The 57,671-nt window shown below is 41.3% G+C and carries 52 protein-coding genes (2 of these 52 running past the window's edge); 38 read left to right on the top strand and 14 right to left on the bottom strand.

Going from position 1 to position 57,671, the window contains the following annotated elements; all coding sequences use genetic code 11:
- A protein-coding gene (locus tag DC498_RS11785) for a PVC-type heme-binding CxxCH protein (protein WP_116874359.1) crosses the window boundary here: on the bottom strand, positions 1 to 2,561 show its 5' portion. The gene continues 511 nt to the left of window position 1, outside the view; the window shows 2,561 of its 3,072 coding nt (coding positions 1-2,561); the start codon lies at positions 2,559 to 2,561; its stop codon lies beyond the left edge, outside the window.
- A gap of 895 nt (positions 2,562 to 3,456) precedes the next feature.
- On the opposite strand from DC498_RS11785, the gene DC498_RS11790 reads away from it, so the two are divergent.
- The 8 genes from DC498_RS11790 to DC498_RS11825 all read left to right on the top strand — a co-directional run bounded on the left by DC498_RS11790 (position 3,457) and on the right by DC498_RS11825 (position 13,597).
- Positions 3,457 to 4,704 (top strand): efflux RND transporter periplasmic adaptor subunit, encoded by a 1,248-nt coding sequence (locus DC498_RS11790; protein ID WP_116874360.1) that lies wholly within the window; start codon positions 3,457 to 3,459, stop codon positions 4,702 to 4,704.
- 38 nt (positions 4,705 to 4,742) lie between these two features.
- Positions 4,743 to 6,170 carry a TolC family protein gene (locus DC498_RS11795; protein WP_240627986.1) on the top strand — a complete coding sequence of 476 codons (1,428 nt, stop codon included), beginning with the start codon at positions 4,743 to 4,745 and terminating at the stop codon, positions 6,168 to 6,170.
- 129 nt (positions 6,171 to 6,299) lie between these two features.
- A complete protein-coding gene (locus DC498_RS11800) occupies positions 6,300 to 6,965 on the top strand; it encodes an ABC transporter ATP-binding protein (protein ID WP_116874361.1) in 666 nt (221 codons plus the stop codon).
- Positions 6,966 to 7,078: 113 nt separating this feature from the next.
- Positions 7,079 to 8,308 carry an ABC transporter permease gene (locus DC498_RS11805; RefSeq protein WP_116874362.1) on the top strand — a complete coding sequence of 410 codons (1,230 nt, stop codon included), beginning with the start codon at positions 7,079 to 7,081 and terminating at the stop codon, positions 8,306 to 8,308.
- 31 nt (positions 8,309 to 8,339) lie between these two features.
- Positions 8,340 to 9,512 carry an ABC transporter permease gene (locus DC498_RS11810; RefSeq protein WP_116874363.1) on the top strand — a complete coding sequence of 391 codons (1,173 nt, stop codon included), beginning with the start codon at positions 8,340 to 8,342 and terminating at the stop codon, positions 9,510 to 9,512.
- Between the two features lie 292 nt (positions 9,513 to 9,804).
- Positions 9,805 to 10,809, top strand: coding sequence for a PDDEXK nuclease domain-containing protein (locus DC498_RS11815; RefSeq protein WP_116874433.1), 1,005 nt, complete (start codon positions 9,805 to 9,807; stop codon positions 10,807 to 10,809).
- Between the two features lie 135 nt (positions 10,810 to 10,944).
- Positions 10,945 to 12,318 (top strand): sigma-54-dependent transcriptional regulator, encoded by a 1,374-nt coding sequence (locus DC498_RS11820; RefSeq protein ID WP_116874364.1) that lies wholly within the window; start codon positions 10,945 to 10,947, stop codon positions 12,316 to 12,318.
- Positions 12,302 to 13,597: a sensor histidine kinase gene (locus DC498_RS11825; protein ID WP_116874365.1), complete on the top strand. Its 1,296-nt coding sequence runs from the start codon at positions 12,302 to 12,304 to the stop codon at positions 13,595 to 13,597. The genes DC498_RS11820 and DC498_RS11825 overlap by 17 nt, the downstream gene beginning before the upstream one ends.
- Positions 13,598 to 13,636: 39 nt before the next feature.
- On the opposite strand, the gene DC498_RS11830 is transcribed toward DC498_RS11825, so the two are convergent.
- Positions 13,637 to 14,605, bottom strand: coding sequence for an IPT/TIG domain-containing protein (locus DC498_RS11830; protein WP_116874366.1), 969 nt, complete (start codon positions 14,603 to 14,605; stop codon positions 13,637 to 13,639).
- A gap of 249 nt (positions 14,606 to 14,854) precedes the next feature.
- Between DC498_RS11830 and DC498_RS11835 the strand changes: the two genes are divergently transcribed.
- The 3 genes from DC498_RS11835 (at position 14,855) to DC498_RS11845 (ending at position 17,788) form a co-directional block, all read left to right on the top strand.
- Positions 14,855 to 16,504, top strand: a complete 1,650-nt coding sequence (locus DC498_RS11835) for an ABC-F family ATP-binding cassette domain-containing protein (protein WP_116874367.1) — start codon at positions 14,855 to 14,857, stop codon at positions 16,502 to 16,504.
- A gap of 279 nt (positions 16,505 to 16,783) precedes the next feature.
- Positions 16,784 to 17,557, top strand: a complete 774-nt coding sequence (locus tag DC498_RS11840) for a glycoside hydrolase family 25 protein (RefSeq protein WP_116874368.1) — start codon at positions 16,784 to 16,786, stop codon at positions 17,555 to 17,557.
- A gap of 6 nt (positions 17,558 to 17,563) precedes the next feature.
- Positions 17,564 to 17,788 carry a hypothetical protein gene (locus DC498_RS11845; protein ID WP_116874369.1) on the top strand — a complete coding sequence of 75 codons (225 nt, stop codon included), beginning with the start codon at positions 17,564 to 17,566 and terminating at the stop codon, positions 17,786 to 17,788.
- 106 nt (positions 17,789 to 17,894) lie between these two features.
- Here DC498_RS11845 and DC498_RS11850 read toward each other — a convergent pair whose 3' ends face one another.
- Positions 17,895 to 18,323 (bottom strand): YybH family protein, encoded by a 429-nt coding sequence (locus DC498_RS11850; protein WP_116874370.1) that lies wholly within the window; start codon positions 18,321 to 18,323, stop codon positions 17,895 to 17,897.
- Positions 18,324 to 18,412: 89 nt separating this feature from the next.
- Here DC498_RS11850 and DC498_RS11855 point away from each other — a divergent pair, with 89 nt between their 5' ends.
- The gene (locus tag DC498_RS11855) at positions 18,413 to 19,156 is read left to right on the top strand and encodes an MBL fold metallo-hydrolase (RefSeq protein ID WP_116874371.1); all 744 of its coding nucleotides are present in this window, start codon (positions 18,413 to 18,415) and stop codon (positions 19,154 to 19,156) included.
- 14 nt (positions 19,157 to 19,170) lie between these two features.
- Here DC498_RS11855 and DC498_RS11860 read toward each other — a convergent pair whose 3' ends face one another.
- Positions 19,171 to 20,679 carry a malate:quinone oxidoreductase gene (locus DC498_RS11860; protein ID WP_116874372.1) on the bottom strand — a complete coding sequence of 503 codons (1,509 nt, stop codon included), beginning with the start codon at positions 20,677 to 20,679 and terminating at the stop codon, positions 19,171 to 19,173.
- Between the two features lie 356 nt (positions 20,680 to 21,035).
- Here DC498_RS11860 and DC498_RS11865 point away from each other — a divergent pair, with 356 nt between their 5' ends.
- Positions 21,036 to 21,299, top strand: coding sequence for a hypothetical protein (locus DC498_RS11865; protein WP_116874373.1), 264 nt, complete (start codon positions 21,036 to 21,038; stop codon positions 21,297 to 21,299).
- Between the two features lie 393 nt (positions 21,300 to 21,692).
- Positions 21,693 to 22,067 carry a GreA/GreB family elongation factor gene (locus DC498_RS11870; RefSeq protein WP_116874374.1) on the top strand — a complete coding sequence of 125 codons (375 nt, stop codon included), beginning with the start codon at positions 21,693 to 21,695 and terminating at the stop codon, positions 22,065 to 22,067.
- Positions 22,068 to 22,126: 59 nt separating this feature from the next.
- Here the strand turns inward: DC498_RS11870 and DC498_RS11875 are convergent, their stop codons facing one another.
- A complete protein-coding gene (locus DC498_RS11875) occupies positions 22,127 to 23,119 on the bottom strand; it encodes a LytTR family DNA-binding domain-containing protein (protein WP_116874375.1) in 993 nt (330 codons plus the stop codon).
- A gap of 230 nt (positions 23,120 to 23,349) precedes the next feature.
- On the opposite strand from DC498_RS11875, the gene DC498_RS11880 reads away from it, so the two are divergent.
- The 3 genes from DC498_RS11880 to DC498_RS11890 all read left to right on the top strand — a co-directional run bounded on the left by DC498_RS11880 (position 23,350) and on the right by DC498_RS11890 (position 27,639).
- Positions 23,350 to 25,716: a TonB-dependent receptor gene (locus DC498_RS11880; protein ID WP_116874376.1), complete on the top strand. Its 2,367-nt coding sequence runs from the start codon at positions 23,350 to 23,352 to the stop codon at positions 25,714 to 25,716.
- 91 nt (positions 25,717 to 25,807) lie between these two features.
- Positions 25,808 to 26,497: a carotenoid biosynthesis protein gene (locus tag DC498_RS11885; RefSeq protein WP_116874377.1), complete on the top strand. Its 690-nt coding sequence runs from the start codon at positions 25,808 to 25,810 to the stop codon at positions 26,495 to 26,497.
- A complete protein-coding gene (locus DC498_RS11890; protein WP_116874378.1) occupies positions 26,494 to 27,639 on the top strand; it encodes a lycopene cyclase family protein in 1,146 nt (381 codons plus the stop codon). The genes DC498_RS11885 and DC498_RS11890 overlap by 4 nt, the downstream gene beginning before the upstream one ends.
- On the opposite strand, the gene DC498_RS26170 is transcribed toward DC498_RS11890, so the two are convergent.
- The 6 genes from DC498_RS26170 to DC498_RS11915 form a co-directional block, all read right to left on the bottom strand.
- Positions 27,636 to 27,794, bottom strand: a complete 159-nt coding sequence (locus DC498_RS26170; protein ID WP_165813823.1) for a hypothetical protein — start codon at positions 27,792 to 27,794, stop codon at positions 27,636 to 27,638. The genes DC498_RS11890 and DC498_RS26170 overlap by 4 nt on opposite strands.
- A 36-nt stretch (positions 27,795 to 27,830) precedes the next feature.
- The gene (locus DC498_RS11895) at positions 27,831 to 29,378 is read right to left on the bottom strand and encodes an MDR family MFS transporter (RefSeq protein ID WP_116874379.1); all 1,548 of its coding nucleotides are present in this window, start codon (positions 29,376 to 29,378) and stop codon (positions 27,831 to 27,833) included.
- Between the two features lie 173 nt (positions 29,379 to 29,551).
- On the bottom strand, positions 29,552 to 30,598 hold the full coding sequence (locus tag DC498_RS11900) for an HlyD family secretion protein (RefSeq protein WP_116874380.1): 1,047 nt from the start codon (positions 30,596 to 30,598) through the stop codon (positions 29,552 to 29,554).
- A 36-nt stretch (positions 30,599 to 30,634) separates the two neighbouring features.
- Complete coding sequence (locus DC498_RS11905; RefSeq protein WP_116874381.1) at positions 30,635 to 31,960, bottom strand: TolC family protein; 1,326 nt, start codon at positions 31,958 to 31,960, stop codon at positions 30,635 to 30,637.
- Between the two features lie 18 nt (positions 31,961 to 31,978).
- Positions 31,979 to 32,608, bottom strand: a complete 630-nt coding sequence (locus DC498_RS11910) for a TetR/AcrR family transcriptional regulator (RefSeq protein ID WP_116874382.1) — start codon at positions 32,606 to 32,608, stop codon at positions 31,979 to 31,981.
- Between the two features lie 170 nt (positions 32,609 to 32,778).
- Positions 32,779 to 33,126 (bottom strand): arsenate reductase, encoded by a 348-nt coding sequence (locus DC498_RS11915; RefSeq protein ID WP_116874383.1) that lies wholly within the window; start codon positions 33,124 to 33,126, stop codon positions 32,779 to 32,781.
- A 144-nt stretch (positions 33,127 to 33,270) separates the two neighbouring features.
- On the opposite strand from DC498_RS11915, the gene pxpB reads away from it, so the two are divergent.
- From pxpB to DC498_RS11935, 4 genes are read left to right on the top strand one after another with little or no spacing between them, the layout of a single operon-like run.
- A complete protein-coding gene (pxpB, locus tag DC498_RS11920) occupies positions 33,271 to 33,984 on the top strand; it encodes a 5-oxoprolinase subunit PxpB (protein WP_116874384.1) in 714 nt (237 codons plus the stop codon).
- Positions 33,965 to 34,951 (top strand): biotin-dependent carboxyltransferase family protein, encoded by a 987-nt coding sequence (locus tag DC498_RS11925; RefSeq protein ID WP_116874385.1) that lies wholly within the window; start codon positions 33,965 to 33,967, stop codon positions 34,949 to 34,951. The genes pxpB and DC498_RS11925 overlap by 20 nt, the downstream gene beginning before the upstream one ends.
- 8 nt (positions 34,952 to 34,959) lie before the next feature.
- Positions 34,960 to 35,754, top strand: coding sequence for a 5-oxoprolinase subunit PxpA (locus tag DC498_RS11930; RefSeq protein WP_240627987.1), 795 nt, complete (start codon positions 34,960 to 34,962; stop codon positions 35,752 to 35,754).
- Positions 35,741 to 36,961, top strand: coding sequence for an NRAMP family divalent metal transporter (locus tag DC498_RS11935; protein ID WP_240627990.1), 1,221 nt, complete (start codon positions 35,741 to 35,743; stop codon positions 36,959 to 36,961). Before DC498_RS11930 ends, DC498_RS11935 begins: the two co-directional genes overlap by 14 nt.
- An 82-nt stretch (positions 36,962 to 37,043) precedes the next feature.
- On the opposite strand, the gene DC498_RS11940 is transcribed toward DC498_RS11935, so the two are convergent.
- Together DC498_RS11940 and DC498_RS11945 are read right to left on the bottom strand one after the other, a co-directional pair.
- Positions 37,044 to 37,910, bottom strand: a complete 867-nt coding sequence (locus tag DC498_RS11940; protein ID WP_116874387.1) for a LamG-like jellyroll fold domain-containing protein — start codon at positions 37,908 to 37,910, stop codon at positions 37,044 to 37,046.
- Between the two features lie 66 nt (positions 37,911 to 37,976).
- Positions 37,977 to 39,125 (bottom strand): methionine aminotransferase, encoded by a 1,149-nt coding sequence (locus DC498_RS11945; RefSeq protein WP_116874388.1) that lies wholly within the window; start codon positions 39,123 to 39,125, stop codon positions 37,977 to 37,979.
- Positions 39,126 to 39,294: 169 nt separating this feature from the next.
- On the opposite strand from DC498_RS11945, the gene DC498_RS11950 reads away from it, so the two are divergent.
- From DC498_RS11950 to rsgA, 15 genes are all read left to right on the top strand, one after another.
- Positions 39,295 to 39,705, top strand: a complete 411-nt coding sequence (locus tag DC498_RS11950; protein ID WP_116874389.1) for an OsmC family protein — start codon at positions 39,295 to 39,297, stop codon at positions 39,703 to 39,705.
- Positions 39,706 to 39,949: 244 nt separating this feature from the next.
- Entirely contained in the window at positions 39,950 to 40,891 is a 942-nt protein-coding gene (locus DC498_RS11955) for a helix-turn-helix domain-containing protein (RefSeq protein WP_116874390.1), read from the top strand.
- A 54-nt stretch (positions 40,892 to 40,945) separates the two neighbouring features.
- A complete protein-coding gene (gene hemA / locus DC498_RS11960; RefSeq protein ID WP_116874391.1) occupies positions 40,946 to 42,235 on the top strand; it encodes a glutamyl-tRNA reductase in 1,290 nt (429 codons plus the stop codon).
- Positions 42,236 to 42,317: 82 nt separating this feature from the next.
- Positions 42,318 to 43,289, top strand: coding sequence for a hydroxymethylbilane synthase (hemC, locus tag DC498_RS11965; RefSeq protein WP_116874392.1), 972 nt, complete (start codon positions 42,318 to 42,320; stop codon positions 43,287 to 43,289).
- Positions 43,276 to 44,013: a uroporphyrinogen-III synthase gene (locus DC498_RS11970; protein ID WP_116874393.1), complete on the top strand. Its 738-nt coding sequence runs from the start codon at positions 43,276 to 43,278 to the stop codon at positions 44,011 to 44,013. Before hemC ends, DC498_RS11970 begins: the two co-directional genes overlap by 14 nt.
- The gene (hemE, locus tag DC498_RS11975; protein ID WP_240627992.1) at positions 44,006 to 45,061 is read left to right on the top strand and encodes a uroporphyrinogen decarboxylase; all 1,056 of its coding nucleotides are present in this window, start codon (positions 44,006 to 44,008) and stop codon (positions 45,059 to 45,061) included. Before DC498_RS11970 ends, hemE begins: the two co-directional genes overlap by 8 nt.
- Before the next feature lie 45 nt (positions 45,062 to 45,106).
- Positions 45,107 to 46,024: an oxygen-dependent coproporphyrinogen oxidase gene (gene hemF, locus DC498_RS11980; protein WP_116874394.1), complete on the top strand. Its 918-nt coding sequence runs from the start codon at positions 45,107 to 45,109 to the stop codon at positions 46,022 to 46,024.
- A 281-nt stretch (positions 46,025 to 46,305) separates the two neighbouring features.
- Positions 46,306 to 47,193 carry a helix-turn-helix domain-containing protein gene (locus DC498_RS11985; protein WP_116874395.1) on the top strand — a complete coding sequence of 296 codons (888 nt, stop codon included), beginning with the start codon at positions 46,306 to 46,308 and terminating at the stop codon, positions 47,191 to 47,193.
- An 84-nt stretch (positions 47,194 to 47,277) separates the two neighbouring features.
- On the top strand, positions 47,278 to 48,087 hold the full coding sequence (locus DC498_RS11990) for a class I SAM-dependent methyltransferase (protein WP_116874396.1): 810 nt from the start codon (positions 47,278 to 47,280) through the stop codon (positions 48,085 to 48,087).
- Positions 48,088 to 48,271: 184 nt separating this feature from the next.
- Positions 48,272 to 48,718, top strand: coding sequence for a hypothetical protein (locus DC498_RS11995; RefSeq protein ID WP_116874397.1), 447 nt, complete (start codon positions 48,272 to 48,274; stop codon positions 48,716 to 48,718).
- 236 nt (positions 48,719 to 48,954) lie between these two features.
- Positions 48,955 to 49,935, top strand: a complete 981-nt coding sequence (hemB, locus tag DC498_RS12000; protein WP_116874398.1) for a porphobilinogen synthase — start codon at positions 48,955 to 48,957, stop codon at positions 49,933 to 49,935.
- A gap of 122 nt (positions 49,936 to 50,057) precedes the next feature.
- Positions 50,058 to 50,408 carry a four helix bundle protein gene (locus DC498_RS12005; protein WP_116874399.1) on the top strand — a complete coding sequence of 117 codons (351 nt, stop codon included), beginning with the start codon at positions 50,058 to 50,060 and terminating at the stop codon, positions 50,406 to 50,408.
- A 100-nt stretch (positions 50,409 to 50,508) separates the two neighbouring features.
- Complete coding sequence (gene hemL / locus DC498_RS12010; RefSeq protein ID WP_116874400.1) at positions 50,509 to 51,783, top strand: glutamate-1-semialdehyde 2,1-aminomutase; 1,275 nt, start codon at positions 50,509 to 50,511, stop codon at positions 51,781 to 51,783.
- Positions 51,784 to 51,859: 76 nt separating this feature from the next.
- Complete coding sequence (gene hemH / locus DC498_RS12015; protein WP_116874401.1) at positions 51,860 to 52,927, top strand: ferrochelatase; 1,068 nt, start codon at positions 51,860 to 51,862, stop codon at positions 52,925 to 52,927.
- Positions 52,928 to 52,945: 18 nt separating this feature from the next.
- Complete coding sequence (gene rsgA, locus DC498_RS12020) at positions 52,946 to 53,875, top strand: ribosome small subunit-dependent GTPase A (protein ID WP_116874402.1); 930 nt, start codon at positions 52,946 to 52,948, stop codon at positions 53,873 to 53,875.
- Between the two features lie 172 nt (positions 53,876 to 54,047).
- Here the strand turns inward: rsgA and mqnC are convergent, their stop codons facing one another.
- Positions 54,048 to 55,172 (bottom strand): cyclic dehypoxanthinyl futalosine synthase, encoded by a 1,125-nt coding sequence (gene mqnC / locus DC498_RS12025; RefSeq protein ID WP_116874403.1) that lies wholly within the window; start codon positions 55,170 to 55,172, stop codon positions 54,048 to 54,050.
- A gap of 82 nt (positions 55,173 to 55,254) precedes the next feature.
- Here mqnC and DC498_RS12030 point away from each other — a divergent pair, with 82 nt between their 5' ends.
- Both DC498_RS12030 and DC498_RS12040 read left to right on the top strand, forming a co-directional pair.
- Complete coding sequence (locus DC498_RS12030) at positions 55,255 to 56,451, top strand: aspartyl protease family protein (protein WP_116874404.1); 1,197 nt, start codon at positions 55,255 to 55,257, stop codon at positions 56,449 to 56,451.
- Between the two features lie 740 nt (positions 56,452 to 57,191).
- A protein-coding gene (locus DC498_RS12040) for a M16 family metallopeptidase (protein ID WP_116874406.1) crosses the window boundary here: on the top strand, positions 57,192 to 57,671 show its start. Its footprint extends 762 nt past the window's final position; 480 of the gene's 1,242 nt are visible here — the first part of the coding sequence; its start codon is at positions 57,192 to 57,194; its stop codon lies beyond the right edge, outside the window.

A 57,671-nucleotide genomic window follows, 5' to 3' on the forward strand; every position in this document is an offset into this window, starting at 1 on the left:
TATGATGTTGAAAAAATCTCCCAGGCTGCGGGCTTAATATCATCCGAAAATTTTTGCTCCTTTGCCATTTTCAATAGTATCGTCTGCCCGTTCCAGCGTGAAGCAAGCGAAACCATTGCTTCTTTTCTTAAGTTAGTGTTTTTTGCTGTATCCGTTATTACCCTTTGTAATATTTCTTCGGCATTTTTGTCAGCAGTTTTCCCGATCAGGCTCACTACTTTTTTTGATTGTGCATTATCTGCATCAATAATTTTTTTAAGGTAAGTGCTTCCGCCCGATTGAAGTATATACCTCAAGGCGTCTGTTTTGGTTTGCTCCTTTTCATTGTTATCAAAAATTGCCATCAGCTCCGCATGCTTTCCTTTGATATTATATTTTCTTAAAAGGTCAATATAGGTTTGTGTTCCAGCCACATTTTTCAAGCCGCTTTCAAATGCTTTTTTCAATTGAGGGGTTTGTGGTGTTTTAGGATCAAGCTGCAATAATGTTATCGCGTTTATATAATCCTGTTGCGGATGGTTGGCTTCAAGCAACGACAACAAGGCTTTTGTTTTTGCCGGGCCCTTATGAAAATCAAAAGCTCTGAAATATTTTAGCTGCAAGTGCGGGTCAACGTTATGATCTGATATGATACGAACCAGCATTGGCAGCGCGGCATCTGTTCTTGCGCGCCATACAATGTCTTTGCCTTTAGGCGTATTCCAGCTATTGTTCACCAGTTGTAGCCATGCCTGGTAGAAACTATCCCACTGCTGATCAGCGCCGATACCCAACGCTTCAAGGTACCACCTGTCGTTTCCATCGTACTGGTTGGCCAATTGTGCCCATAGAGCCGGCGCTCCGGCAGATTTGTTGTGATGAAGCGCCAGCAAAGCTTCCCTTCTTACCTGTACACGCTGATCATTTATTAATGCTTGCGCCATCTGCAAAGTATCCGCTTTAATTTGTAATCCTGCACGCAAAGCGGTGATGCGGATATTGGCATCATTATCTTTCAATGCCTGCTGCACATAGTTGAGACCTTTGCCGGGTATTTTACTTAATAACCATAATGCCCTTGCGCGAAAACGGCTATTGGATGACTGAAACATTTTTTCCAATGCAGGCGCTGCTTTTTCTCCTTCGCTGTTAAGCTTTTGCCAGGCAAGATATCTTGTGGAAAGATTAGGGCTTTGCAGTGCCTGTATCGCGCCATCAATGGTAGTAAGGTCTAATGCAGGTAAAGTATATTTTGTATTGCCTTTTGGTGTAACACGAAAAATTCTTCCCTTTTTAAAGTCGCCGATATTGTGACCGCCAACGCCCGGGTCGTACCAGTCAGCTATCAGCAGTGAGCCATCAGGTGCTATACATACATCCGAAGGCCGGAACCAATTATCTCCTGTTCCTTCTGCAATATTATTAATGGTTGCTTTATATCCCGCGCCGTCATCTGATATCGCATAAGAGCGAACAACATTCGGGCCCGCATCGCAGTGAATAAGCTGGTTACGGAAACGTTCAGGCAACAGATCGCCCTCATATACGAGTATGCCTGTTGGCGAACCGCCGCCGGTTTGCAGCATATTAGGCACCACACCGGGATCATTCAAATGCCAGTGACGGAAGGGAACAGAGTCTTCAATATTCACCCTTCTTTCTCCCCAGTACGCACCGGTCATTTCATCTTTATATCCAAATTTTCCATACTGCATTACATAGTTTATACGCACTCCTTTATTACCGTCATCATCATTATCAGATTGCCAGAGCGTGCCATAAGAATCTTCTGAAATTTCGTAAGGATTACGGAAGTTGCTGCCCAGCACTTCAATATTTTTTCCATCAATATCACAGCGAAAAACCATGCCTTCCCTCCAGGGATTACCGCTATTGGTGATCTCATTTCCATATATGTCCTTTAAAAGATTTCCATGCTTATCTTTTAAGCTGTCGCCTTCATTACCGAAATTGAAATACAGCTTACCGTCCGGGCCAAAATTAAAAGCATGTATAGCATGATCATGCTCAATACCGCTGATGTGCGAGAATAAAGTATCTTTTTTATCCGCTTTGCCGTCATTGTTTTCATCTGTAAATACAAACACGTCAGGACTACGTGAAACAATTACTTTATTACCCAGCACTGCAATACCCAGCGCCGAGTTAATATCTTCTCCCTGGTAAAAAACGGTTTGCTTATCCGCTTTACCATTGCCGTCTGTATCTTCCATAATTACAATCCTGTCGCCTTCTTTATTGTAAGGGTTATCGGGATGAAGTGAATAACGGTAATTATAACCTTCGCATACCCATACTCTTCCTTTTTCATCAATATCCATATTGGTTGGATTAATGAGCATTGGCTCACCGGCGAATAAGGTTATATCAAGATCATCAGGGCATTTTATACCTGCTAAAGCATTTTCAGGCAGGTGTTTTTCTTCTTCTGTAAGTTGTTTGGTTTCAGCAGGTTTTTTGTCAGGTTGATCGCAACTGTAATAACATAAGCTAAAGGCAGCAAGCATTAAAAATAAGTTGCGTTTGGAAAGTTGGGGGAACGACGTTAAAAAAATTTGCATGGCAAGAAGTGGGTTTGTCAAATATTATTTTGGGAAAGGTTAAATGTAAAAAAAATTATGGGTTTAATTTGGCCTGGCACGGAGATATTTCAGATTAATCGAGCAGGGGCGCCTGCAAAACAAGAGATATATACATAGCATTCTTAAAGCCCTTATGTGCCTGTCCAGGTCGGTACGACCGATAGTATGATAGCACATGTAGTATTCGTTAGAACAAAGCCTCGTAGAGGCGACATTTAAAAATATGTATACCCGGATTGTATGTTTACAATTTGAATTGCCCCGTCCTTAAGGACGGGGCAATTCGAGGCTTTGTGTAGATGTGATCCTGCTTAGGCTACCATACTGTCGGTCGTACCGACCTTAAAGAAGATTACTCATCCGCAACTAATACTTGTTGTGCCGCATAATCAGTGGGGTATATATAATAATTAGCCTGCCATTCCGGGTAAATAATAAAGGACGTCAAATCAATGAAGGTCTCATGACGTTGGATTAACAGCAATTGTAAATCAATGAAAGTTTGGAGATTTCTTCTCCCGCCAAAACTTTGCTTCAACTAAAGTTTCGATGCTGGCGGGATCGCAAGGACGGGCGAGTGGTTGAGTAATTGTATACTTTACTTTATTGCTGATTTTAAAAACAGAACTCTCTCTCTGCGACCCCGCCCTGATGAAAATTTGAATTAAAAATATATCTCGGCGGGAGAAGCAGTCTCTCAACGGCATTGGCAGGCACGAGGTATCTGTGATGAAGTGTTGTGCCCGATCAGTTCACTATCAAACATTTTGTCCGGTACCGGACAGTTTTTTGTCACCGGAATTACATAACACGTTCATTCTTATTCCTTTCTCTTTGGCATTCCTCTTGGAACAAAATTGTTCTAAAATTTTTTATGGATACGCCGATCGAAGAAGAAGTAAGGTTGAATAGGAAAAAGAAAACGGTATTTGTTTTGGTCATAGCGGCAGTTGTCATAGCTATACTGGTATGGCTGCTCCGCGCTTCTCTTTCTTCTTCCGTAAAAAGATCATCCATTATTACGGCCGTAGTGGAAATCGGCGATATTGAAAACACTATTACCGCATCGGGAGAAGTATTGCCTGAATTTGAAGAAACCATATCAAGCTCGATAAACGCATCGGTTCAACAGGTGGAGCTGAATGCCGGCAGCCAGGTAAAGGCAGGGCAATCGGTGCTTACCCTTGATAAATCTGCCGCTCAAACGGAATATGAAAAAATAAAATTCCAGCTTGAATCAAAACGTAACGATATCCGGAAGCTGAAGCTTGAGCTGGATAAGAGCTTTTACGATATTCAATCGAACAACGATGTGAAGCAGCTCCGTATCAACAGCCTCGAAGCGGATGTGGAGAACACCAAACGATTGTTCAAAGCCGGTGGCGGCACAAGAGAAGATATTGAAAAAGCGGAGCTGGATCTAAAAGTAGCGAAGCTGGAAAAGCAGCAACTGGAAAATGAGATAAGAACCAAGCAGCAAACCATGCAGGTAGAAATGAAGGAAGCGGAGATTGCGGCAGCCATACAGGAAAGCGACTTGCGTGCACTGGAACGCAAGCTGAAGCTGGCCAATATAGTTGCCAGCCGCGACGGGGTAGTGACCTGGATAAACAAAAATATCGGTACCAATGTGCATGAGGGCGAAGCGCTAGCCCGCATAGCGGATCTCAGCAGCTTCAAAGTGCAGGGAAGTGTTTCTGATAATTACCTGAATGAATTGCGCAGGGGCATAACCGCCATTGTGCGCACCATTGATACGGCTTTAAGAGGGACTGTAGTAAATATCCAGCCCTCTGTGCAGAATAACCTGGTATCATTCGATATACAATTAGACGACAGGAACAATAAGCTGCTCCGCCCGAACATGAAGGTTGATGTATACCTGGTAACCGCTTCTCAGCATAATATACTCCGCATTACCAACGGGCCTGCATTTAAAGGCGCCAGCACCCAGGATGTTTTTGTGGTGAACAATAATAAAGCGGAACGGAGAACAGTACAGACCGGCATGAGCAATTTTGATTACGTGGAATTGAAGAATAATGTAAAAGCAGGTGAAGTGATCATTATTTCAGACATGAGCAGCTTTAAGAACGCGAAGGAAATAACCATTGACAATTGAATATGATGAAGGGAGTAATATGTTATATAATTATGGTTATGTGCTGCAACAGCGGATATGCACAATTGAAGGATGATACCATCCTGCTCACACTGCAACAGGTGGTTGATATGTCGAAGCTAAAATCAATTGAGTCAAAACAAGCCATTACGACAAGAGAAACAAAGTACTGGCAGTACCGTACCTATCGTTCCAATTACCAGCCACAGTTGTCGCTGAACGGCACATTGCCTGGTTTCAACAAAACATTTACCGAAGTGCAACAGCCGGATGGCACTATACTGTTTCAATCTGTTCATAATAATAATTCTTCGCTCAACCTGTCTTTCAGCCAGGGCATTTCGGCTACCGGCGGTACGGTATACGGCACTACGCAACTGCAACGCTTTGATGATTTTGACAGGAAGAACACACTATACAACAGTGTGCCTTTCGGTATAGGCTATATGCAGCCTTTGTTCCAGTTTAACAGCCTGTTCTGGGATAAGAAAATAGAGCCGCTGAAATTTAACGAAAGCAGGCAGGCGTTCATTGAAAATATGGAACAGATCGCCATAAAAGCGAATGGCTATTTTTTTGACCTGCTGCTGGCGCAGGTGAACCTGCAGATCGCACAAACCAATTTAACGAACACGGAAAAGATACAGCAGATCGCGAAAGAAAAATACGACCTGGGTAAAATATCAAAGAATGAGATACTGCAACTGCAGTTGGAGCAGCTCAAGGCGCAAAAGGCGGCAGGCATTGCCAAACGGGATAAAGAAATCGCTACATTGAACCTGCGCGCCTATGCAGGACTGAATAATGCGGAGAATATAGCATTGGTTGTTCCACAATCCGCCATTGATATGCAGGTGTCAACGGATAAGGTACTGGAAGAAGCCTACGCCAACAGGAGTGATGCTATCGCGTTCGTACGCAGGATAGCAGAAGCAAACCGCGATGTGGCAAAAGCAAAAGGTGATAATGGATTGAACGCGGCATTGACAGCGCAACTGGGTTTTTCAAAAAGCGCAGCAACAGTGCCCGGCGTTTACCGGTCGCCACAGAACCAGCAGGAAGTGCAGTTGATCTTTACCATCCCGATACTGGACTGGGGAAGATCAAGATCAAGGACAAAAACAGCACAGGCTAATATGCAGTTCACGGAATATGCGGTGGAGCAGGATAAGCAGATATTTACACAGGAGATCGTTACACAGGTTACCCTTTTTGACATGATGAAGGAGCAACTGCAACTGACGGCCAATGCAGACAGCATTGCAAGTGAAAAATACCAGATAGCGAAAGACCGGTATGTGCTGGGTAATCTCAGTATCACCGACCTCAGCATTGCCTTCCAGGAAAAGGACCAGGCAAAGCGGGATTATATTGCCGCCCTTCGTGACTTTTGGGGAGCCTATTTCCAGTTGCGGTATTTATCGCTGTATGATTTTGAAAAGAAGGAGAAGATAGAGTACAAATGAACAATTTGGGAATTTGAAAATTTGAAAATGAGGGAATGAGAGAAGTGAATGGGCAATAGTGAATAGACAATAGTGAGAGGTGAAACGTGAGAGGCGTACCTGTAACTTGAAACAATAAACTATAAATACATGATCCATTTGCAGAACATACAGAAAGTATACCGCACGGATACGGTAGAAACGCTGGCATTGAGCAGTATCAGTCTCAATATAGAGAAGGGAGAATTTCTTTCCATTATGGGCCCATCCGGTTGTGGAAAAAGCACCCTGTTGAATATCATGGGGCTGCTTGATACACCTACCAAAGGCGATGTTAAGATTGATGACCAGAAAACAGATCGTTTTTCCGACAGGGAGCTGGCACAGTTCAGGAACAAAAAGCTCGGCTTTATTTTCCAGAGCTATCACCTGATCAATGACCTGAAAGTGCTTGACAATGTGGAATTGCCAATGCTTTACAGGAGCAGTACTTCAAAAGAAAGAACAAGTCTTGCCAAAGAAGCACTGGAAAAAGTAGGATTAAGTAACCGTGTCAGGCATTTCCCCACGCAGCTTTCCGGCGGACAAAAGCAGCGGGTAGCCATCGCAAGGGCTATTGTTGGTCAACCGGAAATTATCCTGGCAGATGAACCGACCGGTAACCTTGACAGCGCTATGGGTAACGAGATCATGGAGATACTGCTTAACCTGAACAAGGCGGAAGGCACCACAATAGTAATGGTAACCCATGATGAAAACATGGCAAAGAGAACACACAGGCTGGTAAGGTTATTTGATGGAAGCCAGGTGAGCTGAAAGCTGTGAGCTATCGGCTATCAGCCGTCAGCAATGAGCAATAGTCAAACGGGAGATGTGAAACGTGAAATAACTCCACGATAAACAACAAACCATAAACGATAAATTTTTGTATGCTAAAAAATTATTTCAAAATAGCCATTGCGGTTTTAAAGCGCAGGAAGTTTTTCACTTTTATCAGCCTGTTCGGCATCAGCTTTACGCTCACTATATTAGTCGTACTTGCCGCGTTCATTGATAAGGTAGTGAATGATCGTTATCCGGACAAAAAAAGAGACCGGTCTTTATATACCAATACAATGACGGAGCGGGGAGAACACTCGTATAACGGCGGTGCGCCTTCTTTTTATTTCCTCGATCATTATGTAAGAAGCCTGAAAACGCCTGTCGCACTTGCCATATCTTCCGGTTTTAAAGGCACGAATACCTATGTCAACAACAAAAAAATTGCCATCAACTACAAATACACCAATGCCGAATACTGGGATATAACGGAGTACGAATTTTTAGAAGGCAAGCCTTTTACAAAGCAACAGATAGACAACAGCGAGCGCGTAGCGGTGATATCTGAAAATACGAAAAAAGCGTTTTTTGGAAATGTGCCCTCTGTAGTGGGCAAGTATATTGAAGCAGATAATGTGCAATACCGGGTGAGCGGTGTTGTAAAAAATGTTCCCATTACCTTGTATATGATGTATAGCGATATTTATCTTCCATATACTGTTTCAAAAACCGATTATAAAAGCAATACCGGCTATCGGGGTAATTACTACGGTATACTGCTTGCTCCTACCCGCGCCGATGTGCCTAAAATGAAAGAAGAGTTTGACCAGATGGTCAGCAAGTTACCCATGAGCAGCAAAGAGTTCAACAAGATATACTGCACTGCAGAAGCTTTTATTCCCGCGTACGTAAATACCGGTGACGATCAAAAGTCAGGTATGGCCTATGCGCTTACGGCTATAGGCATTTTTATTTTGCTGGTGATGTTGCTGCCAACGCTCAACCTAATTAACATCAATATTACCCGCATTATGGAGCGGTCATCTGAAATCGGTGTGCGAAAAGCATTCGGCGCATCGTCGCGTACCCTGGTTTACCAGTTCATTGTAGAAAATATTATTCTTACATTGATCGGCGGGGTCATCGGCATCATACTTTCTATTATTGTTCTACAAATGATCAACAGCGCCGACCTGATCGCCAATCTTGAGCTGCGGTTGAATTTTACCGTGCTGTTCGTCGGCTTATTGGCCTGCTTCCTGTTCGGCCTGCTGTCAGGCGTATACCCGGCATGGCGTATGTCGAGGCTTAATGTAGTAAACGCATTAAAAGCACAATAATCATTCATTTTTATTTTTAATACAACACTATATGTTCAGGCATTTATTTAAAATCATCTGGAACAAAAAGAAACAAAACTTTTTGCTGATCACGGAAATGCTGATCTCTTTTTTGGTAATGTTTGCCGTATTTACGATGCTGGTACATTTTTACCGCAATTACAGAACGCCCATGGGAATGCAATATGAGCATGTGTGGGTGATCAATTACAACAACACCTTAAAAACACAGAACAAAGATTCCATCATGCTTTTTTATGAAGGATTGAAACAAACCATCCGGTCTATGCCGCAGGTAAAAGGAGTAAGCTATTCCAGCGGCAATGTTCCTTTTTCACAAAATACCATGATGAGTGGTTACGAGTACAATGGCAAACACATCAATCCCAATCTCTGCCGGGTGGATAAGGACTATACGAATGTGCTTCATATACAAGTGACGGAGGGGGAATGGTTTGGCAAAAATGACATCAGCGCTAAGGCCCGGCCCGTGGTGATCAATAATAAAATAAAACAGGACTTCTTTGGGAATGAAAGCCCTGTGGGCAAATTTTTAGGGAAAGACAGTGATCTAAAGATCATTGGCGTGGTAGACGATACCAAGATGAAAGGTGATTATACCGATGTGGGCTATTGGTTATACGATAAAATAGATATGGATTTAATGCCCTGGACAGACAGGATACTGGTTGATGTTACGCCCAATGCGGATGCAGCTTTTGAGGGGCAGTTATATAAAACCGTTGCCGGGATGATGAAAGATTCCAATATCGAAATAGAGCATCTTACCAATAAATTAAAAGACATAAACTACTGGGCGCTGGTGCCGATGATCACCCTTTCTATAATAGCCTGTTTTTTGATCATTAATGTAGCGCTCGGACTATTCGGCGTGCTATGGTACAATATCAATAAGCGAAGGGGAGAAATAGGTCTGCGCAGGGCAGTAGGCGCTACGGCCATGTCGGTATCATCGCAGTTGGTAGCCGAAGCGCTGATCCTGGCAACGTTTTCTTTAATAATAGGTTCTTTTTTTGCTGTTCAGTTCCCCATTTTAAACGTGTTCGATCTGCCTGCCGGGGTGTATTTAACTGCCCTGCTGCTGGCAATAGTGTTTATATATGTGCTGGTATTGATCTGTTCGCTCTACCCCGGACGGCAGGCGGCAGGGATATACCCGGCGGTGGCGTTGCATGAGGAGTAAGGAGAGTATAGAGTATAAGGCGTAAGGTATAGAGAGATGCAGGTTATAGGTTCGACCCGGATAATTAACAAATTCGCCTGACAGTGTCAGGCCAATATACACGAATATTATAAATGATCTTGACGTGAAGGCAATGTAAAACAGCAAATCGTGGTATCCAACTGGATAACGAATGTTAATAATTGAGTTTTCAATATTTGTAAATTGCATGCAATGACTTGAAAACCTGATTTAATTGAAAAAATTCCAGAATTGACCCAATGGTTTTACCATACAACCAAACTTGAAACAAGTGAAAGTAAACAAAACCAAATATTGCGAACTACTTGATAGTATCGGCTTGACTATTGATCAGGCAAGGCAAAACGCATTTAAAGCTGTAAACACGGAGTTGGTTAAAGCTAATTGGGAAATTGGCAGACATATAGTGGAATATGAACAGCACGGGCAAGAACGAGCAGAATACGGAAGTGATTTACTATCAAGACTTTCTAAAGATTTACGACAACGATATGGCAAAGGATTTGGCAGACGGAATATTCTTGATATGAGGAGGTTTTATCTTGTCTATCAGAAATGGCAGACAGTGTCTGCCAAATTGAGCTGGAGCCATTATATCGTATTGCTTGCTGTATCAGAAGATACTGCCAGAAAATTTTATGAAAGGCAGTCCATCCACGAAAATTGGTCCAAACGTGAACTTGAAAGACAGATTGATTCTTCCTTGTTTGAACGGCTTGCGTTGAGCAAAGATAAGAAAGGTGTTTTGCGGCTTTCAGAAAAAGGGTATATTGTTTCAGAGCCGATAGAAGCAATTAAAGATCCTTATGTTTTGGACTTTCTGAAAATACCGCAAAGTCCAAGAATGACGGAGAAAGACCTTGAACAAAAGATCATTGACAATCTTCAAATGTTTCTTCTTGAATTGGGCAAAGGCTTTGCTTTTGTGGCACGACAATACAAAATTTCACTTCGTAACAAGCATTATTATATTGACCTTGTTTTTTACCACCGCATTCTGAAATGCTTTGTACTGATAGACCTAAAAATCAGAAAAGTTGATCATGGAGACATCGGACAAATGAACCTTTACCTGAACTATTTCAAGACAGAAGAAAGTGTTGAAGGCGATAATGAGCCAATTGGCATTATTCTTTCAGCAGAAAAAGATGAAGTGTTGGTGGAATTTGCGACAGGCGGAATTTCCAACAAGATTTTTGTTTCAAAATATCAACTGTATTTGCCTGATAAAAAACAATTGCAAAAGAAAGTAAAAGCAATCCTGGAAGGATCATAATCAACACAGCGACCAAATAAAAAGAGAAGAAAAAAGGAGGTGTGATTATACTTACCGCTTATCCCTTTCTATTCTCCAACCTATACCTTCCATCCTCTACCTTTACCCGGAAAACTCCTAAATTGCCCCACTACCATGATCTTAATTATTGATGATGATATCGCCGTAAGAACTTCGCTTACATTGCTGTTGCAAAGCGAAGGGTATGCAATAGCAACTGCTTCTTCAAAGGAGGAAGCATTGGCTATACTTTCGCAAGAATCCGTCAGCTTAATTATCCTTGATCTTAATTTCTCCATTGAAACTTCCGGCACGGAAGGCATGCAACTACTGGAAGAAATAAAAAAGCGCAACAGCGCCATACCTGTAATTCTGATAACGGGCTGGGGCACGATTGAGCTTGCCGTAAAGGGCATGAAACTGGGTGCCGTTGATTTTATCAATAAACCCTGGGTCAATGAATACCTGCTGCAATCTGTAAAAACAGTATTGCAACTGAAAGAAACAAAATCAACCCATAAAACACGGAAGCAGTTAGACGAACAATATCATCTCAAATATATCATCGGGGAAGACCCGCGCATGCTGGAGCTGCTTGAAACGGCAGGCAGGGTTGCCGCAACAGACGCATCGGTGCTGATAACCGGTGAAAGCGGCACAGGGAAAGAGCTGATCGCCGAAGCTATTCATCAAAACAGCTTACGCGCCAATAAGCCGTTTGTAAAAGTTAATCTCGGCGGTATATCTGTTTCTTTGTTTGAAAGTGAAATGTTCGGTCATGTGCGTGGAGCATTTACCGATGCCCGGTCCGACAGGACAGGAAGGTTTGAAATGGCAAACAGGGGAACTATTTTTCTTGATGAGATAGGCGACCTTGATTTGAGCAGCCAGGTAAAGTTACTTCGTGTATTGCAGGACAGAACTTATGAAGTGCTGGGAAGCAGCCGTACCAAAACCGTTGATATAAGAGTAATTTGCGCTACCAACAAAAACCTGGACGAAATGGTAGCCCTCGGCTCTTTCAGGGAAGACCTTTTTTACAGGATCAATCTTATCAGCATACATCTCCCGCCTTTAAGAGAAAGAAAAGCTGATATCCCGTTGCTGGTGAATTTCTTTCTTAATAACATGAAGGAGATTTACAACCGCCCCGGGCTTTCGGTTACCGCCGCTGCAATGAAATGGCTGGAACAATTACCGTTGCCGGGTAATATACGCCAGTTAAAAAACCTGATTGAACGTTCTGTACTGATCAGCGCAAAAGAAAAGCTGGATATAGAAGATTTTCGCTCACAGCTCGCCTTATCAACCGTAAAAAAAGGAAGCATACAATTACCGGAAGTAGGCACACTAACATTAGAGGAGATCGAAGTACTGATGATCCAAAAGGCATTGAGTTTTCATAACAATAAAATAGCAAAGGCCGCAGCTTCACTTGGGCTTACCCGCAGCTCTCTGTACCGGCGTTTGGATAAGCACAATATTCCTTACGATGAAAGCCAGGACTAAATACATCCTGTTTGTCGTTATACTGCATCTCATCGCGATAACGCTTACCTGGTTCATTTTTGATAACAAGGTATTCTTCATTGTTGCCGAAGTTTTTATCATCATTTCCATCATTCTTTCCTGGCAGTTGTACCGGCAGCTTATTCAACCGCTGAAGCTGCTGATGGAAGGCACACAGGCGATAAAGGACAGGGATTTCAATGTTAAATTTTTACCCACCGGCAAGCATGAGATAGATGAATTGATTGTGGTATACAACCAGATGATGGATGAGCTGCGCAGAGAGCGTACCCGGCAGGAGCAGCAACATTTTTTTCTCGAAAAACTTATTCACACTTCTCCTACTGGGATTGTTATTTTAGACTTTGATCAGCGGATACACGATATCAATCCGCGGGCCCTGCAATTGCTGCAGGCAGAAAGAACGCAGCTTTTGTCAAGTTCTGTTTATGAAATATCGCATCCTGTTATTGTGCAATTACGCGATCTGCAGGTAGGCGGCTCTAAAACTTTTACTTATAATAATACAGCTACTTATAAAATTCAAAAATCATCTTTTGTTGACAGGGGCTTTCCACGTCATTTTATTATGATAGAGGAATTAACCGCCGAAATACTGGCAGCCGAGAAAAAAGCTTATGGAAAAGTGATCCGTATGATGGCGCATGAAGTAAACAATAGTATCGGCTCGGTAAATTCCATTATTCAATCAACAGTTATATCAGATACATTGTGGGAGAACGGGGAACATACCTCTTTGAAGGATGCATTGCAGGTTGCTATTAACCGCAATTATAATCTCAATGTATTTATGCGCAATTTTGCCGACCTGGTGCGGCTTCCTGATCCGCAGAAGAAAAATATCAACCTGCCGGAGATGATACGATCCGTCATAAAACTGATGGAGATGAAAGCCGGGGAAAAAAACATTCAATTTATATACGATATGCCGGGTGATGCATTTTATATAACGGCAGATCCGCAGCAGATGGAACAGGTATTGATCAATATCGTAAAGAATGCAATAGAAGCGATAGCATCTGAAGGCTATATAGTATTTAATATCAACCGGTATAAAAGGGAGCTTACTGTTGCGAACAACGGAAAGGAAATAACCAGAGAAGAAGCAGCACAATTATTCAGCCCCTTCTTCAGCACAAAAAAAGACGGGCAGGGGATCGGTCTTATGCTGGTAAAAGAAATATTAACGAATCATGGCTTTGCATTTTCCCTGAAAACGGTTGAACCAGACATCACGGAATTTGTGATAAGGTTTTGATACAACCTGTAATATTTTAACCTGGAAGTATTACAGCGCCTATTTTAAAAGCGTAAAAGAATTAGCGTCCCCCATCCACTTACCTTCCGGTGTATACAGCGAGAGCCGGTAACTGCCCTGGGTAAAGCTGGTTACAGGAATTCCCATTTCAACCTTGCTGTAAAAGAGGCCTGAACCACTCAGTTGATTAGTGAATATTACTTCATTTGACAAGGTATTAATGACCTGGAAATAACATCTTGAAAATAGATTCCGGCCTTCAAGCGTCAGCCCAAGCACTTTCCCGCCTGCTAATAATTGCTTAAGGCTCCAGGTATCCGAGGTAACCGCAATCCTGTTAATAAAGGTTTCAGGCATAAGCCTTGTTTTGTAATCTTTCGATACCCGCCTGCTTCCTGCAGCCGCAGTCACCTTTACCCATGCGGTAGCAGTATCTTCAAACCTGTCTGTGCCATAAAAATCCGGTGGAAGATTAACGGTAAATGTTTTATAATGATTCTCAGTGATCGTAGCCCCTGTTACCTCTATATCAGTGCCATCCAGATAGATAAAAATTTTGTCTGCTTCTATGGTCTCAAATTCCATTACATTATCAGGCCGTATACGGCTTGTGTTATCACTGAGATTATTTACATTCACCAACTGAAGCTCTTTTTTAACGGTAAGCGCCTTATCAAAAGTAAAATCTTTAATTCCCCGTACTATTTTAAAATGCCCGTAATTATTCAATCCATACCAGATACCAACAGGCAGTGTAACTACCACAACGGTATCTTTAAGAGATACTATCGGGCACTCGTTCTCTCCATAGAAGTATACTTTTATTTTTGAAGGGTCAGTGCCAAAGCCTTTGCCTTTAATAGTTATTTCATCTCCCTCAAAAGCAGCTTCGGGCGTTATTTCAGTAATAACAAGCGGTAAATCATTTTGGTCATCCGTTAAGTTCTTATTCTTGGAGCAGGCTGCCAGCACAAAAGCCAGGCAGCAGAAAATAAGCTTATTTTTCATGCCTTTACAATGTCTATAAATCTAATACAACTCTTTTGGGGGCAAAAAAGGCAATGAGGAAGCGGCAACTTATTTTTAGGGAACGTCAGCGCAACGGCATTTTGACCAGGATGTCACCCTTCCCAGGTTGGATATCCTGTATAGCGGTTGTCCTGATTTTCTTTAATTGTATTCATCCGCTTAGTGCATTATAATGTACCTTTGCGCCGCGTCCCGCCGGTGTGCGGGACTTTAAAATTATCAGCAGTTATGATCTCAGTGAACAATGTATCGTTATCCTTTGGTAAAAGGGTATTATTTGATGAAGTAAACCTCAATTTTAACAAGGGGAATTGTTATGGTGTTATCGGCGCCAATGGCGCCGGTAAATCAACTTTTTTAAAAATTTTGTCTGGAGAAATTGACCCAACAAAAGGCACTATAGATATTACGCCCGGCGAGCGTATGGCGGTATTGCAGCAAAACCACTTCGCGTTTGATAATCAAACCGCATTGCATACGGTAATGATGGGGCATAATAAACTTTGGGAGGTAATGCATGAAAGAGATGCTATTTACGCCAAAGAAGATTTTACAGAAGAAGATGGGATACGTGCCGGTGAACTGGAAGGTGAGTTTGGAGAGATGGGCGGCTATACCGCCGAAAGTGACGCTGCTACATTATTAGGCGAGCTGGGTGTTACGGAAGAACACCACCAAACCTTAATGAAAGATCTGCCGGGTAGCATGAAAGTGAGGATTTTGCTGGCGCAGGCTTTATTTGGTAACCCGGACATCCTGATACTGGATGAGCCTACCAACGACCTTGATGTGGAAACCATCAGCTGGCTGGAAAACTTTTTGGCGGATTATGAAAATATCGTGATAGTAGTGAGCCACGACAGGCACTTTCTTGATGCGGTTTGTACGCATGTGGCAGATGTTGACCGCCAGAAAATTAAAATATATACCGGTAACTATACGTTCTGGTATGAGAGCAGCCAGTTAGCGGCAAGGCAGTTGAGCGATAAGAATAAGAAGATGGAGGACAAGCGCAAAGATCTGCTTGAGTTCATCGCCCGCTTTAGCGCCAATGCTTCGAAAAGCAAGCAGGCTACCTCCCGTAAAAAAGCATTGGAAAAACTTGTTATTGAAGATATTGAACCCTCAAACCGCCGTTACCCTGGTATAATATTTAAACAGGACAGGGAAGTGGGCAACCAGGTATTGAATATAGAGAAGCTATCAAAAAAAGCGGAAGGCGGAAGGGTACTTTTCAGTGATGTAAGCTTTTCGGTTAATAAGGGAGATAAGATCGCGTTCTTTTCAAAAGATCATTTGGCGCTTACTTCTTTCTTTCAAATTATTAACGGTGAAGAAAAAGCCGATGGCGGGAAGTTTGAATGGGGAACTACCATCACCAAAGCGTACCTGCCGAATGATAATGCGAAATATTTTAAAGACGGGAACCTGAACCTGATGGACTGGCTGAGGCAATACGTGCCGCCAACTGTTACGGATGTGGATGAACCATTTCTCCGCGGCTTCCTCGGAAAAATGCTTTTCAGCGGTGATGAGATTCTGAAGAAAACAAGTGTATTGAGCGGAGGTGAAAAAGTGCGTTGTATGATCAGCCGTATGATGATACAGAATCCTAATCTTGTTATTCTTGATGAGCCAACCAACCACCTTGACCTTGAAAGTATACAGTCGTTCAACGAAAGCATGGTAAACTTTAAAGGTGTTGTATTGCTCACCTCTCACGACCATACTTTTATGGAAACAGTTGCCAACAGGGTAATTGAATTAACACCTAAAGGCATTATTGACCGGCTCACAACATTTGATGAATATCTTTCAGATGAAAGAGTAAAGCAGTTGAGAGAAACGATGTATGAAGGGAAGGGAGTGATGGTGTAGGGAGGATCCCTCACCCCCAGCCCCTCTCCGCTACTGCGGAGAGGGGAGCTTAAATTCAAAGCAGATTAATAAAATACAGTGAAGGGGAGTTTATGAATTCCAAAGTGTGAAAATATAAGAAAGTGAAACTGTGGGAACGTTTGTTGGGATTTATTCTATAGAAGATGTGGTAGATGTAGAGAATGGCCTTATTCTGTAGTACCGTTCCTCTCCATTGCATGCCTGCCTGTCCGGTAGGCAGGGAGAGGGATAAGAGGGTGAGGTTTTAACTTACAACGCATGGCCCGAAAGAAAAACAAAATCAGCGGATGGAAGGCTTTTCTGTACATGACAGGAGCGATGATACTGATTGCGGCAGGAGTTTACGGCTATATAAAATATAAAGCGTATCATGTTCATTTTGTACGATACTCCGCTTTTGGCATTGACATCCCGGTAAATTATAATATTCACGGTATTGATGTATCTCATCACCAGGATGTGATTGACTGGGGAGAAGTAAAGAGCATGAATATAGAAGAGATGCGCCTGGGTTTTGCTTTTATTAAAGCTACCGAAGGGTTAGTGAATGTAGACCGCATGTTTAAGCGTAACTGGTTTAAGGCACGGGAGGAAGGGATGACAAGAGGCGCGTACCATTTTTTCCTGGCAACCAAAAGCGGTAAAAAGCAGGCTGATAATTTTATAGCACAGGTAAACCTGGAGCCCGGTGATCTTCCCCCGGTTTTAGATGTAGAACAATTATATGGCGTAAAACCAAAAGATTTACGTGTACGGGTAAAAGATTGGTTAACTACTATTGAAGCCTATTATAAGGTAAAGCCTATTATTTACACCAATGTTGATTTTTATGATCATTATCTTGGTGAGGAGTTTGATGCATATCCATTATGGGTAGCGCATTATCTTCAGCCTCAGAAACCGCGTATCAAACGTGTGTGGACTTTTTGGCAACACAGTGAAACCGGCAGGGTAAATGGAATCGGCAACAGGGTTGATTTTAATGTTTTTAACGGAGATTCTTTAGCATTTCAACAATTATTGCTGCAATAAAAAATTATGGCAAGCGAAACAGAACCAGATATAAAAGAGTTTTTGATAAAGATATTACAGGCTGTTACCGCGCTGGTGGTTTGGGCTGTTATCACCATGTTCTTTGGTTTGTACCTTGAGTGGGCGCATATTCACCACCATTTCAACATACTTAATGCCATATTTTATATTTGGTTTGTAGCGAGTTTTATCGGGCTTATTTATTTTCTTTATAAGGTTTGGAAAAGATAGAAAGAAGGTGGAAGGTGAAAGGTTTGGGGTATAATGACATATTTCACCATTGCCGGTTCCCGGAATATTTATCGCATAGCTGATAGCTGTTAGCCCATACCTTCCCTCAACTGCTATGGTCAGAAACGATCTTCCACTCACCATTGATTTTTCTGAATACTAAAGTATAGTGCCCTTCTGCATCGCCTATGCTTCTTTTCAGGAAGAATTTACCTACCACGTAATAGGTATCGGGCGAGAGTTTGTTTACGTGCAGTATTTTAAAACTGAGCTTGCCCATTTTAGCGGTATCGCTATACGTTTGCTTATAGCGGTTAAGCGTATTCTGATAACCGTATACAACTCCTTTGCTGCCAATAAACATTACGGAATCATTATTCCAGTAACCCTTTACAAAATTGTCAAGGTCGCCTTTGTTCCAGTAATATATCTGATCGTCAAGCACTTTGAGGATGGCTTTTTCATCAGCGGTTTGAGCAGTAGCAAAATACGTGAGCTCAAGCATAGTATACAAAAAGAAAAGCAGCTTTTTCATTGCAAAAATTATTTACTGAAAATACACATTAAAAGCCTTTCCTGTTAATAATCTGGCACAAACTAAAAATACTCAGGTAAATTTGCCGGATGAAAATCATCCCACTAAGCGAAGGCACATTTACAATAGATCATTCCAAGCAATTCATTCCTTTTAATAATGATAGAGATAACCTGCAGGAGCGCAACCGCGGAAGCCTGCTGGTAGAAATTCAGCCTTTTGTTATTATTACATCAAAAGATGTGCTGCTGCTTGATACAGGACTTGGATTTACCAATCCCGACGGTACTTTACAGCTTCACCAGAACCTCATTGATAATAATATTGATCCTTCAGACATAACAAAAGTGTTGATGAGCCATTTGCATAAAGATCATGCAGGCGGTGTGAGTATGAAAGACCGCATACTGAACCGGTACTTTCCCAGCTTTCCTTCGGCTACATACTATGTGCAAAAAAAAGAGCTGGACTATGCTTTGGAAAAAGGGTTGCCTTCATATATACCGGAAGAAATTGAAATTTTGGGAGAGTTGGATAACGTGGTTTTTTTGGATGGAAGCGGAACAATAGACGGGTATATTCATTACGAATTAACCGGTGCACATGCTCCTTTTCACCAGGTGTATACCATTAAAGAAGGTGATGAAATTATTTTTTTTGGCGCAGACGATGCCCCGCAGTTATCACAAATGAAAAGCAGGTTTATTGCCAAGTATGATTATGATGGGAAAAAATGCATGGAACTAAGGCAGCAATGGTGGGAGGAAGGGCAAAAAGAAAAGTGGACTTTTCTTTTTTATCATGATGTGAAAAATCCACTTTGGAAGCGTTAATAGCTATACCCGGGTCAGGCCGGAACTGTTGCGGTTAATGCAAGCAGTTGTGCCGTTCTTTCTTTGGTTTCCCGGTAAAGCGCTGCATTATCAACTAAAGATTTTTTATAAGAAGGTATCATTTGCTCCAGCTTTGTTTGCCAGCCAGTTGTTTTTATTTGCTCAGGAAAACAACGCTGCAACAAATCAAGCATAATAGAAACTGCTGTTGACGCGCCGGGAGATGCACCTAACAATGCTGCTATACTTCCATCTGCAGCGCTTACTACTTCGGTACCAAATTCCAGTATACCTCCTTCTTCTTCATCTTTTTTAATAACCTGCACCCGCTGACCTGCCACTTCAAGATCCCAGTCTTCGGCAACGGCATTTGGGAAATATTCCCTCAGCGCTTCCATCCTGTCTTCAGATGATTGTGTAACCTGCTCAATCAGGTATTTGGTAAGCGGAATGTTTTTTACGCCTGCCATTACCATTGGTTTTATATTGCTGAACTTGATGGAACCCGGCAGATCCCACAAAGAGCCATTTTTTAAAAACCTGGTTGAAAAACCCGCGTATGGTCCGAACAATAATGATTTCTTTCCGTCAATAACACGTGTATCCAGGTGCGGAACACTCATGGGAGGTGAGCCGACGGCAGCTTTGCCATATACTTTAGCGCTATGTCTTTCAATAACCGCGGGGTTATTGCAAATTAACCATTGGCCGCTAACCGGGAAACCGCCATAACCTTTACTTTCCGGGATATCGGATTTTTCAAGCAGTGGCAAAGAACCGCCACCTGCTCCTATAAAAATAAATTTAGTTTCAACAACCTTCTTTTCATCAGTGGTAAGATTCTTCATTTTTATTCTCCAGCCACCATCGTTCTTTTTTTCCAGGTCCTGAACCTCATGTGCCAGAAAAAGCTTTACATCAGGTTTGTCAAACAAATAGCGGAAAAGCTTGCGGGTAAGCGCACCAAAATTCACGTCGGTTCCGCTATCCATTTTGGTTGCAGCAACCAGCTCTGCCGGATCGCGTCCTTCCATTACGAGGGGCATCCAGTTCTCAATTTCCTTCGCATCGTCACTGTATTGCATACCTTCAAACAAATGGTACTTTATCAACGCATCATACCGCTTTTTCAGATAGTCTGTATTTGCTTCACCGCACACAAAACTCATGTGGGGCACAAGCCGGATGAAATCCCGGGGATTTCTTATATAGTCCTGTTCTACCAGGTATGACCAGAACTCTTTGCTTTGTAAAAACTGTGCGGCTATTTTAATCGCTTTTGAAGCATCAATTGCTCCGTCTTCTTTTTCAGGAGTATAATTTAACTCGCAAAACGCGGAATGCCCTGTGCCGGCGTTATTCCATGCGTCAGAACTTTCGGCGGCCACGGTATGCAAACGCTCCACAACATGAATGCTTAAATCTGGTTGCAGTTCTTTAAGCATCATGCCCAGCGTAGCGCTCATAATGCCGGCGCCAATCAGTACCACATCGGGATTATCTTTTTTTAATGACTTGCTCATTTCAATTCAAACTTTTTTAAAAAGGGAGGAAGCACATCGTATGTCAAGCAAGCAGCTTCGAAGAGCGCACAAAGTTACATTACGCGCATCAGAGCATAAACTTTCAGCGCTATTATTTAGCCTGAATTGTTGAAAAATTACGATGAAATGACAGGATGAGGTTGTGTGTATGTAAAATCATGCACATGTATATGTTGTTTAAATAAAGTTTTATATGTATTAATTTATATCCCTTAGGATTTTTTTAACAACTATATTGGCATGGTATGGCATGTTTATTGAAAACTACAGGTTGTAGAACGGATACCTGAATGAATGATGGGTATCTGAAAATTTATAAACTAAAATGGTAAGTTATGAGATTAACAACTGAAAATTTTGAGATTGTATCTGGTGGAAATATTTATACTGTTAAGGCTACAGAATATATAAATGGCAGTGAAGAACTCAGATACAGGGTAAGTTTTAATGATAACCCAATTTGTGTATTCGGGTGGAATAATGAACTTAACCGCTTTGCGGTAATGCACGATAAACGCAATCCTGATATGTCGAACGAGATAGAGACTGCTATTGGTAAAAGACTGGAAAAAATCCAGCAAATGAAGGAAGCGGCCTGATAAATGAATAACACATCCATTATAAAATAACTGATGCTGCTTCGTCAGTTGTTTATCAAAAAGTACGTTGTAATTGCAGCGTACTTTTTATTTACTGGTATACAATAATTGTTTAACATCTCACATTAGTTATTGTAATTAAAAATTGCTATTTTAGCAGTTATTTATTTTATGAAACAGTTTTACAACATATCACCTGTGGTTGCAGGCAAGCCTTACAGCAAGCGACTGTTTCTTATTACGCTTAATAACAGAGCCTTCATTTTTTAAGCCCTCCGTTTGTTTTCCGGGTATATTTTGTGAAACGGAGGGATACATACTCCGTAAAGAATATTTTATTAATCTGTCGGTATGGCACTATAAAATGCTTTACCGGTAAAAAGTTTATTTATTATGAAACCTGTAATAAGCAATAGTGACTATACTACATTAAAGTCGTTGATCGTAAACTGCCCGCAACATCTTAAAACAAAGGAAATAGGGCAATTAATGGATGAATTAAACAAAGCTGAAGTGGTAACCGATAAAAAATTAGGGAATGATGTAATTAAAATCAATTCTCTTTTTGAGGCAGAGGATATGTCCAGTAAAAAGAAATGGAAGCTGATGCTTACTTTGCCCGGGGAGGCAAACCTGAAAGAACAGAAAATATCTGTGTTCTCACCATTGGGCGTAGCATTGATTGGTTTTAAAAAGGGAATGACAATACAATGGGCTTTACCCGGGGGAATGAAGAAGATACGGATAGTGGATGTAGTGAATGAGTAAACATGAATGAAGTATAATATTAAGGTACGGAGTAAATATCGCCGTACCTTCTTTTTTTATCAGTTCTGCATTATCAGATGTTGTTCGGCAACCTGCCTGTAGCCAGGTATATTACCCCGTGATACCGGCACCGGCTGGGGTAAAAGATCAACTGAAAGTTTAAGCCCCTGTGCATTACCTTCTACCTGCATTACTCTTTTTGTATTAACCAGCCAGCCGCGGTGGCTGCGGTACATGCATGGAATATCACTCAACTGTTCGTTTATATTGGTAAGTGTATTGCGCAGCATGGTTGTTTGGAGATTACCGTTTTGTTCCCAAAAAATATTTACATAATTATCGAGCGCCTGCACTGCCAGTAAACTTTTATGGGGTATTTCAAGCCTGTCGTTCTGGTTATCACCGGTTAATGTAAGTAAAGATGAACGCCTTCTGAATATTGCTTTTGTTTCTTCTTCCGCAACAGAAAATATAGTATCTATTTGCTTCAATGAAATATTGTTTATCAATTGATGGTGTACCCCCCTTTCCGCTGGTTGCCTGACTGCTTCATGAGATACCGGAATGTTTTTCGACAAACGTTCTGCGCTTTTAACATGCTGCTGCAGGTAATAATTATAGGAAAATAATTCTGCTATTACAATGGGTAACGCGCCAAGCATCAGCACCCATTTCAGCATATTGAAATGCCACCACAGCGGCAGGGTGATTTGATGAACCCATTGGGTAACCAGTACATTACAGATGGTAATGCCTATCATCAATATTATATTTAGCAGAATCTGTTTGCCGAGCGTCCATTGTTCTTCATTAATACGCGGAGCTATTGCTTTGATAAAAAAATATCCCCCGGTTAATATAACAAAGCCGGTAACAAAACCATACATAGCCGAAGTATATAATAATTGCAGCGGTGAATACAGGTCGAGCCGGAAAGGCTTAAACAAAAAAAGAAATGAAAGCACAAAAAGTCCAAACCCTATACCGCGGAGCTTGTACCAACGCCAGGTATTTACCGGAAATGGTTTGTTAAAAAGATAAACTAAATACATACATCAATAATGCTGATCAATAAAACAATGTTTTGCAATGGTGCTCCATCATTAAATGTTCTCAGGGTCCTGTATTTTGCCCCACAAAAATATTTAATACAATGCTTTTTCCTTTGCCGCTCATCCCAAATTGCTGTTCGCCACTAAAGGCTTGACAACCGCCCCTTTCAAAAAAAATCCCTGTAACGGAATTATAAATTTGCACATCATTCGAAAAAATTATAATCATTATGTGGCGTAATTATTCAGGCAAGAGGAAGGGCTTTCTCGTAATGCTGGCTTTATTAAGTACAGTATTTTCTTTTGGTCAGCAACAGGTGCAAACAGTTAGAGGCATTATCGTTGACCAGCAATCAAAAAGGGGCATTGAACAGGCTACCGTATCAATACAGGGCAGGAACCTGGCTACTGTTACCGACAGCAGCGGTGGTTTCGTTATTTACCAGGTGCCTGTTGGCAGGATAACCATCCAGGTAAGTCATGTTGGCTATGAACCTTTTCAATTATATAATATTGTAGTAGAATCTGGTAAGGAAACAATGCTGAACCTGGAACTGCTGGAAAAGCTGAACGTAACACAGAAGGAGATCATAATATCCGGCAAGAAAGAAAAGCTCACCAGCCGCCAGATGGCTACAGTAAGCGCTGTTGAGTTTAATGCTGAAGACAGTCGTCGCTTTGCCGGCAGCCGTAATGATGTTGCCCGTATGGCATCCAATTTTGCCGGGGTGAATAGTGTAAATGACGGGCGCAATGATATTATCATCCGCGGTAATTCTCCGCTTGGGTTATTATGGCGCCTGGAAGGTGTGGATATTCCTAACCCCAATCACTTCGGCAGTCTCGGTGCTACAGGCGGGCCGGTAGGTATGCTGAATAATAATGTAACAGGACAATCTGCTTTTTATACAGGCGCTTTTCCTGCACAGTTTGGTAATGCCACAGCAGGCGCATTTGACCTGAGCCTGCGTAAAGGAAATCATAACAGTCATGAATTTACCGCACAGGTTGGCTTTAACGGGCTTGAGCTTGGAGCAGAAGGTCCTTTCAGTAAAAAAAGCAAAGCTTCTTATCTTGTGTATTACCGTTACAGTATTCCGGGTTTATTAAAATCGCTTGGTGTTGATGTTGGTGTTGGTGCGGCTGTGCCACGCTACCAGGACCTGAGCCTGAAATTTGATATTCCAACCAAAAAAGCAGGGCAATTTACTTTGTTTGGTATTGGTGGAAAAAGCAGTATCGATTTTAAGGGAGAGCTGAAAGACACCAGTAATTTTTACAACGACCCATACAGCAACTTATACAACAGCACAAAAATGGGTGTTGCCGGCTTAAAGCATACTTACTTTTTTAACAGCACTACATCATATACGCTTACCCTGGCTGCAACGGGCAGTAATGTTACCACAAGGCAGGATTCGCTTGACGACAACAGGATACCTCATAAAAACTACCGTGAAAACGGGAATGAATGGCGCTATGTGGCAAGTGCCGTAGTGAACAAAAAATTCTCTGCCAGCGATCGTCTTACAACAGGTATTACCGTTGACCAGTTGCATTTCAGTTATTCAGACAGTATACTCGACAGGGATTATGGTTTTATTCCTTTTGTTACAGAGAAAAACCATACGGAATTGCTGCGGGCTTATGCACAGTGGCAGCACCGCTTTTCAAACCGGCTCACCCTTAATACCGGGGCATACGCGCAGTATCTCACACTCAATAAAAACACTTCAATAGAAGGGCGCATTGGTGTGCGTTATGCGCTTAATAATGCCGGAGCGTTTACACTTGCCTATGGCACACATAGCCAGATGCAAACACTCATGACCTACTTTCATGAAACGCGTTCAGGTGAAAATTTTATACAAACCAACCGTAACCTGGGCTTTACAAAAAGCAATCATATAGTGGCGGGTTGGGAGCAAACGCTGAAGAATGCCTGGAAATATAAACTTGAAGCATATACGCAGTTGTTAAGTGATGTACCTGTGGAAAGGAAACCAACAGACTGGTCGGTATTAAACCTGGGTGCAGGATATGGTGCGGGATTGGAAGACAGTCTTGTGAACAAAGGCAAGGGTTATAATTACGGGTTAGAGTTGACGCTTGACAAACCATTTGCCAACGGGTATTATGCACTGGCAACCGTATCTGTATTTGATTCAAAGTATAAAGGCAGTAACGGCGTTACACACAATACTGCGTTTAACGGGCATTATGTGGTAAATGCATTGGGCGGCAAAGAGTGGCAGATACGCGGCATACACACGGTAGCAGTAGATTTTAAGATCACTACCGCAGGGGGAAAACGTTTTACCCCTATTAATGAAGCGGCATCTAAAATTGCAGGAAAGGCGGTGTATTATGAGGAACGTTCATTTGAAGAAAAAACAAAAGCTTATTTCAGGCTTGATCTTAAGCTCACCTACCGTATGAACAACAAAGGTTTTATGCAGGAATTTTTTGTAGACTTTCAAAACGTAAGTAATCATAAAAATATATTTAACCAGTGGTACGATAGCAGGGCTGGTAAGATACGTACCCAAAACCAGCTTGGGTTTTGGCCGAACTTTAATTACAGGATACAGTTTTAGGAACAGGACGGTAACATAAGCAGAAATAGGGTGGGTTATTCTTAACTTACCCTTTTGTAATTTCATGCGATAGTACTTTCTTCGCTAAAGCATGCTCATCCGGAAGAAATATAACATAGCCTTTATCATCTCACTCGTCATTCATATTTCCGGGTTAGCCGGTATGCTTTGGGGAAACAGGCAATTGTTTGCCACATACACTCCCGCTAACCTGCTGATCATGTTTTTGCTTTTGTTGTGGACGCAGGAAAAGATCAATAAACCCTTTATCTTCTTTATGCTTGCCTGTTTGTTCTCAGGCTATTTTGTTGAATATATTGGCGTGCATACCGGCCTTCTTTTCGGAAATTATACTTATGGAAAAGTACTTGGGTCCCAGCTCAGCAATATTCCGCTGATCATTGGCATCAACTGGTTTATTGTAATGTATTGCTGCGGCACGGTTATACAACTTGTTACTGAGGCACTTAAAAAACGGTTGCCTGACGAGCAGCTGCAGGCATATAAAAAATGGAGTATCGCCTCAGTTATTATTGACGGGGCTTTGCTCGCTGTTTTTTTTGACTGGGTGATGGAACCGGTTGCTGTAAAGCTTGGCTTCTGGACGTGGGCTGGTGATGGTTCAATACCTATGCTTAACTATATAAGCTGGTTTGGCGTCAGCGTGATTTTGCTGTCGTTGTTCTCCCTGCTTCCATTTCACAAAAAAAATATATTTGCCTTATACCTGCTGATGATTCAGCTCATGTTTTTTTTGGTACTGCGCACATTGCTTATATGATAAAACAATACGACTATATTATTATAGGGGCAGGCTGCGCAGGATTGAGCTTATTAATGCGGCTGCTTGATAAAAATGCCGGCGCGAAAGTTTTACTTGTTGACAGAACGGAAAAAAACACCAATGATCGTACCTGGTGTTATTGGGAGAAGGAAGCAGGCTATTTTGATAATATCGTTTACCGAAAATGGAACGAACTAAACTTTTGTGATGATGACGGTTATAAGCAATTGTCAATGGGAGATTATGCGTACAAAATGATCCGGGGCATTGATTTTTACACGCATTGTTTTAACCGGATACAACAGGCGCCGGGCGTAGCGTTTCAGACAGTGGAGATACAAGCGGTAGAAGTGACGGGCAAACATTGCAGCATAAAAGCAGCCGGCCATACAATTGAAGCAGCAGCAGGATTTGTATTCAGCAGTATTCCGGACAAAGCTGAAGCCGGCAGCAACATCATTTCACTTTTGCAGCATTTTAAAGGATGGATTATCCGTACAACGGGTAACAGTAATATAAAACCCTGCCTGATGGATTTCGGGGTTGACCAATCTGCGGGTACTGCTTTTGTATATACCTTACCGCTTGATGAAAACAGCGCGTTGATTGAATACACGGTATTTTCTTCAACAGTATTACAGGACGCACAATACGATAACGCGTTAAAAAATTATATAGAGCATATACTACAGATAAAAGTATATGCTATTGAACATACAGAGTATGGTGTTATCCCTATGACAAACCAGCGTTTTCCTTTTTATAAAGACGGGATGTATCATATTGGCTCGGCAGGCGGACAAACAAAACCATCAAGCGGGTATACGTTCAGCTTCATTCAAAAACAGTCTGCAGATATAGTAGCAGCACTAAAAGCCTGTGAATGCTTAAAGCAAAATAATCCGGCTCCCCGGTTCAGGCTATATGATAGTATACTGTTGAAAATATTACACGATAATATTATGCCGGGGAAGGCAATTTTTTCGCGACTTTTTCAGTCGCTGCCTGCACATAAAATTTTTAAATTCCTTGATAATGAAACTACTCCTGCAGAAGAGTTAAGTATACTTAACTCCATGCCTGCTAAAATTTTTCTTCCGGTGGCTATCCGGCAACTGATAAAACAACTAAGGGACTAACTCCCTCTCTGCGAACCTGTATTCGCCTGCTTGCTTACAAAGCCGCCTTTGGGTTGTGCTTTCTGTATAAATTTTGAACCCTGGTTTTGAGAAAGATTATTTTTTTTATTTCCTTTCTTTTTGCCTTTATTATTCTGTTGATTAAGCAATGACATAGCAAAATGTTTTTATAAAGATAATGTTTTGTTGAATTAATGCGCGTCAACAGGTATGGCAACATTCTTTTTAAACTTCTGCAGGTATACCAGCGGAATACAGCATAATACAAATACACCTACCAGCAGGTAAATATTATCGTACGTAAGCAACATGGTTTGTTTGGTAATCATACCTTCCATTGCACGATTAGCCATTTGCTCTGCATCAAAGGCACTGTAACCTTTGCCCATAAAGCCCTGCAGGTATGCCTGCTTTCTTTCAAGAAAAGGAGTATTATAGCTGTTTATATTTTCAAGCAGTATATTCCTGTTCTTTCCACTGTTTACATGTATAAGCGTGGTAAGAATGGCTACGCCGAATGAACCGCCCAACTGCCGCATCATATTATTAAGACCCGCACCCTGGCCTATATCTTTACCATGCAGATCCTGTATACCTAAAGTGGTTAGCGGCACAAACAATACACTCATACCGATACCACGAATAATAAGCGGCCAGAAAAAATCATTGGTACCTGATTCGAGTGTAGAATTTGATAGCATCAGGCTAAAAACAAAAAACAGGAAAAAGCCCAGCGTTGCCATGAACTGTGCAGGTATTCCTTTTTTCAGCATCATGCCTACAAAGGGCATCATACAAATGGTGGCTAATCCGCCGGGAAACATTAGCTCTCCTGTTTGCTGCGCGGTAAACCCTAAAAGATTCTGACAAAAAACAGGGAAGGTGAACATCGAACCATATAACGCGAACCCCAATGCGAAGGACGTAAAGATCCCTATGGTAAAGCTGCGGTATTTAAGGATCCTGAAATTAACTACAGGATGATCTGTGCTAAGCTCACGCCATATAAATGCTATGGCAGCCAATATGGTAGCAATGGTAAGTGCAGCTATGTATGGTGTTGCAAACCAGTCTTCTGATTCTCCTTTTTCTAATACAACCTGCAGGCTGCCCACACCAATTGCTAATAATAAAATACCCCACCAGTCAACCGGCTGACCTTTGCCATATTTGGGAGATTCTTTTACAAAAGTTGTAACCAGGAAAGCTGCTAAAGCGCCAACAGGAATGTTTACATAAAATATATAGGGCCAACTTTTATTGTCAACAATAAAGCCGCCAATAGTAGGGCCGATAGTAGGGCCTACTACGGCGCCTAAACCAAATAGCGCAGTTGCCATACCAACTTCTTCTCTCGGCCATGTTTCTAAAAGAATAGCCTGGGCTGTAGAAAGCAAACCACCGCCTGCTAATCCCTGTAATATTCTGAATGCTACCAGTTCTTCAAGACTGGTAGAGTTGCCGCAGAGTATAGATGCTATTGTAAACACTACTATAGAGGTGAGAAAATAATTCTTCCGGCCAAAGCGATCTCCCAGCCAGCCCGACATGGGTAATACAATTACGTTTGCCACAGCATAACCGGTAACCAGCCATCCTGCATCTTCTAATGTTGCGCCGAGGTTACCCATAATATCAGGCAGCGCCACATTCACAATTGTAGTATCAATCAATTCCAGCAGCGATGCCATGATCACTGTTATTGTGATGATCCACTTTCTTAAACCATGCTCAGCCATTGTTATAGTAAATTGACTAAATGAATATTGTTAATTAAGGCAGAAGGTGTAAGGCAGATGGTGTAGGTTCATACTGCTTTGTCCCGTCGCTCTCGTGTAAAGTCACACATTTATCCACTTCCCATCACCCACCGCTCACCGCTCATTGCTCACTGCCCACAGCCCTCACCCCTTTACTTCGTATGCACCACTACCTTCACGCTCATGCCCGGGCGAAGTTTTGATATAAATTCAGGAGATGCATCAAGTTTTATTCTTACCGGCACACGTTGTACAACTTTTACAAAATTTCCGGTAGCATTATCCGGGGGAAGCAAAGAAAACTTAGCACCTGTAGCGCCTGCAACAGATTCAACCATGCCCTGTGCCGGCTCATGTTTGTAAGCGTCTACTTTTATATCAACTTTTTCTCCAACCTTAAGATACTCCATTTGCGTTTCTTTAAAGTTTGCGGTTATATATAAACCGTTATCATTTACAACGGAAAGTAATGATTGCCCTGCCTGTACCAATTGCCCTAACTGAATATTTCTTTTTGAAGCAATACCATCTGCAGGCGCTGTTATAACAGTATAGGATAACTGCAGTTTAGCATAATCTACATCAGATTGCTTTGGGGCAATGTTGGTAGCATAGGCTTCGGTTTGCTGCTCATTGGTACCTATCCTTTTATTAATTACAGGCACCTGTGTCTGCGCTGCCAGTAAAGCCGCTTCCGCTGATTCTTTTTCTGCCTTCATCGCATCATACTGCGCTTTGGTAATGGCATGATCATCGTACAGGTTTTTGTAACGGTTATAATCTTCCGTAGCTTTCCATACCCTAACTTTAGCAGCCTGCACATTTGCCTGCGCTGTAGCGATATTTGATTTTGTTTCCGCAACAGCATACCTCGCAACATTTACCGATTGTTTAACCGATGCCAGGGCAGCTTCAGCCTGTTGTAGTTTTATTTTATAATCCCTGTCATCCAATATCACAAGGGTGTCACCAGCCTTTACTATCTGGTTGTCTTTAAAACGTATTTCTTTTACATAACCCTGTACCCTGCTGATTACAGGGCTTATATCTGCGTCCACCTGCGCGTTATCTGTTTCTTCATGGCTTTGCGAATAAAAATATTCCTTAAGTGTTATGATCAGCGCCACTACCAATACCAATCCCAGCAGGATTGGGAATATTATTTTTTTACCTTTTGATTTTTTCTGGTTATTACTCATACAATAGTTTTTATGCTTTGAGTTATTTTTAGTTTGTTATGGTTGAATATGCCCTGTTGATTTCAGCAAGGCATAATATGCTGCTGTCGCGTCTGATTTTGCCAGTTCGAGATTGATGCGTGATTGATACAATAATGTCTGCGCGTCTATCCTGTCTGTAGTAGTAACGAGGTTATTCTGGAATTTAGATTCTGTTATTCTCTCATTTTCAGTTGCCTGTGTTATAGCATCCTGCAGCACAACAATTTTTTCAAGGGCCTGCTTATATTGGATATAGCTTTTATTAACGTCTGTTTTTATCTGGTCTTTTATTATCTCCGTTCTGTCGGCTACCTGCTGCTTCTGGATTTTTGCCTCGTTAAGCTTGTTCTTGTTTTTGTAAAGAGATGAAATATCCCAGCCTGCATTCAACCCTATCATAAACGGAGCCAGGTAAGTGCCGCTTTTGGGAATAATATCTTTTGAGGGATTGATATAATACAGGTTTCCGGAAACACCTAATGTTGGTAATTTTTCATCCTTTACCTTATTGATATTTATATCAGATAACTGATCCTGGTATTTTAAGCCTGCCAGCTCTTTCCTGTCTTTTAATGCCTGGGCGAGATAATTTTCAAAGCTGTCATTCATATCCAGCTTATAGCTTACATCCTGCTCTTCAATAACGGTGCTGTCAGCCAAACCAAGCAAAATATTAAGATTGTAGTTTACAATTTTGCGGTTATTCTCCAGCTCTATGGCTGATAATTTCATATTAGACTTTTCCAGCTCAAAGCGCAACACGTCGTTTCTTGTAGCCAGGCCCTGGCTTTCAAACTTTTTAATTTCTTCCAGTTTACTATCAATATCTGAAAGGTTTTGAGCCAGTATTTTCTGATTTTGCTTCAGCTTGTAATAATTAATATAGGCGCTGATGATGTTGAAAGCAATTTCATCTTTATCGGTTTCTCCGTTGAGCTTGCTTACTTCAATCATAAGCGCTGCAGATTTTCTTGCGTAATGGAATTGATTGCCTGAAAATACAGGCTGACTGATGCTTAGCGTTGCCATTGTTACGCTGTTATCAAAAGGTAGCGTAAGCTTTTTAGGTCCGCCACCGTCAGAAGAAGGAATATAAAAGCTTCTTGCCAGCATAAGCGCATGGCTGTATCCTGCTGTTACTTTGGCTGTTGGTAATGATGCATCTTTTGCCTGTTCCAATTCCGCAGACGCCTTATCCACTTCATGTTTGGCGAGTGTAAGTTGTTTGCTGCTTTGTAATCCGAGAGCCACAGCCTCTTCAAGGCTTAGTGTTTTGACCTGAGCGTATACAGTAGCATATCCCGTAATTATCAGCATTACGGCGGTTGCAAATTTTTTCATTGCTTACTTGTTAAAATGTTATTCCTGATTTTTTATATCCAGATGAGCTCTTAGCAATTGTTTGAGATGTGTTTTTATCTTAGGTATCATTTTTTTCCTGTATAACTCGTCATCATTGCAGTCAATATTCAACAAACGGCAATACAGGCTTTTTGAAAGGGTGGTATGCGTAATGGTTCCCATAACACTGCCGACCGAAAGTTCAATATCTACTTTCCTGAACACCTTTTTCTTTTGTCCTTCCTGGATAATTTTTTTTACCTCTTCATAATTCTTCGCCTTGATATCAGTGATCATTGCCTTTATATCACCGGACTGGATGGTAGGCAAATGCGTTGTCATTATACAATGGAACTTATAATTGTTAAGTATCTTGTCTACGTACAGATCAATTAACCTGTCAATTTTATCCCAGGGAGTTAACGATTCGTCTTTATTCAATTCTTCCAGCAAACCTCTTGTATAATTCGACCTGTATTCCACCAACGCAGCCATCAGCTTTTCCTTCGACCCAAAATAATATGATATCATTGCCAGGTTCACACCCGCCTGCCCTGCAATATCCCTTACAGAAGTTCCGTCAAATCCTTTATCCGCAAATAACGCTTCCGCCACCTGGAGAATATGTACATGTTTGTCTGTCATCATTGCTAATTGCGGTGCAAAACTAAACAATTGTTTAACTTAAACAAACGTTTAATTAAAGAAACTGGTTAATGGCTTGTTATCGGTAAGCAGTAATTGAACGCAGGATTTTATTTTACTCTAAATTAACTGTGAATCAACGCATTAAAAAATAAAGAATAATAATGCTAATACTATTGCTGAAAAATTCCGGCATATTTCTTTTCGTCAAAGCCTATCAATAGTTGTTCTTTATATTCCAAAACGGGGCGTTTTATTATGCTGTTGTTTTGCTGCATTACCTGTACCGCGGATGGCTGATCAGTAACAGCCTTTTGTTTCGCGGCAGGTAATTCCCGCCATGTAGTGCTCCGTTTGTTCAATATTTTTTCCCAGCCTGCCTTATTACACCACTCATTTAATTTCTGAACTGAGATGCCTGCTTCTTTATAGTTATGAAATGCAAAATCAATTTTATTCAACTTCAACCAGTCCATTGCTTTTTTTGTTGTATCGCAATTGGGTATACCGTATAATGTCATAAAAAATTTTGGCAAAAGTATTTTCTGTATGTTAAACTTTTGCGCTAACCGGCTTAAATATTTTTATTGTTTCAGGCACATTTCGAATCCCGGAAAATCTACACAAACAACTCTATATATACCGTATCTTTCAATTTTAATATTATGCGTAACTATTTTCCATATACTATTTTTCCCCTTGGCGATACCGCGCTTACTGTAGATTTTGGCAACTGTATTGACCAGGATATCAGCGCACATATAATGGGCGTTTTTAAATATATGCAGGCGAACCCTGTACAAGGGTTTATTGAATGTGTGCCGGCTTACAGCTCGCTCACCATATTCTATAATCCTGCTATACTTAAAAAAGAGATCAGGAGCAGGGAAACGATAAGTGATATAGCAAAAGAGAAGCTGGAGGAAATTCTTGAAAAGAAAAGTTGCACTTTAACGGATCAGCCGCGAACGGTAAAAATGCCTGTATGCTATGATGAAGCGGTGGCGCCTGATTTGAAAACCATTTTGCGGGAAAAGAAAATTACCAAACAGGAATTGATCAGCCTGCACAGCTCTCCTGCGTACCGGGTGTATATGCTGGGGTTTTTACCCGGCTTTGCTTATATGGGAGAAATTAATGAGAAGATTGCAATGCCAAGAAAAGCTACACCACAAAAAGTGCAGGCAGGCAGTGTTGGTATTGCCGGCAACCAAACCGGTATATACCCCATCAATTCTCCCGGTGGCTGGCATATTATCGGCAGAACGCCGGTAAGACTATACGAGATGAAGGATAGCGATAACTTCAGCACTTTTTTTCAGCCGGGAGATATTGTACAATTTTATTCAATAAGCAGAGATGAATTTGAAAATTATTAAAGCAGGCATTTGCGATAGTATACAGGATTGCGGCAGGCATGGCTTTCAGTATATGGGTATTAATCCCGGTGGAGCGATTGATATGTTTTCTATGCGAACGGTTAATCTTTTGGCAGGCAATTCAGAATATGCGCCAGTAATTGAAATGAGTTTTCCTGCAGCTTCTGTTTTTTTTGACGCGCCGGCAATAATAGCTATAGGCGGCGCTGATTTTTCCGCAACACTCAATGGAAAGCCTGTTCCTTTATTTCATCCTGTTAAAACAGGCACTAACTCCACGTTGAAGTTTGAACAATGGAAGGAAGGGCGCTGGTGCTACCTGGCAGTAAACGGTATGATGGGGGCAGAAAAATGGCTGGGCAGTTATTCAACACATACAAAAATCAATGCCGGTGGCTGGAAAGGAAGATTGTTGAAAAAGGGAGATATTATTCCCTTCACTGATTTAGCTCCTGTGCAGGATGTGGACGACAAAAAGCAGGAAGTGTTAAAATGGAAAGCTGTTCCTTTTTATGACAGCGCTCCTGCTGATGAGATTTTTGTTTTGCCCGGCAATGAATGGGATTATATAACCGATGAAGGCAAGCTGATTTTCCAGGAGCAATTATTTTCTGTAAGCCGCACATCAGACAGGATGGGCTATACACTGGAAGGCGCCGCTGTCTCCATCAATATGCCATGTGAGCTTATATCTTCTGTTGTAGATTTTGGCACTATACAATTATTACCGGGCGGGCAAATGATTGTTTTGATGGCCGGACACCAAACAACAGGAGGTTATCCGAGAATCGCTCATGTTATAAAAGCGCATCGAACAAAAATTGCCCAGCTCAAAGAAGACAAGCCGCTGCGATTTAAAATTACAGATATACAAACAGCAGAAGATCTGTTACTGAAGCAGGAGCATCATCTCACCATATTAAAAAATGGTTGCTCAATGATGTGGGCTGATTATTTTAAAAAGTAATTTTCTGCATGACAAATGAACAGGCAGCAAACTTTTATGCGAACAGGCACATCACAAATCATATGCTGAAGATTGATTTGAATTGCGATATGGGCGAAGGCATGCATACTGATGAAGCCATTATGCCCTATATCAGTTCAGCCAATATTGCCTGCGGCGCTCATGCAGGCGATGAAGATACAATCAAGCGAACGATAGCGCTTTGCATCAAGCATAAAGTTGCGGCAGGCGCTCACCCGGGTTTTGCTGATAAAAAAAACTTTGGCAGAACTGCTGTAAAATTATCTCGTGAAGCATTGTATGATTTATTTTTCTCCCAGGTGTTACTGGTTAAAACAATAGCTGCACAAATGGGAGCTGCATTACACCATGTAAAACCACACGGCGCTTTATACAATATGGCGGCTACGGATAAAGTATATGCGCAAACTATTTTAAAGGCTGTTAAGGATATAGACCCGGCACTGGTTTTTTACGGACTAAGTAATTCATATATGACAGGAGAAGCAAAAGCCTTAAACGTTAAAGCCGCCAGCGAGGTTTTTGCCGACAGAACCTACCAGGATGATGGCACGCTTACACCCAGGACCAAGAGCAATGCATTAATAACAGATACATCCACGGCAGTGAAGCAGGCAATACAACTGGTTGCTGAAAACAGGGTGATTTCTGTTACCGGTAAAACCGTTTTTGTGAAAGCAGATACCCTATGCCTGCATAGCGATGGCGCTCATGCTATTGTTTTTGCCAAAACTATTTTTGAGACCTTACAGCAAAAAGGCATCAGTATTGAAACCATTTAAATCTTCCGGGTTGGGCGGAGCGTTAATGGGGGCCGCCTTTCTTATGGCAACATCTGCTATAGGCCCGGGATTTCTTACGCAAACAGCAAAGTTTACAGAAGAACTGGTTGCCAGCTTTGGTTTTGTTATCCTTATTTCCGTGTTGCTTGATATAGGCGTTCAATTAAATATCTGGCGAATTGTTACGGTAAGCAGGCAGCGTGCGCAGGATCTTTCCAATAAACTCCTGCCCGGGCTGGGCTATTTTCTTGCCGCATTAATAGCCCTGGGTGGCATTGTATTTAATGTGGGTAATATAGCAGGCTGTGGCTTGGGGCTGCAGGTAATAACGGGTATGGATACACGCACCGGCGCTATCATAAGTTGTGTTTTCGCGCTGCTTATATTCTGGTATAAAGATGCGGGTAAAACAGTTGACCTGGTTGCTAAATTACTCGGACTATTAATGATAGTGCTTACCATATATGTTGCTTTTGCTTCAAAGCCTCCGCTTGGTGAAGCTGTATACAAAACATTTTTACCAGACAAGATTGATGTGATGAAGATAGTAACACTGGTTGGCGGGACGGTTGGTGGTTATATTTCATTTGCAGGCGCCCACCGGTTGCTTGATGCCGGTATAAGCGGAAAGCCGGCTATAAAAGATGTTACCAGGAGCGCCGTGAGCGGGATACTCATTACATCATTAATGCGGTTTATATTATTTCTTGCGGCATTGGGTGTGGTATGGCATGGAGTAAGTTTGGGCAACCAGAACCCTGCAGGGGAAGTATTCCGGTCTGCGGCCGGCAGGCCCGGGTATCTGTTTTTCGGTATAGTATTGTGGTGTGCAGCCATTACATCAGTTATAGGCGCATCTTATACTTCGGTTTCTTTCTGGAAAACATTTCATCCTGCCATTGCGAAAAATGAAAAGATTATCATCAGCCTTTTCATTATCATTTCTACTTTGATCTTTATGATTTCTTCCAATCCTGTAACGCTGCTGATACTTGCCGGCGCTTTTAATGGTATAATATTACCGCTTGCATTAGCCGTTATACTGATAATAGCTGCAAAGCCTCGTTTACTGAATGGTTATAAACACCCGCTATGGCTGCAGGTTGCCGGCTGGCTGATTGTAGCGGTTATGACATGGATGAGCTGGTTAACGATAAGGAATAACATAGGGGAGTTGTTTGACAAGAGCTATCAGTCACTTCCCTAAAAAAAGGGATTAGTAGGATTTTGCTCAACAGAGAATATTTCTTCTACTTTAAGAAATTATTTTCTATAGAGGATTTTCCGATTCAGGAATTAAGTTTCCTGTTAAATGTTGCCAACCGCTTAAGTTCCCTTTTTCTCAAAGCACGGTTAAATACAGCAATTCCGCCAATCTGGCCTTTAAAAAAATTTCCCATCCCCCTTTTCAGCATTACTGCCCCAACTGTAAAATCAGAGCCATTGTCTCCTATGCCATCCGGAAAATAGTAGGGGTTCTTGGACTGTATAAGTCCGTCGGGAAAACCTTCAAATCCCCTGGTATTATTAATTAGCTCCGGCGCCCTTTTTTCAAACACGCCATCCAGGTAGCTCCTGATGTATTTGCCATCATAAGTAAATGCAATACAAACCCATATGCCGGGCGTTATAGTTTGCTTACTGGCAGCATAATCTATAGAATAAGGAAATGGTGGCGTGGCCCGCCCGGTTTTAGAAATATGACCGCAAACCTGGTTAGCGCCATTATAATAAGGAAGTGATGCAAAAAGTCCGTATTGCCGTTTCCCGCCATCCTCATATTCATTCCACATACCGGCAACAAATCCTGTTTGTTCGCCAGTCCATTTTACCCAGGCTACAATGGTTACGGTATTGGTTTGTACGTTTAATGCCCCGGTTTCATTATAAGGGATAAACAGAAAATCTTTGCCACTTAGCTTTATGGATTTTCCTGAAAGAGGTCCATCCTCTGCTACAGCAATATTATTTGATGTGCCGCTTTTCAAAAGGAGCTTGTTCTTTCCTTTTGACGTATAGCCGTTATTATATGTCGCAAAATCCCAGTAAGCAACAAGTCCTCCGGTTTTTAAAACCTGTTGTTCCTGCGCATAATTGCTTCCTAATAAGAAGAAAGAAAAGGTGATCAGCAAAAAGTATGAATTGCGTGTTCCCATATTAAAATAGCTTCTTTTAATTAATGCGTGATCTTTTAAGCGGAATCCATTTACTATTCACCCTCCTCACAGTTTGCTCAACCGTTCCGCCGCCTTCTCTAATGTTTCTTCTTTCTTGCAAAAACAAAACCGTATTACTTTATTATCAACCGGTTTTTTATAAAATGCGGAAACAGGTATAGCAGCTACACCAAAATCTTTTGTAAGCCTCATTGTAAAATCTATTTCAGCTTCATCGCTGAAATGACCATAGCTTGCTAATATAAAATAACTGCCGTGACTGGTATGCATTTTAAATTTTGTATCTGCCATCATCGAAAGAAAATAATCCCGCTTCTGCTGTACAAAATTCCCTAATGATAAATATTGCTCTTTTCGCTGCAGGAATTTAGCCAGCGCCACCTGCTTCGGACTATCAACAGAAAACACATTAAACTGGTGTACCTTCCTGAACTCTTTCATAAACGCGGCCGGTGCCACGCAATAGCCAATTTTCCAACCCGTACAATGGTAAGTTTTGCCAAATGAAAAACATATAAAGCTTCTTGCCGCAAGGTCAGGATAACGCAGCATGCTCAGGTGTGGCCTTTCATCAAAAATTACATGTTCATACACTTCATCACTTAATATAAATATATCAGTGCCGCCAACTATACGTTGCAGTGCGTTAATATCATTCTCATTAAGTATAGCGCCGGTAGGATTATTGGGCGAGTTGAGCATGATCATGCGGGTGCGGGGCGTTAGGGCTTTCTGTACTGTTTCCCAGTTAATACCATAATCGGGATATTCCAGCGGAATTATTACAGGCGTAGCGCCATTGATTTCAATATTCGGAATATAACTATCATATCCCGGCTGAAATACAATTACTTCATCGCCCGGACTGAGCACTGTGGTTAAAGCGGTATATATCGCATAGGTTCCCCCGGGCGTAATGGTAATATCGGTTTCAGGATTAACAGCAGTATTATATAAGTCAAAAATTTTCTCCGCCAGCACTTCACGTAAAGGCATATAGCCATTCATGTGCACGTATTGGTTAAATCCTTTCAGCATTGCTTCGTTTACCCGTGCTATCAGCTCATCGCTCATATTAAAATCGGGGAAACCCTGCCCCAGGTTTATGGCATTATGTTCCACTGCCAGGGAGCTCATCACTGTAAAAATGGTGGTTCCAACATCAGGAAGTTTAGATATAATTGACGCCGGCATATATGTTTTTTAGTGGCATAAAATTATCAGTTAAGTAATTACGATTTAAAAAGATTTCAGAACTTAGAGTGTAAATTTATAAAGCATTAAGAAGTGAAGATGCATTAAGCGTATCTTAACTAGATAATGACTTAATGGTTTTTGGAAGAATAAATAAAAACATAATACGATGAAAAGATCAGCAACCGCCGTTTGGAACGGATCAGGTAAAGAAGGCAAAGGTGTATTAAGTACACAAAGCACCGTATTGAGCAATACGCAGTATTCTTTTAACTCCCGTTTTGAGAATGGGGTAGGCACCAATCCTGAAGAATTGATTGCTGCGGCACATGCCGGATGTTTCAGTATGAAACTAAGCTTCGTGCTGAATGCCGCCGGCTTTACCGCCGATGAAATTCATACAGATTGCACCATCACTTTTGAAAACGGTGAGATCACTTCTTCTCATCTTGTATTAAAGGCAAAAGTGCCGGGCATTGATAAAGCTAAGTTTGACGAAGCTGCCGCTGATGCAAAAGCGAACTGCCCTATCAGCAAACTGCTGAATACTGAAATAACGATGGAAGCTAGCCTGGTATAGTACACCTGTTTGTTTGGGTGTTGAAAGGTTAGGGATGACGGCATCTCTAACCTTTTTTATTTTGTAGTATTAAATACGAAGGATGGAACACAGATGAAACGGGTATTCACGGAAAACCTCCGCATTAATCAGTTTCAACGGTGTATTTCGGTACTATTCTAAAGTGATTTTCATTTGTCATAAACAAGTCATTCATTTGTCACGCGTGTTTTTACTATACAAACATTGTATATTTGCAGCCTCCATGCAACAGACTTTAGAAATATTGGATCTGGCACAAAAACGCCCGGTGATGGTTGAAGACCTTGCTTTACTGCATGAGAAAGAACGCCAGACACCCGGTTCGGTTAGATATTCAATAAGGCGATACCGAAAACATACTCAATGGGATATAGAAGATGTGGGTATGATTTCGTACAATTATAAAAAAAGTGAGCCTTCCGAAAACAGCCTCGAGCTTAAGTTTTGTATAACCGGCAATATGTATTGCAACGGTAAAAGCTATGAATGTGGTGAATGCAAAGCAGGAATGTCGAAAAACTGCGTGGCAAAAGAAGAAACGGTTGATGTATTGCATTTTACTTTTTTAACCGAACACCTGCAGCAGTTTGTAAAAAGTACCCGATCCACCAGCTTTACCAACCGTGTTTTATCTTTTAAGCACAATACTTCATTCTCTAAAATGCTGCCATTATGCAGCCGTACAAGAATGTCGTTGGAGAGCTTGTTGAATAATACGTACATTGAAAGCCTGGAAAATATTTACGTGAATGCCCAAACACAAATGCTGTTACTATACAGCCTGGAATGTATGCTGGGCGATAAAGAAGAAGAGGTTTTTGGCGCCTGTAAATTTCTTACCAATGATGTTGACAGGGATAAGATTTTAAAAGCAAGGGATATATTATTACAGAATATCGGTGAACCGATTACTATAAAAAACCTTAGCCGCAGGGTTGCTATTAATGAATGCTATCTTAAAAAAGGATTCAAAGAAATATTCGGCACTACCATTTTTGATTTTTACCAGAGCCAGCGCATGGAACATGCAAAATACCTTTTATACGAAAAGGGGTTGAGTGTTACCGAAGTTTCACTGATGCTTGGCTATTCATCTATATCACATTTTTCTACTGCGTTCAAAAAACACACGGGTTTAAAGCCCTGTGAATTACTTTTACGATGATGTTCATCAGCGCGTATTATGATCTAAATCAGGTTATTAAGAGATGACTATATTATGACAATTCATTCTCTTGAAGATGAATTTTGTCTATTACTTTTGCCCTCATTCATGGATTATTCTTCCACATACGATATTTGCAGCGGGCTCGAAAACTTTGGAATTATCGGCATTAATTATCAAAATGCAGATATTGCTGTAAGAAGCAGTTTTGCCGTTTGCAATATCACACAGGAAAGGATTACCTTTTTTGCAAAAGAAAAAAAGCTGAAAGACATTATTGTACTTTCAACCTGTAACCGTACAGAAATTTATGGGCTGGCAAGCACGGAATTATTGATTGAAATTTTGTGTGAGGCTACAGGAAACTCCACCGGCTTATTCCACCAGCATGGTTATGTTTATACCGGTATGGACGCGGTTAAACATCTTTTTAAAGTTGCTTCAGGATTAGATTCACAGATCATTGGTGATTATGAAATTTTGATGCAATTGAAAAAAGCAGCCAGGCACGCAAAGGATAATGAACTGCTTGGTTCATTAAGCGACAGGCTGGTAAATTTTGCATTGCAGGCATCAAAGAGAATAAAGTCTGAAACCAAACTCAGCACCGGTACGGTATCAGTTGCTTATGCGGCTATTGAAGTGATCCGCGAAAGGGTTGCTGATATTGCTAATAAAAATATACTGCTGGTTGGTGCGGGAAAATTCGGCCGCAATGTTGCAAGAAATATCGGCGAATATTTTCCTGGCGCTAAAGTTCGCATTACCAACAGAACATTCAGCAAGGCAGAAGATTTTGCGCAGGAACATGATATGCTTCCCGTGCCTTACGAAGCGCTGGCCCAGCAATGTGAGGAGAGCGATATCTTGATTGTGAGCACAACCGCAGAAGATTACACTATACTGCCAGGGTTTTTTAAAACAGAAAAGCCAAGATTATTGCTGGATCTTTCTGTTCCCAAAAGCATTCATCCTGCAGTTAAAACCAGGAACAATATTACTTTAATGGATGTAGACGAAATATCTGCAATCCTCAACGATACCTTCGCAAAAAGAAAAGCTGAAATTCCAAAAGCTGTTGCCATTATAGAAGACACGCTTGGCGAATTTGTTGAATGGCATAAGGTTTTTCTTCACAGGCATTTTTTGGGGCAGGTAAAATCAAAGTTGTATGAATTAAGTGAGGCTGATTCCTGCCTTGCATTTCCTAAAGATGGTAAAGATTTCCTTATACAAAAAGCAGTGAAAACACTTGCGGTTGATCTGCGGTCTCAAACCCAAACAGCAAGAGGCTGCCAGTATATAAATACCATGCATGAGTATTTAAAAATCAGTCATTCGTAACTGATCTTCTCCTGCTTTATTTATTCATTATATTTTTTGTTTGATTTAATTTCAATATAAGTTTCCTTAGTACATTCACGCAATGATGCAGGTAGTTAAAATCGGGACCCGTGAGAGCGCTTTGGCCATGTGGCAGGCAAAAAAAGTACAGGCGCTGCTGGCAGAACAGCATATCAAAGCCGAGTTGGTTCCTATAAAAAGCGAAGGTGATATTGATCTTACCACACCGTTGTATGAAATAGGCGTGCAGGGCATTTTTACAAAGGCGCTTGATATTGCTTTACTTAAAAAGCAAATTGACCTTGCTGTACATTCTTATAAAGATGTACCTACCCAATTAGCCAAAGGACTTGCTGCTGCCGCGGTATTAAAAAGAGATTCTTACAGGGATATCCTCGTATTTAAGGGCGATAAAGAAAAGCTGTTTCATAATCTTAATATTCATGATGGCAAATGGCAAACACCCGGCGAAAGTTTTACCGGGTCAACGCTTACAATAGCTACAAGCAGTGTGCGCCGCCGTGCGCAATGGCTCAATCGCTTTCCGCACCATACGATAGATAATTTAAGAGGCAATGTAAATACCCGCCTTAAAAAGCTCGAAGAAAGCAATTGGGATGGCGCTATCTTTGCGGCTGCCGGGTTGGAACGTATTGACATCCGCCCCGAAGATAGTATTGACCTTAGCTGGATGTTGCCAGCCCCGGCACAGGGAACCGTTGTTGCTGTGTGCAGGGATGAAGATATTACGCTTAAAAAGATTTGTGCTGCTTTTAATGATAGCAACACGGCATTATGCACGGGTATTGAACGGGACTTTTTAAGAACATTAATGGGGGGGTGCTCAACACCTATAAGTGCGCTGGCAGAAATTAAAAACGGCCAGGTATTCTTCAGGGGAAATATAATTTCTCCTGACGGCAGAGATAAAATTGAAGCCGAAAGAACAGTAATAATTAACGATGCTGAAAATACAGGGAAGATTGCAGCCAATGAAATGCTTGAAAAAGGTGGTAACACAATAATTCAATCAATCCGTAATGGCATCAAATAGCATAGAGATATTATCAACCCGGAATTTAAACCAAGACCTGGTTGAGAAAGCTGGCTTGCAGGATATCAGGATAGCATCCATTCCTTTTATTCAAAATATTCCTGATGTTTCTACTGAAATAGCTAATGAAATAAAACTGCTTGCTGCGCAAAAAATAGTTGCTGTATTTACCAGCATACATGCGGTGGAAGTTGTAAAAAGTGAGCTTCCTGATATTCCGCCAACCTGGGAAATTTTTTGCACCGGTGGCGCAACAAAAGAAGCCCTGCTCGAAACCTTTGATGAGTCCGCCATTACCGGCACGGCTAAAAACGCAAGCGGGCTTGCAGAAAAAATCCTGCAGCATGTTAATATTAAACAGGTTGTTTTTTTCTGTGGCAAGCAGCGGCTTAACGATCTTCCTGAAACCCTGCAGGGCAATGGTATAAAGGTTACTGAAATTATTGTTTACCAAACGGTGGGTACTCCGGTTACTATTAATAAACATTACCAGGGTATATTATTTTTCAGCCCCAGTGGGGTACATAGTTTCTTTTCAACCAATACTATTTCTGTTGCTGTAGTATTATTTTCTATTGGCAAAACAACTACGGCAACTATTGAATCATATTGCAGCAATAAGGTAATAACCAGCCAATGGCCGGGAGAAGCCAATCTTATAGAGCTGGCGATTGAATATTTTGGAAATACAAAAAACAAAGCGGTGCGCGGCACTGATGAATAATTGCGAGGGCTACGATATGAATGATTTATTATTGAGAACATTAAGAGGAGAAGCAACCAGCCGCCCGCCTGTATGGATGATGCGGCAGGCAGGCCGCTATTTACCGGAGTATATGGTTTTAAGAGAGAAGTACGGTTTTTTTGAGAGATGCCAAACGCCGGAACTGGCTTGTGAAATTACTTTGCAGCCTGTGGATATTATTGGTGTAGATGCCGCCATACTTTTTTCAGATATATTGGTTGTGCCGCAGGCAATGGGATTGGAAGTGCAGTTGATTGAAAGCAAAGGCCCGGTATTACCCGAACCAATAAAAACCCGCAGCGACTTACAACGCGTACGTGTACCTGATGTGCACGAAACATTACAGTATGTATTTGATGCGATTCAACTGATAAAAAAAGAATTGAATGGGCGTGCCCCCTTAATTGGTTTTGCCGGTGCTCCATGGACATTGCTATGTTATATGGTGCAGGGCAAAGGGTCCAAAACATTTGACGAAGCAAAAGCTTTTTGCTATATACAACCTGACCTGGCGCATGAGCTTTTGCAGATGATAACCGATACAACAATAGCATACCTGAAAGCACAGGTAAAAGCCGGTGCAGATACCATACAGTTGTTTGACAGTTGGGCGGGCTTGCTGAGTCCTGAAGATTTCAGCAATATTTCTTTACCATATATAAAGCAGATTGTTGCCGCGCTGAAAGATGAAGTGCCGGTAATTATTTTTGCGAAAGGAGCTTGGTATGCTTTGGAAGATATGGCAGCAACCGGGGCGCATGGTTTAGGCATCGACTGGTGTATTAAACCGGAATTGGCCAGAAAAGCGGCTGGCAATAATATCACTTTGCAGGGAAATTTTGATCCCGCAAAACTATTATCACCCATACCTGTGTTGAAAAAAGAAGTAAGCAAAATGCTGAATGCTTTTGGCAATGGCAGGTATATCGCTAATCTTGGTCATGGTATTTTGCCGAATGTGCCTGTTGATCATGCAAGGGCATTTGTGGATACAGTGAAGGAGTGGGGAATAGCGATTGCAAAATAAATAAGAAGGGCAACGGGCTATCAGCTTTCAAAGACATTTATAAAAATGAATCATTTTACAACCGCCATCTGGATACAATATATACATACCCTTCAGGACACTATCTGCTCTGCCCTTGAGCAATCAGATGGTAAAGCAGTATTTGTTGAGGACAAATGGGAGCGCGAAGGCGGCGGCGGCGGAAGAACAAGGGTAATTGCTAATGGCAATGTATTTGAAAAAGGCGGCGTAAATACTTCTGTTGTTTTTGGAAAGGTAAGCGATGCGATGCGTTCACAACTTAAAATTGATGGTGATAGCTGGTTTGCCTGCGGGTTAAGTTTAGTGATTCATCCGCTTAATCCTTTTGTACCGACCACACATGCCAACTGGCGGTATTTTGAATTGTATGATACTGATAAAAATGTAATTGACAGGTGGTTTGGCGGCGGCGCTGATCTTACTCCATATTATTTATTTGAAGAAGACGCGAAACATTTTCATCAAACATTATATAATGCCATTACGCCATTTGGCGCAGATCTATATCCGCAGTATAAAAAGAACTGTGATGTATATTTTGCCAATAAGCATCGCGGCAATGAAATGCGAGGTATTGGTGGCGTTTTCTACGACTACCTGCGTCCCTCCGATGACGCGGACGCGGAAAGGTTATTCTCCTTTCAGCAGGCTAACGGTAATTGCTTTACGGAAGCATATATACCCATTATTGAAAAAAGAAAAAAAACACCCTGGTCTTCAGATCATAAATACTGGCAGGAGATTCGCCGCGGCAGGTATGTTGAATTCAATCTCATTCACGACCGCGGAACCATATTCGGGCTAAAAACAAATGGCAGAACAGAGAGTATATTAATGAGCCTGCCTCCAACCGTAAGGTTTGATTATAATTATCAACCTCAACCCGGCAGCGAAGAAGCAAGATTGCTGGATGCCTGCCAGCATCCGAGAGAATGGGTGTAGCGTCATAATTGAATTAACCCGGAGCTGATGCATTAACAGAAACAAATAAAAGCTGTAGAAAGTAGATTTTTTATCATTGTTAGTTTTTATTTTCAATTTTCAAAGTTTTGTTTTTCTGCGCCGGCAATTGTATGCTGCCTTCAGTTTTTCCATCCACATAAAAAATGTAAAAAAAAATATTTTGTACAGGGTTGAGTAATAATTATTTGGGAAAAACTACTGTCTGTATACTCAACATTTGTGGCTGAAGACCATATGTTATCAAATGTTGTCTACTTTTAATGCCCGAAAATTGTAAGGTGTTCAACTTCAACGAATATATTGTGGATACTCCCGGTATCTGTCACAAGCTTAGTTGCGGAGATGCTCTTTTTTCTGTGTATACCTGCCCGTTAGATCAAAAATCTGCAGATATATGGAGTCATAATAATTATGTAGTGTACGTAACCGAAGGGCGAAAAATATGGCACACAACGCAGGGCTCTTACGATTTGCAGGCAGGTAGTTGTGTCTTCATTCGTCGCGGCGCCGCGATCATCGAACAATTCGCAGGACCGGGTTTTTGCTTCTATCTTTTTTTTGTATCAGATGAATTTATTTGTGAGGTGTTAAAAACAAAAACCACAGCGCTTCCTTCTACAGAAAAAAAATATTATCCCGTTATTCATATTGAAAGCAGCGAGGCAGTACATGCTTATTTTAAATCAATGCTCCCCTATTTTAATGCTCCGCAGGTTCCCGATCAATCACTATTACAGTTAAAATTCAGAGAACTCATTCTTCTGCTGGCAGATAACAAAAACAATAAAGAGCTCTTATGCTATTTCTGTAATTTGTTAAAATCTCCGCAAAGTGTTTCATTGCAAACCGTGATGGAAGATAATTTCTGCTTTAATTTAAAGCTTGAAGACTTTGCAAGACTAAGCTATCGTAGCTTATCAGCATTCAAGAGAGACTTCGAACAAGTGTACAATACTTCACCGGGTAAGTGGCTGATAGAAAAAAGATTGCAACATGCTAAAAACCTGCTCACCGTAGCCGGTAAATCTGTAAGCGATGCTGCTTTTGAAAGCGGGTTTGAGAGCAGTGCCCATTTCAGCAGAGCCTTCAGCAAGCAATTTGGGGTACCTCCTTCCGCTTTAAAGAAACAAGCAGCAGTTTTGAACTGATTTGTCAAATTCCCGGGCTTTACAGTAAAAAGGTTTTGTATAGCGCTTTTTAGTTTTGCATCATTATTAATTAAAAAAGTAATTATGAATGCGAACAAAATGCTTTGGGAGAAAGGAGATTTCACTCAACTTGCTAAAACAATGCGTGAAAGCGGCGAAGCGCTGGTTACCAAATTAAATGTTACTAAAGGTCTTACTGTGCTTGACCTTGGCTGTGGTGACGGCACAACAGCAATACCAGAAGCAAAAGCAGGAGCACGGGTTTTGGGTGTAGATATAGCCAGGAACCTTGTAGCCGCCGGAAACAAACGTGTGGAAGAAGAAGGGCTGACTAATATTACATTCCAGGAAGGTGATGCCATAGCGCTTGTTGATCTGGAAGATAAAAGTTTTGATCTTGTTGTTTCCATTTTTGGTGCCATGTTTGCGCCAAAGCCATATGATGTGGCAAAAGAAATGGTACGTGTTACAAAACCAGGCGGAAGGATAGTGATGGGAAACTGGATACCTGGTGATCCCACTCTGGTGGCACAAATACTAAAGATAAGCGCTGCATACACTCCGCCGCCGCCCGAAGGCTTCATCAGCCCGATGTTATGGGGAAAGGTAGAAGAAGTTACAGAACGTTTTGCACAGGCAGGTATACCAAAAGAAAATATCATCTGCGAGAAGGATACATTTACATTTATAGCGCCTTATTCACCTTCTGAGTTTGTAACTGTATTCAGAAAATATTACGGACCTACAATGAATGCATTTGAAGCCGCAGAAAAGAATGGCAAAGCAGAACAGCTTCAGGACGAGATGGAAGCATTATTCAACAGGCAGAACATAAGTGGTGACAATACAACTGCTATTCCTGCAACATTTCTGAAAGTAACAGTTAATGTGTAAGCAGTTAATGCGAGGCAGGGCGTCTTGCATAACCACTCAGAGAAAGTGGCTACGCGGCTCACTGTTAAAAAGATACAGTTCATTACAGGTTTTAGTGCCTTTGAACAATATATACTTTCCCGGGATACCACAGTGGTATATGTTTGTGCAATAATTATAAATAAAATATTAAACAGCTAAAAAAATGAAAATAATTATCTTTTCAGCAGTCATATTTTTAGGCATCACCGCAACTGCTGCATCCAGGGTAACCCCTGTAAATGAAAAAGTAAGGAAAACTTTTAACGAGGTTTTCAGCAACGCAAGCACCCCGGCATGGAATGTTTCGGGAGATTATTATGAAGCATCTTTTGTAAATGCTTCCGTTAAAACACGTGCTTTGTTTGATAGCAAAGGGCGTCTTGTTCAAACCATTCGCTACTACACGGAAAATGGACTGCCTTCAAATGTTTTATATAAAGTAAAACAGAAGTACGCTCAAAAAAAGATGTGTGGCGTAATTGAAATCACCAATAGTGCCGGCATTAATTACAGAATTGTTTTAAAGGATGATAAAAAGTATATGCACATCAATGCAGATACAAATGGTGAAACAGAAACTGTGGCAGTATATGCCAGGGGAGATAAATAGTTGATCATCGTTTTCTCATGTTTAAAAGGGAGGGGATATTATATTTCCTCTTTTTTTTGCTCCAATTTTTCATAACGGATCCGGAACATTTTTTTGACCATGCGAGGATACCTACAGCGTGTCGAAAAGAATAAGCCGCACCCGCTTTTCCCGGAAAATGACGATAACATGATAAACCATCTCTCCAAATAAGCGCAGGATGGGTTAATTTTGCGGCTCAAATCAGCCACTTCATTATGTATCTTCAAAAGCGCAATCGCATACTCCGCACCAACTCATCCATTCGCAGCCTGGTTGCCGAAACAGTTTTGACGCCAAACGACTTTATTTTACCCGTTTTTGTTGACGAAGGCGAAAATGTAAAACATGAAATCCCTTCTATGCCTGGCTATTACCGATACTCGCTTGACCTTTTGGTAAAAGAAGTGAAAGAAGTATGGGCGATGGGGATAAAAAGCGTATTGATTTTTGTAAAAGCCAAAGACGAAGTAAAAGATAATACCGGAAAAGAAGCCTGGAATCCTGACGGGTTGATGCAACGCAGTATTAAAGCGATAAAAAACGCTATACCGGAAATGCTGGTGATGACGGATGTGGCACTTGATCCATATTCTGTTTACGGGCATGATGGTATTGTAAAAGATGGTGAAATAGTGAATGACGAAACTGTTGACGCGCTGGTAAAAATGAGTTTGAGTCATGCGGAAGCAGGGGCGGATTTTGTTGCACCCAGCGATATGATGGACGGGCGCATTGGCGCTATACGCAAAGCATTGGAAGCAACGCATTTTACCAAAGTGGGTATCATGGCATACAGTGCTAAATATGCTTCATGCTTTTACGGACCATTCAGGGATGCATTAGACAGTGCTCCGGGCTTTGGTGATAAAAAGACTTACCAGATGAATTATGCCAACCGCCGCGAAGCCATTAATGAAGCGTTGCAGGATGTGGAGCAGGGCGCTGACATAGTGATGGTAAAACCAGCGATGGCTTATCTTGATATAATCCGTGAAGTAAAAAATAGTGTAACCGTGCCTGTTAGTGCCTATCATGTAAGTGGTGAATATGCGATGATCAAAGCCGCGGCAAAAATGGGCTGGCTTGATGAAAACAAAGCGATCATTGAAAGCCTTACATCCATTAAAAGAGCAGGAGCTGATTTGATTGCCACGTATTTTGCGAAGCAGGCAGCGGAGATGGTAAATAGGCAATAGTGAATGGGCAATGGGTAATAGTGAATATGGATTCACCATTGACAATTCACTATTGCCGATTCATCATTCACCCTTTTTACAATAAGTAAGTATCTCATTCTTAACCAATAAAACTATAACCTATGTTCTTAACACTGAATCATCAAAAAATGGAGGTTTATGCCCTCTCACATGCTTTAATAAAGGAATGTTATAAGCTGACAAAAGCTTTACCGCCGGAGGAAAAATATGCAATGGTTTCGCAGGTACGAAGAGCAGTATTGTCGGTACATTTAAATATATCAGAAGAGGTATCCCGAAGGTCAGAAGCAGAGAGAAAGCGGTATTATGAAATAGCAAGAGGTTCGATTGTAGAAATTGATGCAGCGTCAGACCTGGATTATTTGAAAAATATAGATGTAACAATCCTGGGAAAAACTATAATTGCAACATTTAAATTATTAACCGGTGTGATAGGAAAACAGAAAGGATAGGTGAATAGTGAATGGGCAATAACGAATAGTTAATGGTAAATCCATATTCACTATTGCCCATTCACCATTGCCCATTGCCTATTGCCCATTGCCCATTCACATGAACACAACAACAAGCCAATCCCTATTCTCCCGCGCACAGCAATCCATTCCCGGAGGTGTAAATTCACCGGTACGGGCTTTTAAAAGTGTGGGCGGAACGCCACTGTTTATTACCAGGGCCAAAGGCGCATATATGTATGATGCTGATGGAAACGAGTATATAGATTTCATTAACTCCTGGGGACCAATGATACTTGGTCATGCGCATGATGAAGTTGTAAAAGCAATACAGGAAAAAGCCGCTCTTTCCACTTCATTTGGTGCGCCAACGGAACTGGAAATTGAAATAGCTGAGCTGATTAAAACAATGGCGCCCAATGTAGATATGATCCGCATGGTAAACAGCGGAACAGAAGCATGTATGAGTGCTGTAAGATTAGCCAGGGGATACACCGGGAAAAACAAGATCATAAAATTTGAAGGTTGCTATCATGGTCATGCGGATTGTTTTTTAGTGAAGGCAGGCAGCGGTGTAGCTACATTCAATATTCAGACAGTGCCCGGTGTTACATCAGGTGTGGCAAATGACACACTAACCTGTGCATACAATGATATTGCCGCTGTTGAAAAATTAGTAGCGGATCATAAAAATGAAATTGCTGCTATTATTATTGAACCTGTTGCCGGCAATATGGGTTGTATATTGCCTGATCCTGGTTTTCTTGAAGCGTTGCGCAGCATTTGCACCAGAGAAAAAATCGTATTAATATTTGATGAAGTAATGACAGGCTTTCGGCTTGCGCCTGGCGGCGCGCAGGAGCGGCTGAAAATAGATGCTGATTTAGTTACCTATGGAAAAATAATTGGCGCCGGTATGCCGGTAGGCGCTTTTGCCGGTAAAAAAGAAATTATGCAGCATATAGCACCAGTGGGAAATGTATACCAGGCAGGCACTTTAAGCGGAAACCCATTAGCAATGATCGCCGGCTATACTTTATTAAGCTTTCTGAAAAATAATCCCTCTGTGTATGATGAACTGGAGGCTAAAGGAAAATATCTGGAAGAAGGATTGAGAGAAGTGTTTAGCAATAAAGGAATTGCGTATGTCATCAACAGGCTGGGAACCATGATCAGCATACATTTCAGCGATCATGTTGTTAAGGATTTTAACAGCGCTGCAAATGCGGATATTGCTACTTTCAATAAATTCTTCCATCATATGTTGGATTCCGGTGTATATTTGCCCCCATCAGCGTTTGAGACATGGTTTATCAGTAATGCCATTTCCTATCAAGACCTGGACCGTACCATACAGGCTGCGTCCCGTTTTTGATCCATCATATCAGTAAAGGTCACACTAAGTAGTGACCTTTACTATTTTTAAGAAATCTTGCAGAACTTTGCAAACAATGAATACAGAAAAGAAAAGAGGGATTGTTTTAATGAATCTTGGCTCACCGGATTCAACCGAAGTAAAGGATGTGCGCAGGTACCTGATGCAGTTCCTTATGGATGAAAGAGTAATTGACAAACCGTATTTGCTTCGCCTGCCACTGGTGGGTGGAATAATCGTTCCGTTTCGTGCGCCAAAATCCGCGGAAGCCTATAAAGAAATATGGACGAAAGAAGGTTCTCCGTTAATTGTGCTGACCAGGCAATTGCAGGAAGAGCTGCAGAAATATGTGAGTGAACCAGTGGAAATAGCCATGCGTTACGGTAACCCTACAGTGGAACATGCATTTGACAGCCTGATGGAGAAAGTAAAAGGCCTGGAAGAAGTAATTGCCGTTCCTTTGTACCCCCATTATGCTATGTCGTCTTATGAAACGGCTGTTGAGCATGCAAAAGTCATCCACAGGAAGAAAAAATATCCTTTCAAACTTGATTTTATAAAACCATTTTACAACGAGCCTGGTTATATAGATGCAATGGCAGAAAGCATGAAACCATATATGAAAGAACCTTTCGATCATATACTATTCAGCTATCATGGCATACCGGCAAGGCATCTTGTTAAAGCAGATCCTACAGGAAGCCACACGGAAGATACCAGGGGAGAATGTTGTCAAACGCCCTCTCCTGCAAGGGAGTTCTGCTACAGGTACCAGTGTTTTGAAACAACAAGGCTGGTTACAGGAAAACTCGGACTGCCGAAGGAGAAATATAGTATATCGTTCCAGTCAAGGCTTGGTAAAGGCTGGCTGGAGCCTTTTACAGATATCCGGTTAGCGCAAATGCCAGAAGAAGGCATTAAAAGAATACTCATATTATGTCCTGCTTTTGTAAGTGATTGTTTGGAAACGCTGGAAGAAATAGCCATGCGCGGTAAAGAAACTTTTATGGAAGCCGGAGGGGAGTCATATACTTTTATTCCGTGTATAAATACTTCTCCGCTATGGACAAAAACGTTAAGCGCCTGGATGAATGAGTATAGGGAAGGAAATAAAAGAATGGTGTTAGCAGAAGCTCATGTATAATTTTCCGAATTTTATTAGATGAAAGGATTGGTATACAAATCGACCGGTAGTTGGTACGTTGTAAAAGACGAAAGCGGCAGGCAGTATAATGCAAGAGTAAAAGGAAAATTTAAAATAGATAGTGATATCACTTCAACCAATCCTGTAACCGTTGGTGATGAAATTGAAATGGAGATGGAAGAAGGTACTGAAGGCGCTGCGATCATAACGGAGATACACTACCGTAAGAATTATATCAACCGTCAATCACCCTCCAATAAATACCAGCACCATATTATAGCGGCCAATGTTGACCAGGTATTGCTTATCTGCACAATAAAAGAACCCAGAACTTCGCAGGGGTTTATAGACCGTTTCCTGGTTGCTGCGGAAGCATATCATATACCTGCCATACTGTTATTTAATAAGGCTGACATCTATAAAAAGAAAGAATCAGAAAAATTTGCTGAGTGGAAAGCAATGTATGAACGTATTGGGTATAAAGTGCTGCTGGTGAGTATTGAAAAAAAAGAAGGGCTTGAAGCGATACAGGATATCATTAAAAACAAAACAACATTGATCAGCGGGCATTCAGGTGTTGGCAAATCTTCTTTCATCAATTTTCTTCTTCCGTCTTTTTCTCTTAAAACGCAGGAAGTAAGCGGCTGGAGCGGCAAAGGATTACATACAACCACTTTCGCGGAAATGTATGATATACCCGGTGGCGGAAGAATTATTGATACCCCCGGCATTCGTGAATTTGGAATAGTAGATATATCAAAGCAGGAACTTTCTCATTATTTTCCGGAGATGCGGGAATTGATCAATGATTGCCAGTTTAATAACTGCCTGCACATGAACGAACCTGGTTGCGCTGTTAAATCCGCGGTTGAAAATGGTGAAGTTAATATAGACAGGTATGTGAGTTATTGTACAATACTTGAGTCAATTGATGAGCGCAGTTATTGAACTTCACCCCAGCCTCTCTCCGCGCAGAAAAGAAGGCAGCCCCAATTAAAATCAGGTTGACAAACTTGCGTGAAGGGGAGGTTTAAAATCTAGAACCATGACGAATATGTAGTTTGTGGTTTGAGCGATAGACTAGAAACCACAAACCATAAACGCTTCTCCGGGCTGTTTGCTAATAATCTATCACCTGCTCTTCAATCAGTTCAGGTATTGTTCTCCACTCATATTGCTGGTTGCGTAACTGGGGTTCAAAGCCTGCTTCGCGTATCGCATCCTGCATTGATTTATAGGTAAACCTGTGTGGAGCGCCCGCGGCACTTACCACATTTTCTTCAATCATTATACTTCCAAAGTCATTTGCCCCGGCATGCAGGCAAATCTGTGCAGTTTTTTTACCAACGGTAAGCCATGAAGCCTGTATGTTTTTTATATTCGGAAGCATGATACGCGATAAAGCTATCATACGTATATACTCATCCGCGGTTGTAAGATTATGCACGCCGCGTATTCTTGTAAGCAAAGTATCTACATCCTGGAATGTCCACGGAATAAAGGCAAGAAATCCTTTCGCGTCTTCCGGTTTACGGCTTTGCACCTCACGGATCTTTACAAGGTGTTCAAAACGTTCCTGTAATGTTTCCACATGACCAAACATCATGGTAGCGCTGGTAGTAATATAAAGCTTATGTGCTTCATGCATTATATCAAGCCACTCCTGTGCTCCACATTTTCCCTTACTTATCAATCGCCTTACGCGGTCTATCAATATCTCAGCCCCTGCACCCGGCAATGAATCAAGCCCTGCTTCTTTCAATGCTTTTAATACATCGTGGTGAGTCATTTTTTCCAGCTTGCATATATGCGCCACTTCGGGAGGCCCCAACGCATGCAGCCGTATATCGGGAAACTCATTCTTGATCTGCCGGAAAGTATTGGTATAAAATTGCAGTCCTAATTCAGGATGGTGACCTCCCTGTAATAGTAATTGATCTCCGCCATATTTAATGGTTTCCCTGATTTTTTTACGGTAGGTAGCCATATCCGTTATATAGGCGTCTTTATGACCGGGGATACGATAAAAATTACAAAACTTACAATTGGCTATACATACATTGGTGGTATTCACGTTCCTGTCTATCTGCCAGGTAACTTTACCATGAGGAACCTGTATTTTTCTCATCTCATCAGCCACATACATCAGTTCTGTTAACGCTGCATTCTGGTATAAGAATATTCCTTCCTCAACACTAAGAAATTCAAAATTCAATGCTTTCTGTAAAATATCTGCTGCATTCATGATTTGCAAAAATACTAACAATTATGAATGATGAACGGTTGCTTTTTTGATATACAAATGACCTAAATTTATATAGCCATATATGAAACGGATATATAACTGCTTAGTGCTTTCTTTATTGCTGATGCCGGGGTTGCCGGCTTTATCACAAGTAAAAGTTACTGGTACCCCTGCCAGGATTGTTACACAGTTTGCATTTGAACAATTCAGTGGGGGGGTGGTCATAATCAAAGCACGGTTGAATAATTACGCTGATTCATTAAACTTTATTTTAGATACAGGCAGCGGCGGCATTTCATTAGATTCTTCAACCGTTATTGAATTAAACATTCCAACTACACCATCAGAGAGAACAATAAGGGGTATTGCAGGTATAAGGCGGGTAAATTTTTTATATAATGCAACATTGCACCTTCCAGGCCTTTCGGTTGACAGCCTGGATTTTCATATAAATGATTACGAAATTCTAAGCAGTGTGTACGGAGTAAAAATTGACGGTATAATAGGATTAAGCTTTTTGTCAAGGTATATTGTCAATATTGATTATGATAGTTTTTTAATGACCGTATATACAAAGGGAGATTTCAAATACAAAAAAGGGGGCTATATCCTGAAGCCGATCCTTACTTCCATTCCCATTGTTCCGTCAAGATTCCGCGACAGAGCCAGGTTCGATGCACGATTTTATTTTGATTCCGGCGCCGGTTTATGTTTCTTATTATCAGAAAATTTTGCAGGTGACAGTCTTGTAATTAATCCAAAGAAAAAAACCTTTCTTACCCAGGCAGAAGGACTTGGAGGCAAAACCGAAATGAGGGTTACAACAGTTAAAGAAGTGCGGATAGGTCCATACAAGTTTAAAAATGTGCCTACATATATATTTGAAGATGCCTATAATATTACCGCGTACCCTTACCTGGCAGGATTGATCGGCAACGACCTGTTGCGAAGATTCAATGTTACTTTAAACTATGCTAAAAAGGAAATTCATCTTATTCCAAATACGCATTTTTATAGTCCTTTTGATTATGCATATACAGGCTTAGGCATTTATGCTATAGAAGGCAAAATAACGGTAGAAGACGTTATACCCGGTTCTCCTGCTGAAAAAGCCGGATTTAAAATAGGTGATATTGTTGTAAGTGTCGGATCAGATTTTTCTAACAATATACAGGCATACAAAAACTTACTGCAATCTTCCACGCAAAAACACAAAGTCATCATCAGCCGCAATGAAGAGCTGATCATACTTACACTTAAGCCTGACAGTATTCTCTGAAAAGAAATCTCCTGCGACTTTTGGAATTGAGATTGCTGTGCCGCGCATCAGGTTGATGTTGCAAGTTTGATCATGCGGCCGCAACGACGTGCGAGAGGTTGAATAGGTCTCTACAAACGGATAGTGCCGATGGCACAAAAAGAAAACAACGAAGCCGGGAAACTGTTTAAAGTTAGTTTTTGGAATAATCACTAACGGTTTCCTGCGTTGCGCCTTAAATAACCCTTAATATATTTCCTGCCACGAATTCCGGTGTTCGCATCGGCGAAACAGGATTTGCTACACAATGTGCCACAAAGCATGCACAAAGTTACACAGAGCGTTTTATTATTCTTTGTGGCTCTTTGTGTATCCTTAGTGTACCTCTGTGAAATAACCAGTTTGAATATTGCAACCGGTAACTTATAAGCTGCAACCGGCATGCTGCCGCGTAGCAGCTAGCTGTTTGTAGCAAAATACCGGCAATTTTATTTGCCCCGGTCAGGGGCTACCTGTGCATAACAACAAAATAACGGTTCGGCGGTTTAACTAAATAATATAGCCCATAAGCCCACTGTTTTTACAACAAGCTGTTTTAATACCATCTATATATTTTACCTGACACAGGTTGGGTACTCGAAAGGACGTATAACCCTCCACTTGTATTTTCCTAAAGTGAAACCCCTGCAATTTTAAATGCGCCAATTCTTACCAATTTATTTCCCATATTTGCAGGCTGATTTAATACCAGGTAAACGCATATGATACATTTTGAACAATTTGTTTTAGATAACGGGTTAAGAGTAGTTGTGCATGAAGACCACTCAACGCCAATGGCGGTAGTGAATATTATGTATGATGTTGGTGCAAGAGATGAAAACCCTGAAAAAACAGGCTTTGCTCATTTGTTTGAGCACCTCATGTTTGGCGGTTCTGTAAATATTCCGGTATATGATGAACCGCTGCAATTGGCCGGCGGTGAAAATAATGCATATACCACCAATGATCTCACTAATTATTATTGCCAGTTACCGGCAGAAAATATTGAAACGGCTTTCTGGCTGGAGAGCGACAGGATGTTAAGCCTTGCATTTGGAGAAAAAAGCCTGGAAGTACAACGAAAGGTAGTAAGCGAAGAATTTAAAGAGCATTATCTTAACAAACCCTATGGAGATGTATGGCATAAAATGCGTGAGCTCGCTTTTGAAAAGCATCCTTACAGATGGATGACCATCGGCGCT

This window comes from Terrimonas sp., from assembly GCF_003075435.1.
In the GTDB taxonomy this organism is placed as follows: domain Bacteria; phylum Bacteroidota; class Bacteroidia; order Chitinophagales; family Chitinophagaceae; genus Agriterribacter.

Excerpts from the sequence above, each read along its gene's own strand:
- DC498_RS11880 (WP_116874376.1), top strand. The coding sequence starts at position 23,350 with ATGTGGCGTAATTATTCAGGCAAGAGGAAGGGCTTTCTCGTAATGCTG.
- DC498_RS11855 (WP_116874371.1), top strand. The coding sequence starts at position 18,413 with ATGAAAATCATCCCACTAAGCGAAGGCACATTTACAATAGATCATTCC.
- DC498_RS11840 (WP_116874368.1), top strand. The coding sequence starts at position 16,784 with ATGGCCCGAAAGAAAAACAAAATCAGCGGATGGAAGGCTTTTCTGTAC.
- hemC (WP_116874392.1), top strand. The coding sequence starts at position 42,318 with ATGATGCAGGTAGTTAAAATCGGGACCCGTGAGAGCGCTTTGGCCATG.
- DC498_RS11955 (WP_116874390.1), top strand. The coding sequence starts at position 39,950 with ATGCAACAGACTTTAGAAATATTGGATCTGGCACAAAAACGCCCGGTG.
- mqnC (WP_116874403.1), bottom strand. The coding sequence starts at position 55,172 with ATGAATGCAGCAGATATTTTACAGAAAGCATTGAATTTTGAATTTCTT.
- DC498_RS11795 (WP_240627986.1), top strand. The coding sequence starts at position 4,743 with ATGTGCTGCAACAGCGGATATGCACAATTGAAGGATGATACCATCCTG.
- DC498_RS11825 (WP_116874365.1), top strand. The coding sequence starts at position 12,302 with ATGAAAGCCAGGACTAAATACATCCTGTTTGTCGTTATACTGCATCTC.
- hemF (WP_116874394.1), top strand. The coding sequence starts at position 45,107 with ATGAATCATTTTACAACCGCCATCTGGATACAATATATACATACCCTT.
- DC498_RS12005 (WP_116874399.1), top strand. The coding sequence starts at position 50,058 with ATGTTCTTAACACTGAATCATCAAAAAATGGAGGTTTATGCCCTCTCA.
- DC498_RS11865 (WP_116874373.1), top strand. The coding sequence starts at position 21,036 with ATGAGATTAACAACTGAAAATTTTGAGATTGTATCTGGTGGAAATATT.
- DC498_RS11820 (WP_116874364.1), top strand. The coding sequence starts at position 10,945 with ATGATCTTAATTATTGATGATGATATCGCCGTAAGAACTTCGCTTACA.
- DC498_RS11915 (WP_116874383.1), bottom strand. The coding sequence starts at position 33,126 with ATGACATTATACGGTATACCCAATTGCGATACAACAAAAAAAGCAATG.
- DC498_RS11835 (WP_116874367.1), top strand. The coding sequence starts at position 14,855 with ATGATCTCAGTGAACAATGTATCGTTATCCTTTGGTAAAAGGGTATTA.
- DC498_RS11790 (WP_116874360.1), top strand. The coding sequence starts at position 3,457 with ATGGATACGCCGATCGAAGAAGAAGTAAGGTTGAATAGGAAAAAGAAA.
- DC498_RS11800 (WP_116874361.1), top strand. The coding sequence starts at position 6,300 with ATGATCCATTTGCAGAACATACAGAAAGTATACCGCACGGATACGGTA.
- DC498_RS11905 (WP_116874381.1), bottom strand. The coding sequence starts at position 31,960 with ATGAAAAAATTTGCAACCGCCGTAATGCTGATAATTACGGGATATGCT.
- DC498_RS11945 (WP_116874388.1), bottom strand. The coding sequence starts at position 39,125 with ATGCCGGCGTCAATTATATCTAAACTTCCTGATGTTGGAACCACCATT.
- DC498_RS11985 (WP_116874395.1), top strand. The coding sequence starts at position 46,306 with ATGCCCGAAAATTGTAAGGTGTTCAACTTCAACGAATATATTGTGGAT.
- DC498_RS11805 (WP_116874362.1), top strand. The coding sequence starts at position 7,079 with ATGCTAAAAAATTATTTCAAAATAGCCATTGCGGTTTTAAAGCGCAGG.
- DC498_RS11950 (WP_116874389.1), top strand. The coding sequence starts at position 39,295 with ATGAAAAGATCAGCAACCGCCGTTTGGAACGGATCAGGTAAAGAAGGC.
- DC498_RS11885 (WP_116874377.1), top strand. The coding sequence starts at position 25,808 with ATGCTCATCCGGAAGAAATATAACATAGCCTTTATCATCTCACTCGTC.
- hemH (WP_116874401.1), top strand. The coding sequence starts at position 51,860 with ATGAATACAGAAAAGAAAAGAGGGATTGTTTTAATGAATCTTGGCTCA.
- DC498_RS11830 (WP_116874366.1), bottom strand. The coding sequence starts at position 14,605 with ATGAAAAATAAGCTTATTTTCTGCTGCCTGGCTTTTGTGCTGGCAGCC.
- hemA (WP_116874391.1), top strand. The coding sequence starts at position 40,946 with ATGACAATTCATTCTCTTGAAGATGAATTTTGTCTATTACTTTTGCCC.
- hemL (WP_116874400.1), top strand. The coding sequence starts at position 50,509 with ATGAACACAACAACAAGCCAATCCCTATTCTCCCGCGCACAGCAATCC.
- DC498_RS11995 (WP_116874397.1), top strand. The coding sequence starts at position 48,272 with ATGAAAATAATTATCTTTTCAGCAGTCATATTTTTAGGCATCACCGCA.
- DC498_RS12030 (WP_116874404.1), top strand. The coding sequence starts at position 55,255 with ATGAAACGGATATATAACTGCTTAGTGCTTTCTTTATTGCTGATGCCG.
- DC498_RS26170 (WP_165813823.1), bottom strand. The coding sequence starts at position 27,794 with ATGTCATTGCTTAATCAACAGAATAATAAAGGCAAAAAGAAAGGAAAT.
- DC498_RS11895 (WP_116874379.1), bottom strand. The coding sequence starts at position 29,378 with ATGGCTGAGCATGGTTTAAGAAAGTGGATCATCACAATAACAGTGATC.
- DC498_RS11810 (WP_116874363.1), top strand. The coding sequence starts at position 8,340 with ATGTTCAGGCATTTATTTAAAATCATCTGGAACAAAAAGAAACAAAAC.
- DC498_RS11850 (WP_116874370.1), bottom strand. The coding sequence starts at position 18,323 with ATGAAAAAGCTGCTTTTCTTTTTGTATACTATGCTTGAGCTCACGTAT.
- pxpB (WP_116874384.1), top strand. The coding sequence starts at position 33,271 with ATGCGTAACTATTTTCCATATACTATTTTTCCCCTTGGCGATACCGCG.
- DC498_RS11990 (WP_116874396.1), top strand. The coding sequence starts at position 47,278 with ATGAATGCGAACAAAATGCTTTGGGAGAAAGGAGATTTCACTCAACTT.
- rsgA (WP_116874402.1), top strand. The coding sequence starts at position 52,946 with ATGAAAGGATTGGTATACAAATCGACCGGTAGTTGGTACGTTGTAAAA.
- hemB (WP_116874398.1), top strand. The coding sequence starts at position 48,955 with ATGTATCTTCAAAAGCGCAATCGCATACTCCGCACCAACTCATCCATT.
- DC498_RS11890 (WP_116874378.1), top strand. The coding sequence starts at position 26,494 with ATGATAAAACAATACGACTATATTATTATAGGGGCAGGCTGCGCAGGA.
- DC498_RS11870 (WP_116874374.1), top strand. The coding sequence starts at position 21,693 with ATGAAACCTGTAATAAGCAATAGTGACTATACTACATTAAAGTCGTTG.
- DC498_RS11940 (WP_116874387.1), bottom strand. The coding sequence starts at position 37,910 with ATGGGAACACGCAATTCATACTTTTTGCTGATCACCTTTTCTTTCTTC.
- DC498_RS11900 (WP_116874380.1), bottom strand. The coding sequence starts at position 30,598 with ATGAGTAATAACCAGAAAAAATCAAAAGGTAAAAAAATAATATTCCCA.
- DC498_RS11860 (WP_116874372.1), bottom strand. The coding sequence starts at position 20,679 with ATGAGCAAGTCATTAAAAAAAGATAATCCCGATGTGGTACTGATTGGC.
- DC498_RS11925 (WP_116874385.1), top strand. The coding sequence starts at position 33,965 with ATGAATTTGAAAATTATTAAAGCAGGCATTTGCGATAGTATACAGGAT.
- DC498_RS11910 (WP_116874382.1), bottom strand. The coding sequence starts at position 32,608 with ATGATGACAGACAAACATGTACATATTCTCCAGGTGGCGGAAGCGTTA.
- DC498_RS11875 (WP_116874375.1), bottom strand. The coding sequence starts at position 23,119 with ATGTATTTAGTTTATCTTTTTAACAAACCATTTCCGGTAAATACCTGG.
- DC498_RS11930 (WP_240627987.1), top strand. The coding sequence starts at position 34,960 with ATGACAAATGAACAGGCAGCAAACTTTTATGCGAACAGGCACATCACA.
- hemE (WP_240627992.1), top strand. The coding sequence starts at position 44,006 with ATGAATAATTGCGAGGGCTACGATATGAATGATTTATTATTGAGAACA.
- DC498_RS11845 (WP_116874369.1), top strand. The coding sequence starts at position 17,564 with ATGGCAAGCGAAACAGAACCAGATATAAAAGAGTTTTTGATAAAGATA.
- DC498_RS11970 (WP_116874393.1), top strand. The coding sequence starts at position 43,276 with ATGGCATCAAATAGCATAGAGATATTATCAACCCGGAATTTAAACCAA.